The 57,671-nt window shown below is 42.0% G+C and carries 56 protein-coding genes, 1 pseudogene and 1 riboswitch (1 of these 58 running past the window's edge); of the genes and pseudogenes, 45 read left to right on the forward strand and 12 right to left on the reverse strand.

The genetic code is table 11. The features are described 5' to 3' along the window. A partial coding sequence (locus H8Z79_RS11985) for a rhodanese-like domain-containing protein (protein WP_263970809.1) occupies window positions 1-702 on the forward strand: 702 nt, incomplete at its 5' end. Window positions 703-817: 115 nt separating this feature from the next. On the opposite strand, the gene H8Z79_RS11990 is transcribed toward H8Z79_RS11985, so the two are convergent. Continuing rightward, window positions 818-1,477 (reverse strand): Crp/Fnr family transcriptional regulator, encoded by a 660-nt coding sequence (locus H8Z79_RS11990; RefSeq protein WP_015541217.1) that lies wholly within the window; start codon window positions 1,475-1,477, stop codon window positions 818-820. A 101-nt stretch (window positions 1,478-1,578) separates the two neighbouring features. On the opposite strand from H8Z79_RS11990, the gene H8Z79_RS11995 reads away from it, so the two are divergent. Then, a complete protein-coding gene (locus H8Z79_RS11995; RefSeq protein WP_225876981.1) occupies window positions 1,579-1,791 on the forward strand; it encodes a hypothetical protein in 213 nt (70 codons plus the stop codon). 109 nt (window positions 1,792-1,900) lie between these two features. Here the strand turns inward: H8Z79_RS11995 and H8Z79_RS12000 are convergent, their stop codons facing one another. Beyond that, a complete protein-coding gene (locus H8Z79_RS12000; protein ID WP_015541218.1) occupies window positions 1,901-2,107 on the reverse strand; it encodes a type II toxin-antitoxin system HicB family antitoxin in 207 nt (68 codons plus the stop codon). 229 nt (window positions 2,108-2,336) lie between these two features. Between H8Z79_RS12000 and H8Z79_RS12005 the strand changes: the two genes are divergently transcribed. The 5 genes and pseudogenes from H8Z79_RS12005 (at window position 2,337) to H8Z79_RS12025 (ending at window position 7,451) form a co-directional block, all read left to right on the forward strand. Next, window positions 2,337-2,543: an excisionase gene (locus H8Z79_RS12005; protein ID WP_015541219.1), complete on the forward strand. Its 207-nt coding sequence runs from the start codon at window positions 2,337-2,339 to the stop codon at window positions 2,541-2,543. Between the two features lie 78 nt (window positions 2,544-2,621). Further along, a pseudogene (locus H8Z79_RS17475) lies at window positions 2,622-3,829 on the forward strand (tyrosine-type recombinase/integrase). A 686-nt stretch (window positions 3,830-4,515) separates the two neighbouring features. Beyond that, on the forward strand, window positions 4,516-5,154 hold the full coding sequence (locus H8Z79_RS16935) for a PBECR4 domain-containing protein (protein WP_225876982.1): 639 nt from the start codon (window positions 4,516-4,518) through the stop codon (window positions 5,152-5,154). A gap of 658 nt (window positions 5,155-5,812) precedes the next feature. Further along, window positions 5,813-6,703, forward strand: a complete 891-nt coding sequence (locus H8Z79_RS12020) for a Fic family protein (protein WP_118041587.1) — start codon at window positions 5,813-5,815, stop codon at window positions 6,701-6,703. A gap of 88 nt (window positions 6,704-6,791) precedes the next feature. Continuing rightward, window positions 6,792-7,451, forward strand: a complete 660-nt coding sequence (locus H8Z79_RS12025) for a GIY-YIG nuclease family protein (RefSeq protein ID WP_118041585.1) — start codon at window positions 6,792-6,794, stop codon at window positions 7,449-7,451. Here H8Z79_RS12025 and H8Z79_RS12030 read toward each other — a convergent pair. Next, a complete protein-coding gene (locus H8Z79_RS12030) occupies window positions 7,448-7,789 on the reverse strand; it encodes a restriction endonuclease subunit S domain-containing protein (RefSeq protein WP_187002857.1) in 342 nt (113 codons plus the stop codon). The two genes, H8Z79_RS12025 and H8Z79_RS12030, sit on opposite strands and share 4 nt — an antisense overlap. A gap of 67 nt (window positions 7,790-7,856) precedes the next feature. On the opposite strand from H8Z79_RS12030, the gene H8Z79_RS17305 reads away from it, so the two are divergent. Continuing rightward, complete coding sequence (locus H8Z79_RS17305) at window positions 7,857-8,855, forward strand: 3'-5' exonuclease (RefSeq protein WP_330607575.1); 999 nt, start codon at window positions 7,857-7,859, stop codon at window positions 8,853-8,855. A 73-nt stretch (window positions 8,856-8,928) separates the two neighbouring features. Here H8Z79_RS17305 and H8Z79_RS12040 read toward each other — a convergent pair whose 3' ends face one another. Continuing rightward, window positions 8,929-9,291 carry a hypothetical protein gene (locus tag H8Z79_RS12040; RefSeq protein WP_187002861.1) on the reverse strand — a complete coding sequence of 121 codons (363 nt, stop codon included), beginning with the start codon at window positions 9,289-9,291 and terminating at the stop codon, window positions 8,929-8,931. On the opposite strand from H8Z79_RS12040, the gene H8Z79_RS12045 reads away from it, so the two are divergent. The 11 genes from H8Z79_RS12045 (at window position 9,292) to recJ (ending at window position 21,437) form a co-directional block, all read left to right on the forward strand. After that, window positions 9,292-9,906 (forward strand): site-specific integrase, encoded by a 615-nt coding sequence (locus H8Z79_RS12045; RefSeq protein ID WP_225876983.1) that lies wholly within the window; start codon window positions 9,292-9,294, stop codon window positions 9,904-9,906. Window positions 9,907-10,081: 175 nt separating this feature from the next. Further along, on the forward strand, window positions 10,082-10,558 hold the full coding sequence (locus tag H8Z79_RS12050) for a low molecular weight protein-tyrosine-phosphatase (protein ID WP_187002859.1): 477 nt from the start codon (window positions 10,082-10,084) through the stop codon (window positions 10,556-10,558). Window positions 10,559-10,771: 213 nt separating this feature from the next. Next, on the forward strand, window positions 10,772-11,698 hold the full coding sequence (locus H8Z79_RS12055) for a DUF5688 family protein (protein WP_015541281.1): 927 nt from the start codon (window positions 10,772-10,774) through the stop codon (window positions 11,696-11,698). 94 nt (window positions 11,699-11,792) lie between these two features. Next, window positions 11,793-12,557: an N-acetylmuramoyl-L-alanine amidase gene (locus tag H8Z79_RS12060; RefSeq protein WP_118040280.1), complete on the forward strand. Its 765-nt coding sequence runs from the start codon at window positions 11,793-11,795 to the stop codon at window positions 12,555-12,557. A gap of 25 nt (window positions 12,558-12,582) precedes the next feature. After that, the gene (locus H8Z79_RS12065) at window positions 12,583-13,167 is read left to right on the forward strand and encodes a YdcF family protein (RefSeq protein ID WP_118040282.1); all 585 of its coding nucleotides are present in this window, start codon (window positions 12,583-12,585) and stop codon (window positions 13,165-13,167) included. Window positions 13,168-13,515: 348 nt separating this feature from the next. Beyond that, window positions 13,516-15,063, forward strand: a complete 1,548-nt coding sequence (locus H8Z79_RS12070) for a hypothetical protein (RefSeq protein WP_118040284.1) — start codon at window positions 13,516-13,518, stop codon at window positions 15,061-15,063. Between the two features lie 63 nt (window positions 15,064-15,126). After that, window positions 15,127-15,477 carry a TIGR04086 family membrane protein gene (locus tag H8Z79_RS12075; protein ID WP_015541284.1) on the forward strand — a complete coding sequence of 117 codons (351 nt, stop codon included), beginning with the start codon at window positions 15,127-15,129 and terminating at the stop codon, window positions 15,475-15,477. 73 nt (window positions 15,478-15,550) lie between these two features. Then, window positions 15,551-15,691 carry a six-cysteine ranthipeptide SCIFF gene (scfA, locus tag H8Z79_RS12080; RefSeq protein WP_015541285.1) on the forward strand — a complete coding sequence of 47 codons (141 nt, stop codon included), beginning with the start codon at window positions 15,551-15,553 and terminating at the stop codon, window positions 15,689-15,691. A gap of 125 nt (window positions 15,692-15,816) precedes the next feature. After that, the gene (scfB, locus tag H8Z79_RS12085) at window positions 15,817-17,181 is read left to right on the forward strand and encodes a thioether cross-link-forming SCIFF peptide maturase (protein WP_015541286.1); all 1,365 of its coding nucleotides are present in this window, start codon (window positions 15,817-15,819) and stop codon (window positions 17,179-17,181) included. A 28-nt stretch (window positions 17,182-17,209) separates the two neighbouring features. Further along, window positions 17,210-19,621, forward strand: coding sequence for a protein translocase subunit SecDF (locus H8Z79_RS12090; RefSeq protein ID WP_015541287.1), 2,412 nt, complete (start codon window positions 17,210-17,212; stop codon window positions 19,619-19,621). 103 nt (window positions 19,622-19,724) lie between these two features. Further along, the gene (gene recJ / locus H8Z79_RS12095; RefSeq protein ID WP_118040400.1) at window positions 19,725-21,437 is read left to right on the forward strand and encodes a single-stranded-DNA-specific exonuclease RecJ; all 1,713 of its coding nucleotides are present in this window, start codon (window positions 19,725-19,727) and stop codon (window positions 21,435-21,437) included. 8 nt (window positions 21,438-21,445) lie between these two features. Here the strand turns inward: recJ and H8Z79_RS12100 are convergent, their stop codons facing one another. The 7 genes from H8Z79_RS12100 to H8Z79_RS12130 are packed head-to-tail and all read right to left on the reverse strand — an operon-like array spanning window position 21,446 to window position 26,317. Continuing rightward, a complete protein-coding gene (locus tag H8Z79_RS12100; RefSeq protein ID WP_015541289.1) occupies window positions 21,446-22,510 on the reverse strand; it encodes a type IV pilus twitching motility protein PilT in 1,065 nt (354 codons plus the stop codon). Beyond that, window positions 22,507-22,998, reverse strand: coding sequence for a hypothetical protein (locus H8Z79_RS12105; RefSeq protein ID WP_015541290.1), 492 nt, complete (start codon window positions 22,996-22,998; stop codon window positions 22,507-22,509). The genes H8Z79_RS12100 and H8Z79_RS12105 overlap by 4 nt, the downstream gene beginning before the upstream one ends. Continuing rightward, entirely contained in the window at window positions 22,995-23,453 is a 459-nt protein-coding gene (locus H8Z79_RS12110; protein WP_015541291.1) for a hypothetical protein, read from the reverse strand. The genes H8Z79_RS12105 and H8Z79_RS12110 overlap by 4 nt, the downstream gene beginning before the upstream one ends. A gap of 11 nt (window positions 23,454-23,464) precedes the next feature. Next, window positions 23,465-23,947, reverse strand: coding sequence for a DUF4860 domain-containing protein (locus H8Z79_RS12115; RefSeq protein ID WP_118040286.1), 483 nt, complete (start codon window positions 23,945-23,947; stop codon window positions 23,465-23,467). Next, a complete protein-coding gene (locus tag H8Z79_RS12120) occupies window positions 23,944-24,306 on the reverse strand; it encodes a hypothetical protein (RefSeq protein WP_015541292.1) in 363 nt (120 codons plus the stop codon). Before H8Z79_RS12120 ends, H8Z79_RS12115 begins: the two co-directional genes overlap by 4 nt. Before the next feature lie 11 nt (window positions 24,307-24,317). Beyond that, window positions 24,318-25,361, reverse strand: coding sequence for a type II secretion system F family protein (locus H8Z79_RS12125; RefSeq protein ID WP_015541293.1), 1,044 nt, complete (start codon window positions 25,359-25,361; stop codon window positions 24,318-24,320). A 20-nt stretch (window positions 25,362-25,381) separates the two neighbouring features. Further along, on the reverse strand, window positions 25,382-26,317 hold the full coding sequence (locus H8Z79_RS12130; RefSeq protein WP_015541294.1) for a transglutaminase-like domain-containing protein: 936 nt from the start codon (window positions 26,315-26,317) through the stop codon (window positions 25,382-25,384). A 119-nt stretch (window positions 26,318-26,436) separates the two neighbouring features. Next, window positions 26,437-26,520, forward strand: a riboswitch (cyclic di-GMP riboswitch). Window positions 26,521-26,667: 147 nt separating this feature from the next. Between H8Z79_RS12130 and H8Z79_RS12135 the strand changes: the two genes are divergently transcribed. The 9 genes from H8Z79_RS12135 to aspS all read left to right on the forward strand — a co-directional run bounded on the left by H8Z79_RS12135 (window position 26,668) and on the right by aspS (window position 36,540). Further along, window positions 26,668-27,033, forward strand: a complete 366-nt coding sequence (locus H8Z79_RS12135; RefSeq protein ID WP_015541295.1) for a hypothetical protein — start codon at window positions 26,668-26,670, stop codon at window positions 27,031-27,033. A 77-nt stretch (window positions 27,034-27,110) separates the two neighbouring features. Beyond that, window positions 27,111-27,614 (forward strand): anthrax toxin lethal factor-related metalloendopeptidase, encoded by a 504-nt coding sequence (locus H8Z79_RS12140; protein ID WP_243023237.1) that lies wholly within the window; start codon window positions 27,111-27,113, stop codon window positions 27,612-27,614. Between the two features lie 148 nt (window positions 27,615-27,762). Next, complete coding sequence (locus H8Z79_RS12145) at window positions 27,763-28,287, forward strand: adenine phosphoribosyltransferase (RefSeq protein ID WP_015541296.1); 525 nt, start codon at window positions 27,763-27,765, stop codon at window positions 28,285-28,287. A gap of 85 nt (window positions 28,288-28,372) precedes the next feature. Then, entirely contained in the window at window positions 28,373-30,700 is a 2,328-nt protein-coding gene (locus H8Z79_RS12150; RefSeq protein ID WP_118040288.1) for a RelA/SpoT family protein, read from the forward strand. A gap of 19 nt (window positions 30,701-30,719) precedes the next feature. Continuing rightward, window positions 30,720-31,349, forward strand: coding sequence for an MBL fold metallo-hydrolase (locus H8Z79_RS12155; RefSeq protein WP_015541298.1), 630 nt, complete (start codon window positions 30,720-30,722; stop codon window positions 31,347-31,349). After that, window positions 31,300-32,880 (forward strand): coproporphyrinogen dehydrogenase HemZ, encoded by a 1,581-nt coding sequence (hemZ, locus tag H8Z79_RS12160; RefSeq protein WP_118040404.1) that lies wholly within the window; start codon window positions 31,300-31,302, stop codon window positions 32,878-32,880. Before H8Z79_RS12155 ends, hemZ begins: the two co-directional genes overlap by 50 nt. A gap of 8 nt (window positions 32,881-32,888) precedes the next feature. Next, entirely contained in the window at window positions 32,889-33,464 is a 576-nt protein-coding gene (locus H8Z79_RS12165; RefSeq protein ID WP_408609896.1) for an HD-GYP domain-containing protein, read from the forward strand. Between the two features lie 12 nt (window positions 33,465-33,476). Further along, window positions 33,477-34,727, forward strand: a complete 1,251-nt coding sequence (gene hisS, locus H8Z79_RS12170; protein ID WP_118040290.1) for a histidine--tRNA ligase — start codon at window positions 33,477-33,479, stop codon at window positions 34,725-34,727. Window positions 34,728-34,743: 16 nt separating this feature from the next. Beyond that, window positions 34,744-36,540: an aspartate--tRNA ligase gene (gene aspS / locus H8Z79_RS12175; protein WP_118040292.1), complete on the forward strand. Its 1,797-nt coding sequence runs from the start codon at window positions 34,744-34,746 to the stop codon at window positions 36,538-36,540. A 74-nt stretch (window positions 36,541-36,614) separates the two neighbouring features. On the opposite strand, the gene H8Z79_RS12180 is transcribed toward aspS, so the two are convergent. Then, on the reverse strand, window positions 36,615-37,769 hold the full coding sequence (locus H8Z79_RS12180) for a hypothetical protein (protein WP_015541302.1): 1,155 nt from the start codon (window positions 37,767-37,769) through the stop codon (window positions 36,615-36,617). Window positions 37,770-38,034: 265 nt separating this feature from the next. Here H8Z79_RS12180 and H8Z79_RS12185 point away from each other — a divergent pair, with 265 nt between their 5' ends. The 17 genes from H8Z79_RS12185 to H8Z79_RS12265 all read left to right on the forward strand — a co-directional run. Then, window positions 38,035-39,558, forward strand: coding sequence for an efflux RND transporter periplasmic adaptor subunit (locus tag H8Z79_RS12185; protein ID WP_118040294.1), 1,524 nt, complete (start codon window positions 38,035-38,037; stop codon window positions 39,556-39,558). Continuing rightward, window positions 39,555-40,232, forward strand: coding sequence for an ABC transporter ATP-binding protein (locus H8Z79_RS12190; protein WP_015541304.1), 678 nt, complete (start codon window positions 39,555-39,557; stop codon window positions 40,230-40,232). Before H8Z79_RS12185 ends, H8Z79_RS12190 begins: the two co-directional genes overlap by 4 nt. Before the next feature lie 4 nt (window positions 40,233-40,236). Beyond that, entirely contained in the window at window positions 40,237-42,345 is a 2,109-nt protein-coding gene (locus tag H8Z79_RS12195; RefSeq protein ID WP_118040296.1) for an efflux RND transporter periplasmic adaptor subunit, read from the forward strand. 14 nt (window positions 42,346-42,359) lie between these two features. Then, a complete protein-coding gene (locus H8Z79_RS12200; protein WP_015541306.1) occupies window positions 42,360-43,616 on the forward strand; it encodes an ABC transporter permease in 1,257 nt (418 codons plus the stop codon). Window positions 43,617-43,720: 104 nt separating this feature from the next. Then, window positions 43,721-44,590 carry a DegV family protein gene (locus H8Z79_RS12205; protein ID WP_118040298.1) on the forward strand — a complete coding sequence of 290 codons (870 nt, stop codon included), beginning with the start codon at window positions 43,721-43,723 and terminating at the stop codon, window positions 44,588-44,590. A gap of 19 nt (window positions 44,591-44,609) precedes the next feature. Further along, window positions 44,610-46,376, forward strand: a complete 1,767-nt coding sequence (gene argS, locus H8Z79_RS12210; protein ID WP_015541308.1) for an arginine--tRNA ligase — start codon at window positions 44,610-44,612, stop codon at window positions 46,374-46,376. A gap of 215 nt (window positions 46,377-46,591) precedes the next feature. Further along, entirely contained in the window at window positions 46,592-47,854 is a 1,263-nt protein-coding gene (locus tag H8Z79_RS12215) for a serine/threonine protein kinase (protein ID WP_118040300.1), read from the forward strand. Beyond that, a complete protein-coding gene (locus tag H8Z79_RS12220) occupies window positions 47,790-48,680 on the forward strand; it encodes a hypothetical protein (protein ID WP_182279244.1) in 891 nt (296 codons plus the stop codon). The genes H8Z79_RS12215 and H8Z79_RS12220 overlap by 65 nt, the downstream gene beginning before the upstream one ends. Before the next feature lie 49 nt (window positions 48,681-48,729). Next, entirely contained in the window at window positions 48,730-49,377 is a 648-nt protein-coding gene (locus H8Z79_RS12225) for an HAD-IA family hydrolase (RefSeq protein WP_118040306.1), read from the forward strand. Between the two features lie 185 nt (window positions 49,378-49,562). After that, window positions 49,563-50,204, forward strand: a complete 642-nt coding sequence (locus H8Z79_RS12230; RefSeq protein ID WP_015541311.1) for a CPBP family intramembrane glutamic endopeptidase — start codon at window positions 49,563-49,565, stop codon at window positions 50,202-50,204. Window positions 50,205-50,477: 273 nt separating this feature from the next. After that, window positions 50,478-50,849 (forward strand): GntR family transcriptional regulator, encoded by a 372-nt coding sequence (locus tag H8Z79_RS12235; RefSeq protein ID WP_015541312.1) that lies wholly within the window; start codon window positions 50,478-50,480, stop codon window positions 50,847-50,849. Continuing rightward, window positions 50,846-51,748 carry an ABC transporter ATP-binding protein gene (locus H8Z79_RS12240; RefSeq protein WP_015541313.1) on the forward strand — a complete coding sequence of 301 codons (903 nt, stop codon included), beginning with the start codon at window positions 50,846-50,848 and terminating at the stop codon, window positions 51,746-51,748. The genes H8Z79_RS12235 and H8Z79_RS12240 overlap by 4 nt, the downstream gene beginning before the upstream one ends. Continuing rightward, entirely contained in the window at window positions 51,723-53,957 is a 2,235-nt protein-coding gene (locus H8Z79_RS12245; RefSeq protein ID WP_118040308.1) for a DUF6449 domain-containing protein, read from the forward strand. Before H8Z79_RS12240 ends, H8Z79_RS12245 begins: the two co-directional genes overlap by 26 nt. A gap of 16 nt (window positions 53,958-53,973) precedes the next feature. Next, complete coding sequence (locus tag H8Z79_RS12250; RefSeq protein ID WP_118040310.1) at window positions 53,974-54,747, forward strand: pseudouridine synthase; 774 nt, start codon at window positions 53,974-53,976, stop codon at window positions 54,745-54,747. Between the two features lie 463 nt (window positions 54,748-55,210). Next, window positions 55,211-55,939, forward strand: a complete 729-nt coding sequence (rpsB, locus tag H8Z79_RS12255; protein ID WP_015541316.1) for a 30S ribosomal protein S2 — start codon at window positions 55,211-55,213, stop codon at window positions 55,937-55,939. A gap of 27 nt (window positions 55,940-55,966) precedes the next feature. Then, window positions 55,967-56,908, forward strand: coding sequence for a translation elongation factor Ts (gene tsf, locus H8Z79_RS12260; RefSeq protein ID WP_118040312.1), 942 nt, complete (start codon window positions 55,967-55,969; stop codon window positions 56,906-56,908). A gap of 281 nt (window positions 56,909-57,189) precedes the next feature. Further along, window positions 57,190-57,671 carry the 5' portion of an AEC family transporter gene (locus tag H8Z79_RS12265; protein ID WP_118040314.1) on the forward strand. It continues 448 nt past the right edge of the window, so only the first 482 of its 930 coding nucleotides appear in the window; the start codon lies at window positions 57,190-57,192; its stop codon lies beyond the right edge, outside the window.

Below are 57,671 nucleotides of genomic sequence, written 5' to 3' on the forward strand. Positions count from 1 at the left end.
ATCAAAGTATTTGATATGACAGCAGCCACTACAGGTATCAATGAAACCAATGCCAAAAAGTCAGGATTAGAGGTAGATACAGTAATTCTTTCTCCTATGAGTCATGCCGGTTACTATCCCGGTGGAAAAGTGATGACCATGAAGGTGGTTTTTGAAAAAGAGACTTATCGCTTGCTTGGTGCTCAGATTATTGGATATGAAGGAGTTGATAAACGTATTGATGTACTGGCAACAGCAATTCATGCAGGGCTGAAGGCAACCCAGTTGAAAGATTTGGATCTCGCATATGCACCGCCTTATTCCTCTGCAAAGGATCCTGTAAATATGGCCGGATTCATGATAGACAATATAGCAAAAGGGACCTTAAAACAATGGCATCTGGAAGATATGGATAAGATTTCTAAAGATAAAAATGCTGTGTTGCTGGATGTGAGAACGGTAGATGAATTTAGCAGGGGGCATATTAATGGATTCAAAAATACTCCTGTAGATGAACTGAGGGAACGAATTAACGAAATTGAGAAAGGAAAGCCTGTGTATCTGATATGCCAAAGTGGTCTGCGCAGTTACATTGCCAGCCGTATTCTGGAAGGAAATGGATATGAAACATATAACTTTTCCGGTGGATTCCGCTTCTATGATGCAGTGGTTAATGACCGTACGCTGATCGAAAGGGCATATGCATGCGGTATGGATTATTAGAAATAAACAAATTTTTTATAGTTTAATCGTAGTATAAAAAGATCCCCCATTTATTAGAACGACTTTCATAATTCTGATAAATGGAGGATTCTTTAAATGTTATAGAAAAACAGTTTTATGATCTTTGTAGTGTTTCCAGTCTTTTCGAATCAAGGATTGTGATTTTGCCGCGTGAGAGTTTGACGAGTCTTTCGCCTTGAAAGTATCGAAGCATTCGAGTGATAACTTCTCTGTGGGAACCAAGATGGTTTGCGATAGTTTCGTGAGTGATTTTCAGCTCATTTGTTCCTTCGATAGAGGTTTCTTCTAAAAGAAATGAAGCAACACGCTTATCCAGACTCTTCCACATGATTTGTTCAATCAGCCACATGACATCAGAAAAACGGGTAGCCATTAACTCATTGGTATAGTTTGCGACGGAAGCAGATTCTTTCATGATGTCCTTATAGATTTCAGCAGGGATGATCCAAAGATCAGTATCTTTTTCTGCTTCAATGGTTACTTCAAATTGAATGGAGCGTATGATACATGAGGCGGATAAAAGACACATATCCATATCGAACAGACGGTAAAGTGTAATTTCTCGTCCTTCATCTGAAAGTATGTAGGTTCGAAGCTGCCCGGATTTAACCAGTAATAATCCAGTACAGTCAAGGTTTCCGTTGTGAATGATCGTTCCTTTTTTTACATCCCGTGTGATTAAATTGTCTGAAATTAGTTTTTTCTGTGCTGTATTTAAGTCATTCCATAGTGGAAAATAATTTTCGAAGCTCATAAAAGTTATCTCCTTTACGAACATAGTATACTGGATTTTTTAAGATACGTCAATTATATAATTGACATATGCCATAAATAAAAATATACGGATTATAATACATGACTGTTGTAGATAGACGATGGCAGTCTGCACTGGCATTGACTTTGCCAGAGATTTGCGGAGGTATTGCTTTCCCGGAAATTGTTAAACATTATCGATATGGCCGGGTTATGCTGGATCGGCAAAAAAATCCGACTCGTGATGTGGGAACCCAATATATCCGCTGGTTTGATGAATATGCAGGGGACCACTTTAAATATGGTAAGGGGTAAAATATCGTTTGCGACAACATATAAAATTGCTTTTAATTAGTTTATGGTGATGAGCTTTCAATTTTGAATGCCAGGTTCGATGTAATCAGAGTAGTTAAACTGCTGCCCCTTAAAAATTCTCTATCCCGAATGATGTTTCTGGGATTTTCCTGCTTGCTGCCCTGGCCGTTTCTATCCATTCACTGATCACATTTTTCACATTTTCAAATGCCTCGTTAGGCGTCCTTCCATCCGCCATACATCCTAGCAGATCTGGAACGGTCACAATATAGCAATTTTCTTTTGCGGAATATTTCATCACTATACAATAATTCATCAAAATCCCTCCAAACAAATTAAACTATAAACAGTATAGCATAAAATTTAGAATTGAAAATAGAATGGATTATTATTTGTTAGGCAAATGATTAAAAACAGAAGAAAAACAGATAAAATACGAAAAAAATGGAGAGATTACAAGACACTATCTGATTTTTTCCTGTTTTTCATAAAAAATCACATATTAATACCGATAAAAAGATTTTGAAGAAAATGGAGGTATTAATATGATTACAAAGAATGAAGTCCCGCTCTGGAAAAAATATGCACTTACCCTTTCAGAGGCTGCTCAGTATTTTGGGATTGGCGAAAGAAAACTGCAGCAGATTGCAGATGATAACCGTGATACCGGTATTGTGATATATAACGGTGTCAAGTTGTTATTCAAACGTGAGAGATTTTCTGAATGGCTGAATGAAGTAAATTCGATTTGAGAGCGTGATGACAAAAGGACACCAGTATGATATTATAATTTTACTGGTGCCCTTTTTATATGAAAGGGTAGTTTGTATATGAAAAAGGTTAGCACAAAAAGACGTGATAGTAAAGGAAGGATTTTGCAAAACGGCGAAAGTCAAATGTCGGACGGACGTTATCGATATTTCTATTACGTCGGCGGTAAACAGAAAAATTTGTATTCCTGGAAATTGGAAAAGAATGACCGGTTACCGGCAGGAAAAAGGGAATGCGTAGCACTGCGCGAGAGAGAAAAAGAACTGCAGTTACAAAACTTACAGGGCGTTAATCCTGAAAAAATGACAGTTCTTGAACTGGTGGAAAGATATCTTGCAATCAAAGATTTAAGTGTAAAAAAGACTACAAAAGCAGGACACCAGACAGTGTTAAATGTCTTGAAGAAAGAGAAGTTTGCACAGATGGAAATTAGCAAAGTGAAGGTATCTGATGCAAAGCTATTTCTCATCAAATTGCAGCAGGAGGATGGGAAGAGTTACAGTACGATTCATATATCATCCGGGGTGTATTAAGACCTGCTTTCCAGATGGCGCTTGAAGATGATCTCATTTTAAGAAATCCGTTTGAGTTTCAGGTATCAGTAGTGTTGGTAAATGATTCCGTAACCAGAGAAGCAATCACTGTAGACCAAATGCGGAAATTCTTAAACTTTGTAAAGGAAGATGAGCATTTCAGCAGGTATTATGAGGCATTTTATATTCTGTTCCATACCGGCATGCGTATTTCGGAATTTTGCGGATTGACGGTAAAAGATCTGAATATGAAGGAAGGCAAAATTAATATTGACCATCAGCTTATGAGATGGTCTGATATGAAATACGGAATAGAAAGCCCCAAGACTAATGCCGGAACCAGGCAGATCCCGATGACGTCTGAAGTTTATGAATGCTTCAAAATTATTTTGGAGCAGCGTAAAAAATACAAGGTTGAGCCGGTTATCGATGGCTACAGGGGATTCCTGTTTTTGGATAAAAACAAAATGCCGTTGGTGGCATTGCACTGGGAGAAGTATTTTCAACACGCTGTCGAAAAATATAACAGTATTTATAAAGCGCAGCTTCCAAAGATCACGCCTCATGTATGTCGACACACCTACTGTAGCAATCAGGCGCGTGCCGGCATGAATCCAAAAACACTGCAGTACCTGATGGGACATTCTGATATCGGGGTTACACTCAATACATATACTCATATCAAATACGACGACGCTAAAGATGAAGTTCTTAAAATGGCTGGAAGTCGCTAAAAATGTGTAATGTTAAGAGTTTTCAATTTAACATGATTGACGACAGAGATATGAAGAGATATGAGGAGTTATGCAGAATTACACCAGAAACACAAAAATCCGGAAATGCTTGTAAAATCGGCATAAATCCGCATAAGTCAGCATAAAGGAGTATAAGTCAACAATGATAAAAGTACTTTTCGTATGCCACGGCAGTGTTTAAGGGATGCCGTGAAAGCCTTGGTTTTAAAGGATTTTTTGATGATTGACGAATAATTTGCACCTTATTTATACCTTAGGAAGACCGGATCGGAATAATAGAGAAAATAAAGAAATAGATAAATATAACAGGAAGCAATTTTGTCATATTGGAAATAATTAGAATTTGCTGAACCGTGCTGATTTTTTTGATTGATTGAGTATAATAAAAGTAAGAACAGAAATGTTCTCGATGTAAGAGCATCGTTAAAAGTTGGGCTGCAGATGGAGCAGGATAAAATTCCATCTCATTAGATGTCTTAACTGGGCATCGAGCTTGGCAACTTGGATAAAGTTGTAGTCCACGTGGGGGACTTAATGATTTCCACGTCGTTATTGATATCTTAACTGGATATCGAGGCTGACAACCAGCAGAAAACTCTTTTACAAAAGTAATTCTCAGAAGAGTGTGGTTAAATGCCACACTCTTCTTTGCGTATAAGGTATAAATGGCAACAAAGGTAGATAAGAAAAACGCAATACGACAAGGTATTATAGAGGCGGCAATTGTATATAGCCAGAGTTTGGCGGGTAAAACATTTCTGTATGTATATGGAGATGAATATTTTGAAGCTTCTTTTCCGGTGGATCATTTTCTGCATTTAACAGGAGTGGAGACAATACTTTCTGCAAAGGATTTTTATAGGAATGCAAAAAAGGCTATTCTTACAAATAATCAGTTCTATTTTGATGCAAGACATATATATGCAAATGCCAAAAAGAAACTGCCATGTTTGAAGCGATTGCCAGAATTAACAAATGAGATGGTTTGTGTTCTTAAGGATATGCAGACTATGACAATTACATATAAGCTCAGCGTTACAAATTTGGAATTTACATTGGGGCTGACAGAAAACACAGATAGAGGTGGAAACAAGATTAATGATTTTTTCTTGCCAATGTCTTTGCGAGTTAAAGATTCATCTGTTGAAAAGAGTGGTGATGGAGAAATCGTAGATTTCATTTTTTCAAAGGATGCCAGTGTGGCGAAGTATGATATTTTATTGGTTGAAGATAAGGATAAGAAAATTCCAGATTGCATAAAGCATTTGATTAGTGACAGCTTTTATTATGAAGCAAATGAATAATTACATATAAAATAATCAGAGCATCGGGGAACTGGTGCTTTTTGTTTTGTAGGGAAATAGGAGTTATTGTATATGTTTAGACAGGACAAATTAGAAAGGAAGATCCTTCTACCGTAGCAGATGACAACTTTCATTTCATGACTGCTTTTTCTCTTGTCCGCCAACTGATCGGTACCCGAAGTTGTCCGGAAAAAATCGGATTTTATGTGTCAGTTTACGTGATAGGCATATAGTTCATATATCATTGAAACGGCACTCCAGTTGCTCTAATCTTCTAAATCGTCAGTTTTCTGGCAAATTATCACAAAATATTGTGATGTAAATCTTTGATACTACTGAATATACTACTAGCGAACGAAAAATGATGCTTGTTTTACATATAATCACAAAATTTGAGTGAAAAAAGTCTTATGGTCATGTGCGAAAATGAAGGTAAAACTTAGTAGACGATATAATGTATAAATTCATAATTTGAAAGAATATTAACTATTTATAGGCATCCGTTTTAATGAATCTATCTGAATAGGAAATAGTTGCTATATCGGCTAAAAAAACAGCACAATAGATAAAATGAATGGTGTTTTTGCCGATAGTGTGATATACTAATTAGTAGATTAGTACGTTTTGGATTTAATTTATGATGGATGGAGGGTGGCAGATGAAATACCTTTTAGTTGCTGAAATAGCAAAAAAATGGAATATGTCAGAACGTAGTGTTAGAAATTACTGTTCCCAGGGGCGTGTGAACGGTGCATTTCTTACTGGTAAGACATGGAACATTCCAGAAAACGCAGAAAAACCGGAGCGCACCAACAAAAGAAAAGAAGAGCCGATTACTCTGTTGGATATTCTGAAAGAGCAGAAGGCAAGTAAATATTTCGGTGGGATTTATCATAAGACACAGATTGATTTGACCTATAACTCTAACCATATGGAGGGAAGCCGCCTGACACACGATCAAACCAGATATATCTTTGAAACCAATACTATTGGCGTAGAAAAAGAAGTGCTGAATGTGGATGATGTGATCGAAACGGCAAATCACTTCCGGTGCATTGACATGATTATTGATCATGCAAAAGCAGCTTTGACGGAGAAATTCATCAAAGAACTTCATTTGGTTTTGAAGAATGGCACCAGCGATTCTAGAAAAGATTGGTTTGCTGTTGGTAATTATAAGAAACTTCCGAATGAAGTCGGTGGCAGGAATACAGCCCTTCCAGAAGAAGTTCCCGATAAAATGAAGGCCTTGCTGACGGAATACAACGCCAAAGAAGAAAAGACCTTTGCGGATATTCTGGACTTCCATGTGAAGTTTGAGCGGATTCATCCGTTCCAGGACGGCAACGGTCGTGTGGGCAGATTGATTATGTTTAAGGAGTGTATGAAATACAATATTGTTCCGTTCATTATTGAGGATAATTTGAAGCTGTTCTATTATCGTGGATTGAAGGAATGGGACAACGAAAAAGGTTATCTGACCGATACCTGTCTGACAGCACAAGATAAGTATAAGGCGTATTTGAATTATTTTAGGATTGAATATTAAACGAGCTAATTTCCAGACTATATAATAGGTAAAATGACTTTTGGGAAAAGGCAAACAAAGAATTGAGTTATAAATGGAGAAAGCGGATATGAATGACAAAAAAGGTGTAATATATATTCTCACAAATCCTTCTTTTCCAGATTATGTGAAAATAGGATATGCAGATAATATAGATAAACGATTGAAACAATTGAATCGCAGCGAATGTATTCCATTCGCATTCCGAGTATATGCGACATACGAAGTGAATTCAAGATTGTCAGATTTGAAGTTACATGCGATTATTGATAAGTTGAATCCTGATTTACGTTCTGTTGATGAATTTAATGGTCAGAAAAGAGTGCGTGAATTCTACGCAATGAAGCCAGAAGAAGCATACGCAATTTTGGAGGCAATGGCAGAAATTCACGATTGCAAGGAGAATCTGAAATTAGTTGTTCCAAGTGATGTAGAAGCACAGGAGGAACAGTTGGCACAGGAAATTGACACAGAGAGCCATGAAAAAGCGGAGAATTTTTCATTTGCAAAATGTCAGATTTCTGTTGGAGAAGAAATTGAATATTATGATGATCCAAGTATTAAGTGCAAGGTTGTTGGGGACAGAAAAGTGGAGTATCAAGGAAAAGAAATGTCGTTGACAGCTGCTGCAAAACTCATATCTGGAAAGAAATATTCGATTGCAGGTCCGAGATTTTTTAAATATAAAGGCGAGTGGTTAAATGATATTAGGGCTCGTATAGGATTTTAACTTTTACAAATGATGTTCCGATAATGAGAATTATCCCTTCTGAAAATAACGGATTCGTGCTTATCACGTTTGATTTTACCTTCTTGAATCAGTTTCTCTTTCTCAGCACGAATGCGTTCCAAAAGAACGGAGGCTGGTTCAGCGTTAGGGTCTTGTGGTACAAGTTTACCTTGAATGGCTTCTTGGAGAATGGATTTTTTAAGTCGCTCTGGGAAAATATTGTTCAAATGTTTTGATTTTGAATCGACTGTGCCATATTCAATTACATGAACCATAACTGCATTAAGTTTTTCAACAATGCGAATTTGCTCATCCGCTGGAGGGATTGGTACAAGCATATTTCCCAGTGTTTTTCCATTGCAGTTATATTGATGATGCAGGGAATTATATAACAGGGAAGATACGATATCTGTTGAGTTAAAAAATAATTATAGAAGTAACCAAGATATTATTGATGGCTCTGAGATTGTATTAAATCTCCCGAGACATTATCATGCAATGACAAGGGAGGACGAGGAAGCGGAATATAGATTTATTTCTTGCAATAATGGGTTAGAGGAACAGTTCGATTTTTTTGCGAAAAAGATTGTTCCGGAATGTATTGAAAAAGAGATACCTTTGGAAGAAATAGCGGTGTTGCTTTCCAGTAATGATAGTTGCAAAGATTTAGGCTTAAAGTGTATAGAACACAATATACCATATTATATATCAAGGCATAATTTTGAACGAACTGATTTTGTAAAATGGCTAGAAGAATGTTCTGTTTGGATAAACAATAAAGAAAAGGCTTCTTTTGATGATATTTTTCAATATTGGGAAACTCTTGTTTTACAACATCAAAATACAAAATATAAGAGCGAAAATGATAGATTGAAAATGAAACATCAATTATTATGTGTTCTACAGGATAGTATAGCGTTTAAAGATGAATTGAATGAATGGATTAAATACATTTTATCTGAATTAAGAATAAAAGATTTGCTTATAGATTCTGATATTATACCGGATGAATGGGAAAATCTTAAGAGTTTGTTGGAAGAGGTGGCAGAAGATAAATATAGTGATTTTGATACTAATAAGTTTTCAAAGATAGGAAAGCCAGATAACCAAATAGCAATATCAACACGGCATAGTTCAAAAGGGTTGGAGTTTGAGGTTGTTATAATGATGGGAATGGAAGAACGACATTTCCCCGGGTGGTGGACTGATAATGATCCAGAAGCGTTAAGAGAGTCAAATAGAATCTGTTTTGTTTGTGTAAGTCGTGCAAAAAGAGTGTGTATTTTGATGCATTCAAATTACTATAATGAAATGGATTATAGATATAACGAAATCCGTTGTAAAAGATACTATCCGTCGAGATATTTGTTGCAACTAAAACAAAAATTTGATAGACATCCATAGATTGTTGATGTAAGTGAAACAGCCAGAAAGTTGTTAAGATAAATTCTGGCTGTTTGCTTTAGCTATTGGTTAATTATATAATGCCTCTATTGGATTTGATAATCTTCATGCATTCTTCGGACATAATAGCTTTTTTGAATTTGCAACCACAAATTGCTAGTCCCGGTGTATAGCAAATCTCATCCTTAAAGGTGCCAGTTTTTGCATTGACAGGGAATAAACGATAGGTTTCTGTGCAACAAATAAAATGGTTATTAGATATTGGAATAGCAAAGTCCCATGTTGTCGAGCCACCATTAGAAAGTTCGGGGGTATTCTTATAATCAAAAATATCATAGGAATCGGGGTTGTCTTTAAGATTGTTCCAGTAGAAAATTAATTCGTAATCATGTATAAACATGGCCTTTTTGTAAGAGAGGCAATTACGCTGGATCAAATGAGAAAATTCCTGAACTTTGTAAAGGAAGACAAACACTTTAGTCGGTACTATGAAGCGTTTTATATCTTGTTTCATACTGGCATGAGAATTTCGGAATTTTGCGGATTGACGGTAAAAGATCTGAATATGAAGGAACGCAAAATTAATATTGACCATCAGCTTATGAGATGGTCCGATATGAAATACGGAATAGAAAGCACCAAGACTAATGCCGGAACCAGGCAGATCCCAATGACGTCTGAAGTTTATGAATGCTTCAAAATTATTTTGGAGCAGCGTAAAAAATACAAGGTTGAGCCGGTTATCGATGGCTACAGGAGATTCCTGTTTTTGGATAAAAACAAAATGCCGTTGGTGGCATTGCACTGGGAGAAGTATTTTCAACACGCTGTCGAAAAATATAACAGTATCTATAAAGCGCAGCTTCCAAAGATTACGCCTCATGTATGTCGACACACCTACTGTAGCAATCAGGCGCGTGCCGGCATGAATCCAAAAACACTGCAGTACCTGATGGGACATTCTGATATCGGGGTTACACTCAATACATATACTCATATCAAATACGACGACGCTAAAGATGAAGTTCTTAAAATGGCTGGAAGTCGCTAAAAATGTGTAATGTTAAAAGTTTTCAATTTAACATGATTTTTACCATGATTGACGACAGAGATATGAAGAGATATGAGGAGTTATGCAGAATTACACCAGAAACACAAAAATCCGGAAATGCCTGTAAAATCGGCATAAATCCGCATAAGTCAGCATAAAGGAGTATAAGTCTGAAATGATAAAAGTACTATTTGTCTGCCACGGCAATATCTGCCGTTCACCCATGGCCGAATTTATCTTTAAGGATATGCTTGCTCGTCGCGGCATGGCCGACAAATTTTACGTCGCTTCTGCGGCGACGAGCACGGAGGAAATCTGGAATGGAATCGGCAATCCGGTGTATCCGCCGGCGAAGCGGGAACTTGCAAAACATGGAATATCATGCGAGGGAAAACGTGCAGTACAGCTTCAGAAAGCCGATTATGATAAATATGATTATCTGATCGGTATGGAAGAACGGAATCGCAGAAATATGCTTCGGATTCTTGGAGGCGATCTGGAAGGAAAGGTAAGTCTTCTGCTGGATTATGCTGAGCGTCACGGAGATATTGCGGATCCGTGGTATACCGGTGATTTTACCACGACTTATTCTGATATTGTCAGAGGCTGTGAGGGATTTCTTACAGTTCTTGGACAGGAGGGAAAGCAGTAAAAACAGCACTTTCGGACATTTGTCTGTCGACCTTTTGTGAGAAACCTCTGCTGAGCGCGGAATATGTCGAACGAATTTTGTTTACAGAAAGTCAAATATGCTGTATGCTCAATGCATAGCAACTCTTAGAGGGAGCGTCTGCTTCCTCTTTTTATTCAAATCTATATTTCATGGGCATGTCGCCCGAATATTCAGAAAGATGAGGAAATCTATATGGAAAAGAATTATGAAACATTTGTAAACAACCTTCGTGAGAGACTGCTTGAGGCAACAGGATATCAGGAGGAAATGATCTGTTACAAGGCGGCCGAGGAATATCCGCCTACAGATGGAGATCGCCTGCTTTTGAAGAATCGGCAGCGGGAAGGTGTATATGAAGTATGTGCGCTTTATGTAAGGGATCTTTATGACTGGAATCAGAACGGAGCAACGATGGAGCGAATTGTGCAGGAGATCATGCATCGGCTGGATGCTATTGTCAAATCGGAATGCTTTGCGAAGAGCAAAAATCTGGAAGACTATGAAAAGATCAAAGATGATCTGTTTATTCGTCTTCTGAATGTCGGGAAAAACAGAGAAGAGTTAAACGATGCAATTTTCCGTACGATTGGAGACATTGCTCTGGTTCTTTATGCTCGAATGGGAGAATTGGATGGATGTAGTACCAGTGTAAAGATTAAGCGGCATATTTTCGAGAAGTGGAATAAAGATGAACAGATGACGTTTAATGATGCGTTATTGAATACATATTTTATTTCACCGCCGAGGATCTATTGCTGGGAAAAACTGATCTGCAATATGGATTATGAAGGCGAAAATTTTATGAATCTGTTATTTGACGGGCCATTAAAGAAGAGTGCAATCGGGAATTGCCTGAGTACTGCGACGCGTACCAATGGAGCTGTTGCGGTGTTCCTGCCGGGTGTTGCACAGCGTCTGAGTGATTTGCTGGATGGTGGATTTTATATGGTATTTACAAGTGTACACGAAGTGATGATCCACAGCGAAAAAACAGCGGATCCTGAGGATTTGAAACGGGTTCTGGCAGATACAGTGCGTGATACGACTCCGGAAGAAGATTTCCTAACATATTATGTGTACCATTATAATCGTGAGACAGGACAGTTTACATACTATTGATTGACATATTTTTAGATTCTCCCGGATTTTACATGCAGGGAAAATTTTTATGCCGTCTGCATATACTAATTAAAAAGCAGTCAGGAGAGCAGAAGTGGCATATAAGATCGTATTGGATGCCGGGCACGGGGGTACGGATCCGGGAGCTATATATAAGGAAAAAAAAGAAAAGGATGATAATCTTGCTCTGACGCTTGCTGTTGGCAAAATCCTTGAAGACAACGGCGTGGATGTGGTATATACTAGAACCGAAGATGTTTATCAGACTCCATTTGAGAAGGCGCGCATTGCAAATCAGTCGGGCGCTGATTATTTTATTTCGTTTCACCGGAACAGCAGCCCAGAAGATAATCAATATCAGGGTGTGGAAGTCCTTGTATATGATAAAAGCGGAATAAAATATGAGATGGCGCAGAATATCGTTGGTGCGCTTGGAGAACTTGGATTTCGGGAAATAGGAGTAAAGGAGCGGCCGGGACTTGTGGTGCTTCGACGCACACGGATGCCGGCACTTCTGATCGAAACCGGCTTCCTGAATTCGGATGAGGACAATAAATTATACGATGAAAAGCAAAATGAGATTGCCGAAGCTATAGCCGGAGCAATTCTTGGAACGCTTTCAGAAGAAACAATAGAGGCACCGGTTTATTACCGGGTGCAGACCGGTGCGTATCGCAACAGGGAAAACGCAGACCGTATGCTGTATCAGCTGAATGATCAGGGCTATCCGGCGTTCCTTTTATATGAAAATGATCTGTACAAAGTTCAGGTAGGCGCTTTTCAGCAGCTTGGTAATGCCATTAATATGGAGCAGCGGCTGCGTGATGACGACTACAGCACAGTAATCGTGACAAAATAAATATCACACAAAGGAGAAAGAATATATGTACCACAGATTTATAGAGCAGATCAGTGAATTTATTTTTGCTGAAGATGAACCGGAAAAAGCGGATATCATTTTTATCCCGGGGAATGGTTATTCACAGATGGCGGAAAAGGCTGCAGCCCTATATGGGGAAAAATATGCGCCATTTGTCCTTCCGAGTGGAAAATACAGCATCACTGTTGACAAATTTTGCGGAGTGTTGTCGGGTCAGGAACGATATAACGGCAATTACAGGACGGAATGGGAATTTTTAAAGGATGTTTTAGTGAAAAATCATGTTCCGGACGAAGTAATTCTTAAGGAAGATCAGGCAACTTTCACATGGGAAAATGCCAGATTATCTCGCGAAGTCACGGACAAAGCGGGAATAGAAATAAAAAAAGCACTGTTATGCTGCAAAAATTATCATGCGAGAAGAGCACTGATGTATTATCAGAGGGCATACCCGGAAGTAGAATTTCGGGTATGCCCATGTTGTGTTGACGGAGTTACGAAAGAAAATTGGATGAACGCTGAGGAAAGCATCCAATCTGTTTTGGGAGAGGTACAGAGAATTGTCACACAATTCTCCCTGATGATGTAATTGTTACTGTTTACAGGTAATATCCCGCGAGGTGTTTTGCCATGAATATGGCAAAATCCCGAGACATACGGGGCAAAATCCCATCACCGAAGGTGCTTTGTAATCTGTGGGAATATAAAAAAAATAATTTTGGGGTGTCGAAAAAAGTAGAACTGTGATATAATGTCTGTGTCGTAAAATGAAAGATTGTGTTACAAAAAAATTACAAAGAGATAAAAATACGATATATTGATTGAGGATGTATTTCATAAAAAAGTAAAAACATCCACTATAAATAGACTAAAGCAGACATTAATTCATGTTTAAATAGATTGAGGTGTATAGATTATGATGAAAAAGAGGAAGAATATGCAGTTTTTTGCTGTAGCGGCACTCTCGGCAGCACTTGTAACAAGTCAGTTTACTTACGTTCCGGTTATGGCAGAAAGTACAGCAGAAGTTCAGGCCAGCAGCCTGATTCCTGATAATGTTACAGTGGAACAGCCGGTTCCTCTTTCTGAAATTTCTCTTCCGAAGAGTGATTATGGTACATTGTCATGGGTGGACAGTTCCAGCGTTCCATCTAAGCGAGTACAGTCTTATGATGTGGTTTTTCGCCCGTACAATACAGCAGATCTTGCGAAGTTTTCCGGATGGGATGGTCAGTCGGATGTGATTTACAGCAGCGTGACGGTAGTTGTCAGCAGTTTCAGTAAGGATATAGATTACACAGACAGCAGTTATGAGAACTCGGATTCTCAGGAAACACAGGAGAATGGAAATACAGGAGAAAACGGTGAAGATAAGACGACAGAGATACCGGGAAGCACAGAAATATCAGATAATGATGAGGTAAGAGATCAGGACACACCAGATACAGTTGATGAGGATACTAAGGCAGATGATGCATTGAACAAGGCTCAGGATACAGAAGAAACACCTGAAAATAAAGATACTTCAGCTGATACAGAGAAAAAGGATTCCGCAGATATGGCAGAGACACCGGAAGCTACAGTCGCACCGGATACTCCAACAGTAACGGAAATCCCGGAGACTACAGAGATGCCGGAGGTTACAGACACACCAGATACCACGGAAACACCGGAAATTACCGAAGCACCGGAGTCTGATAAAGACAATATTTTTGACGGTACTGAGAAGAACATTACTCCGGATGAGCGTGCACAGACAGTAACAGATGAAGAACCGTCCGATGAAGAAAAGATCGAACTTGCAGCAACAAACCATACCTGCAACGGTATTTCTGTATCAGGAATTAACCTTCCGTGGTATGTACAGTTCCGTGCGGCAAGTGGCGAGAACTATGAATTCAGTAATGAAGCAGAGGCAAATCTGTTTAAAGCCTACGAATTTGAGCTTTGGGATCTGAAAAATAACACAGAATATGAAATCCCGGACGGGGAATATATCAGTGTGACCGTTCCGGTCAAAGCAGGGTATGACTATACCATCGAGCATCTTCTGGACAGCGGTGCGATGGAGAAGATCGTTCCAAGTGTGGATGGAAGCACAATGGTATTCAGCACACATTCATTCAGCCCATTTGGAATCGCTGGAAGCAAGACGCTGGTAGGTGAAGAAATTGAGGATGGAAGCTATTCTTCCGGAGCGACAACCAAAAGTTCTGCGACAGTAGGCCCGACGAGTGCAGCTTCATCATCTACAGCGACTTCTACGAATAGCAGTACAGCGGGAACATCTGTGCAGTCGTCTTCTGACCAGAGTAGTCAGAATGCTACAGATACTTTGACTTCGGATCAGGGGACACAGAATGGAAGCAGTTCTGTGAAGGCAGTATCTACAGGAGACAACACACCGATTCTTCCGTTTGTGATTATCGGAATCGCGGCGGCAGTGATCGTTGCAGTGCTTGTATACCTTAAGAAGAGAAAGTAAATTTTAGATTTTGTACATATGAAGAAAAAGCCCTCCATATATTTCAGTATGGGAGGGCTTTTTATGCAGATAAAAACAATCTTGAGATCTTTACTTCTGGCATATGCATTATCGGGAATATGCCTCCTGCTTCTTGCGCTGATAGTATTTAAACTTGATATCGGGCAGGAAATCGTAACAGTGGGAATTCTTGTGATTTATGTAGTTTCCTGTCTGGCGGGCGGCTTTTTGTCTGGAAAACTCATGCGGCAAAATAAATACAAGTGGGGATTTCTGGTAGGACTGTGTTATTTTGTACTGCTTATGATCGTTTCATTTGCAGTGCAGAGGCAATGGGATATGAGTGCACAGCATGCGATTACGACGTTTTTTATGTGTCTGGGAGGCGGCACGCTGGGCGGCATGCTCTCGTGAAAAAAAGACTTTTATTTAGGGTGGTTTTATGCTATACTGTCTCCAGATAACTATACATAAGGAGGGATATATAATGGAACATATCAAAACATTAAATACAAAGAATCTGCAGAACACAGTGAAAAAAGGCGGCTGCGGTGAATGTCAGACATCTTGCCAGTCAGCATGCAAAACTTCCTGTACTGTAGGAAATCAGAGCTGCGAGAACAAATAAGCAGGTTCAGAACAATCAGTTAAGCAGCGGAGTGAAATCCGCTGCTTATTCTTACGTTACAGGAAACTACTTCGTAATGCTCTGATAACGTAAAGAAAAAGATACAGGAAAGGATTTTCAGAAAGATGAGTCTGATACATAGATACCAGAGCAACGGTTACAACATTGTTCTGGATATTAACAGTGGATGCATTCATCTGGTAGATCTTGTGACATATGAAGTACTTCCTTTTATGGAGGAGGGACTGTCAGAGCAGGAGATCGTAGACAGACTGAAGGATCAGTATCCGGAGGCTGATATCCGTACTTCTGTTTCCGAATGTGGGAAGCTGAAAGAGCAGGGTATGCTGTTTACCAGAGATGTATACGAAAATATAATAGAAGAATTTACCGAAAATCGACAGACAGTAGTCAAAGCACTGTGCCTGCACATTGCTCATGACTGTAATCTGGCCTGTCGATACTGTTTTGCCGAGGAAGGCGAATATCATGGAAGAAGAGCGCTGATGTCTTTTGAAGTAGGAAAGAAAGCACTTGATTTCCTGATTGCGAATTCCGGTTCCAGAAAGAATCTGGAAGTCGATTTCTTCGGAGGAGAGCCGCTGATGAACTGGCAGGTTGTCAAGGATCTGGTGGCATACGGAAGAGAGCAGGAGAAGCTGCACAATAAGAAATTCCGTTTTACACTGACAACAAACGGTGTACTTCTCAATGACGAAGTTATGGAATTCTGCAACAAAGAAATGGGAAATGTTGTTCTTAGTGTGGATGGACGTAAAGAGGTTCATGACTATATGAGACCATTCCGTAAAGGTGCAGGAAGCTACGATCTGATCATTCCGAAATTCCGGAAATTTGCAGAATCCAGAAACCAGGACAAGTATTATGTGCGTGGTACCTTTACCCATCACAATCTTGATTTTTCAAAGGATGTTCTGCATCTTGCAGATCTCGGATTCAAGCAGATTTCTGTAGAGCCGGTTGTAGCTGCTGATACAGAGGAGTATGCAATCAGAGAAGAAGACATTCCAAAGATCAAGGAAGAATATGATGCACTGGCAAAAGAAATGATTGCCAGAGAAAAAGCCGGAAAGGGCTTCAATTTCTTCCACTTTATGATTGACCTTACAGGCGGTCCGTGTGTTTACAAACGTCTGTCCGGATGTGGCTCAGGTACCGAGTATCTGGCTGTGACACCGTGGGGTGATTTTTATCCGTGTCATCAGTTTGTTGGCGAAGAACAGTTCCTTATGGGAAATGTAGATAAGGGAATCACCAGACCAGAGATCCGTGATCAGTTTGGTAAATGCAATGTTTACACAAAAGAAGCATGTAAGGACTGTTTCGCAAGATTTTATTGCAGTGGTGGCTGCGCTGCCAATGCATATCATTTCCAGAAAGATATTAATGGCAATTATGGTATCGGATGCGAACTTCAGCGTAAGAGAGTGGAGTGCGCAATCATGATAAAGGCCGCGTTAGCGGAATAAAATAATAAATATAAGAAGGGAAAGAACAATGAAGAAAAACAGAGCAATCGTTGTACTGCTTCTGACCGCCATTATCACAGTCTTTCTGTGTTACACGGCCGGAGTAGGCATCGGACCTACCGGAACCGGTTCTGCGAAGAATATCAAGACCGGTTTGGATCTGTCTGGTGGTGTCAGTATCACTTATCAGGCAAAAGACAGTAACCCGAGTGCTGAAGACATGTCAGATACTGTATATAAGCTCCAGAAGCGTGTGGAACAGTACAGTACTGAAGCGCAGGTGTACAAAGAAGGAAATGACCGTATCGCTGTTGAGATTCCGGGTGTCACAGATGCAGATGCAATCCTGAATGACCTTGGGAAACCTGGTTCTCTGTGTTTTATCACAGCAGAGGATGACGACGGTAATGCAAACTTTACCAGCACAGGAAGCGGTTATGCACTTGCAAGAAGTCTTGACGAGATCCGTGAAGCCGGATCTGTCGTTCTGGAAGGTACAGACGTAAAGGATGCACAGGGTGGTGCGTTCCAGTCTGACAAAAACAGCTCCAGAGAATATGCCGTAAGTCTGACACTTACCGATGAAGGTAAGACAAAATTTGCAGATGCAACAAAGGCAAACGTCGGTAAACAGATTGCAATCGTTTATGATAACCAGATTTTAAGCGCACCGAAGGTAAATGAAGCAATTACAGGTGGACAGGCACAGATTACAGGTATGGCTGATGTAGAAGAAGCACAGAACCTTGCCTCCTATATCCGTATCGGTTCCCTGAGCATCGAGCTTGAAGAACTTCGTTCCAGTGTGGTTGCTGCACAGCTTGGTGAAGAAGCAATTTCCACAAGTGTAATGGCAGGTCTGATTGGTCTGATCATCGTAATTGTCTTTATGATCATTATGTACCGTCTGCCGGGCGTCGTTGCCGGTGTGGCACTGATTCTGTACACGGCAATCGTACTGATCACCTTAAATGCATTTGACATTACACTGACTCTTCCGGGTATCGCAGGTATCATTCTTGGTATTGGTATGGCGGTCGATGCAAACGTTATTATTTATGCTCGTATTCAGGAAGAAATTGCAGCAGGAAATTCTGTAAGAGCTTCTATCAAGTCAGGATTTTCCAAAGCGTTCAGTGCAATCTTCGATGGAAACATTACAACCCTGATCGCATCACTGGTACTGATGTGGCTTGGTTCCGGTACGGTTAAGGGTTTTGCTTATACACTGGCACTTGGTATTGTTGTTTCCATGTTTACAGCTCTGGTTGTTTCCAGATTTGTAATGAATGCACTTTATGCAGTTGGCTTCCATGATGAAAAATTCTACGGCCGTGCAAAACAGCGTAAAATATTCAACATCGTTGGTAAACGCAAAGTATTCTTTATTATTTCTATCGTTCTGATTCTGAGTGGTCCGGTTGCAATGCTTATTCATCATAATGTAGATGGAACAGCATTAAACTATGCGCTTGATTTCTCCGGTGGTACAGCAACAACTGTAACATTCAACGAAGATATGGATATCAAGCAGATCGATTCAGAAGTAACTCCTGTTGTAGAGGAAGTTACCGGAGATAAGAACGTACAGCCTACAAAGGTTGTCGGAACAAATCAGGTAGTGATCAAAACACGTACTCTTTCTCAGGAAGAACGTGAAAAACTGGATCAGGCACTGGTTGACAAGTTCGACGTAGATGAATCTCTGATCGCTACGGAGAGTATTTCTTCCACAGTAAGTTCTGAAATGAGAAGAGATGCAGTTGTTGCTGTAATTGTGGCTACACTTTGTATGCTTGTTTATATCTGGTTCCGTTTCAAGGATATCCGTTTTGCAAGCAGTGCAGTACTTGCATTACTGCATGACGTTCTGGTTGTATTTGCATTCTATGGAATCTCCAGAATTTCCGTAGGTAATACTTTCATTGCCTGCATGCTTACGATTGTAGGTTATTCTATCAATGCGACAATCGTCATCTTCGACCGTATCCGTGAGAATATGAAGGGCAGCAGAGTCAAACTTGATGAGATTGTTAATGAAAGTATCACACAGACACTTACAAGAAGTATGTACACTTCCTTTACCACATTTGTTATGGTAGCAGTTCTGTACATCCTGGGTGTATCTTCCATCCGTGAATTTGCAGCACCTCTTATGGTGGGCGTTATCTGCGGTGCATATTCTTCTGTCTGCATCACAGGTGCTTTGTGGCTGGTAATGAAACGTTATTACAGAAAACCGGTTCCACAGGCTGCAGTTGCAGCAAAGACAGCTGCTTCTTCTGCGAAACAGAATAACTCTGGTAAACAGAACAGCCAGCCGGCCAAAAAGGATCCGACACAGCCAAAGAAGAAAAATCGTAAAAGAGTAGCGGAAAGACTTGCAGCTCAGGAAGCAGCAGCGAAAGAAAATGCTTCCGGCGAAGAAAAGTCCGAATAATGAAATAAAAGAGATCAGGTTCCCGGGACAGGTATTTGCCCCGGGACTTGTTCTATCTGGAGAAAAGAAATGTGCATACTCCAAAGTGTGCAGAGGAGAACATATGGAAAAATGGATGGTATATGCCAAAAAGGCGGATTTTCAGGAGATCGGCAGGAAATTCGGAATCGATCCGGTGATTGCCCGGCTGATTCGAAACCGTGATGTAGACGGAGAAGAGGCAATACAGTCGTATCTTCATGGAACACTTGAAGAACTTCCATCACCATGGCTTATGAAAGATATGGATAAAGCTGTGGAAATTCTGAGGACAAAAATTGCCGGAAACAAAAAAATCCGTATCATTGGTGATTACGATATTGACGGCGTGACGGCGACCTGTATTCTACTGAAAGGTCTGAAACGACTGGGGGCACAGGCTGATACATGTATTCCTGACAGGATCAAAGACGGATATGGACTTCATGAGCAGTTGATCGATCAGGCGTCGGAAGATGGAATTGATACGATCGTGACCTGTGATAATGGTATTGCGGCAGCTGGTGAGATCGCAGATGCCAGATGCAGAGGGATGACTGTGGTTCTTACGGATCATCATGACGTTCCATTCCGGGATAGTGAAAACGGACGTGAATGGATCATACCATGTGCGGATGCAGTGATCAACCCGAAGCAGCAGGATTGCTCATACCCTAATAAAAATATTTGCGGCGCGGTCGTAGCATGGAAACTGATCTGGGCACTGTACGAAAAGGCTGGCATTGACAAGTCCGAGATATTGGACTTTACAGAATTGGCAGCAATTGCAACAGTTGGTGATGTGATGGATTTGCAGGGAGAAAACAGGATCATTGTAAAGCATGGCCTGAGGCGGTTATCTGAAACGACCAGACCGGGCCTGCAGGCATTGATTTGTGTAAATAATCTGAAAGGAGCAGAGATTACAGCCTATCATGTGGGATTTGTGCTCGGACCATGTATCAATGCCAGTGGACGTCTTGATACGGCGACAAGAGCACTGGCGCTTTTGTGTACAGAAGACGGGCAGGAAGCAGCTAAGCTTGCCGGTGATCTTTATAATCTGAATCAGAGCAGGAAGGCAATGACGGAACAGGGAAAAGAACAGGCGATAAATGAGATTGAGACGGAAGGCATAAATAAAAATAGAGTACTTGTTGTTTATCTTCCGGAATGTCACGAAAGTCTGGCGGGGATCATTGCCGGACGTATCCGGGAACTGTACCATAAACCGGTCTTTGTGCTGACAAAATCAGAGAATGGTGTTAAGGGAAGCGGACGTTCAATAGAAGCGTATTCAATGTACGAGGAACTTGTTAAATGCCGGGATCTTCTGATCCAGTTTGGCGGACATCCAATGGCGGCTGGGCTTTCAATGGCGGAAGAAAACGTTGAACGATTCAGGAAGAAACTTAATGAAAACTGTACATTGAGTGAGAATGATCTGATGCCAAAAGTTATGATTGATGTGCCGATGCCGATTTCTTACCTGACAGAAACGCTTACCGAAGAACTCAAAGTTCTGGAACCGTTTGGAAAGGGAAATACAAAACCGTTATTTGCTCAGAGAAATCTGCATGTTTCAAAATTAAGGATCTTTGGGAAAAACAGAAATGTTGCCAAAATGACATTGACAGATTCAGATGGTGTCTGGAAAGATGCGGTATTCTTTGGTGAAGCAGATGAATTTGCAGAATTTGTTTCAATGCATGATACCATATCTGTAACGTACTACCCTGAAATCAATGAATATCAGGGCAGAAGAACGTTACAGGTTGTGATCAGAAATTATTGTTGATATATATATTATACAAGTTTGTGGCGGATCATATCAGGATTCAGTGCATATTTGATTGCGGTATCCTTATGGATCCGCCCTTGTTTATACAGCTCTACAAGACTGTAATCCATGGAACGCATCTGGTCTTGGGAGGAGGAAGCAATGACACCTTCAATCTGATGCAGTTTATTGTCACGGATCATATTTCGAATCGCAGGTGTAAGGCGCATAACTTCAAACACAGGAATAACCTTTCCGTTTACATCAGGAATCAGCTGCTGGGAAATGACTGCCTGCAGAACCATGGAAAGCTGTACGATAATCTGATGCTGCTGCGCCGGTTCAAAAACATCTATGATACGGCTGATGGAGTTTGCGGCACCGAGCGTATGCAGACTGGAAAGCACAAGATGACCGGTCTCGGCAGCGGTCATTGCCGTCTGGATCGTTTCATGATCCCTCATTTCACCCAGTAAAATAACATCCGGACTCTGACGCAGAGTGGCGCGAAGAGATGTCAGATAGTTTTCTGTATCTGTGCAGATCTCACGCTGACTGACAATACAGCGGTCGTGTCGATGCAGATATTCGAGCGGATCTTCCAGAGTGATGATATGCCCCTCTCTGGAATGATTAATTCGGTCGATCAGGCAAGCCATAGTTGTTGATTTTCCACTTCCGGCAGAACCAGTTACAAGAACCATACCTTTTGTATAATCAGCAGTCTGCATAACATCATCCGGGATAGAGAGTTCTGACGGATCCGGTAAGCGGAATGCAATCACACGTATAACAGCGGCCAGTGAACCGCGCTGTTTATAGGCGTTGATCCTGAATCTGGAAAGACCGGGGATGGAAAAAGAAAAATCATCATCCCCGGTATTCAGAAGGTGATTGATGTCGCGGTTATTTGCCATCTGATAAATGCATTCGAGAATCTGTTTTGTATCATCCGGCATTAAACGTTCTCCATAATCGGTAAGATGACCGTCCGCTTTAATGGACAGTGGACGACCGGCAATAATAAAGATATCAGACGCATGCTGGTTTGCAGCAGTTGTAAGAAAATCCAGTGTTTGTTCGTTTGTCATGATTGAGCTCCTTTGTATACAGGCTGATGGATGTCAGGTGTCCATGATGCTGTATTGTCTGTTTTCCATTGTAATATTTCAATAAAAGGTTCTGTGTCCGAAGATGGGTACAGGACTTTTAATTTTACAGATAACTCCTGTGTATCAGATAACGCTTCCGAGAATGAAATAACATTCGCAGAAGAATCGTATGCGAGACCGTCAATTTCATCAGGAATCTGGCCGGCAAGTGAGAAGTAGGCATCTGAATCAGAAACCTGACTGTAATCAGAAGCAAGCTGCTTTTGAATTGCTGTGACTGTTCCTGTGGCTTTTCCGCATGTCTTGTAATAAAGGTTGGTTTGTTGGATGGCAAAATTGGCGGCCTGCAGTTCGTCCCGTGATTTCCCGAGTGTAAGAAGAGACAGTACCGCGAGACAAAGTACAGAAAAAATAAGAAATAGCGACGGAATACCGGTTGCTGCAAAAAATGTTCGGTCATGTTTCATGATTCTTCCTCCTTAAGGGCTGACTGGATGGAGGGAAAACGAAATTCCGTGGAATGAAGCAGGGCATGATCTGCATCCATCCGGTAGAAGGAAAGCGTTCCTGCCTTTTTACAAAGGGAAGGGGACAGTTCAAGAAGCATTCGATAGGAAGCATTCTGTTTATCGCAGATGTTCCAGTTGCGGTCATAGTACCAGTTTACGGAAGAACTGTCTGAGATACCTCCGGGAAGATATTTGACAAAACTGTCTGCATTTCCATCACTTCCCTCCATAATTTCACTGACAGAAACAGTGTGTGCCTGTATCTGTCTGTTTTCAACCGCGTGTACATGGTTTTTCTCGGCGGCTGCGAAAATACGGATGCATGCAGCACTGGAAAGTGAAAGAAAAAGGAGGACAAAAATCATTTCCATCAAAAAAAGACTGTTTTTGGAATGTGACTGTATTTGTTTCATGTTACCTCCTTTTAAGCTGCACAGCTGTGCAGATAGAATTCAGATGTGTCTCCGGCGGTACTTTGAAGAAAAATATGATAAAAGCCATTAGCGTTTTCTTCTATCTGAAAGTCTGACAGAGATGCGATCGCGGTACCGGCATTTGCCTGTGCAGAAGATCCGTCTGCGGTAAAAAGCTCTTTCAGGCGGCCGTCATCCAGATAAAGGTATGTGATGTAGTCCTGATTATTTATGGTATCACGAAAACATAAAGCTGGAATATCATTTAATTCATCCGTAAAAATTCCATCCTGAACATCGTGCTGCCGGAATTTTGTGGCGATATAGGAGGAAACGGTGCCAAGATCTGTTTCGGAATCTGCCTTTTTGATGGATTGCTGATAAATCTGTGCGGAGAACAACAGCATGATCAGAAGGAACAGTACGAAGAGGCCGAATAGCAACAGCGAAAAAAGACCGGATATCGGATGAGAAGTCGGTGCTGTTTTTTTCATGATGAAGTATTCCTCCTTTCAGAATTTGTTCCTGTAAGTGGGATAACACTGATAGAAGGAAGAAGGTTGGATCCGTTGGGAACATATTCAATCACAAATCTGGAAGAGTCATAGGTGATGTGATAATCATTCAGAAGTTCGTCCAGACTTTCCGGATACTGTCCTTTCAGTGCGTAAGTACGGATCGCACCACTTTCCAGCGTCTGCAGCAATGCACTCTGTTCTTTCTGGATCGTTGCATCGGAAGTGCGCTCAATTGCAATGAAAAAAATGAGACCGATGCAGATCAGCAGAAACAACGGAAAAAGAAGCAGGACATTTTTAAAAAATTTTTCTTTACGGCTTTCAAAAAGCTTCATAACAGAACACCTCACATTGCGATATCTGCAAGTACACCAAGAAGCGGCATCATAACGGAAAGCAGGACCAGACCTACCAGAACCGAGAGAATAATGACGATAGTCGGTTCAATAACAGAAATCACACGTGTGATCAGGGCAGAAGCATTGTCCTGATAGCGGCTGGAAAGGTCTGCGAAAGCATCATCCGCGGTCCCGGACTGGAATGCAACTACGATCAGGCGGATTTCCATGCCGCCAAAAAGTCCGGATTCTTTCAGAGCGTCGGAAAATGCATAGCCGGTATTCAGAAGGTCGGCAGCTTTTTGGAGACGTTCCAGAACAAGTGGGTGAGAAATCATCTGCGCAGCAAGCGCAAGACTGGTTTCCGGAGAAAGTCCGCTTTTCTGGCCGAGCGCCAGTCCCTGTGCCATACGGCTGTAGTCGAGTGCAACCGGAATGTCACGAAGTACCGGAAGATGCAGGACAATTTTTGCAAGCGTCTGCTGGCCTTTTTTATTAAGACAAAGAAACAGGATGCATCCGATCAGAAGCACAGCCAGAATCAGAAAAAAGGCAGAATAACGAGTGATGACATTTCCGGCATTCAGAAGCCGACTGGAAAATCCGTTCATTTCCATTCCCATCTGCTGGAAAACCTGACGGAAGATCGGAAGTACCTTGACAAGAAGAACAACGATTACGATTCCCATCATACCAAGCATAAGAAGTGGGTAGGTGACTGCACTTCTGATCTGTTCGGATGTTTCCTGTTCCTGTTCGTAATGTTCAGAAAGACTGTCCAGAATTTCGTCAAGACACCCGGTTTGCTCGCCGGTTTTTATGTAAGCAGCCATAGAATCAGAAAAAAATCCCGAATCTGTGACAGCCTGAGATAAAGACCCTGTTTTTTCCATGGAAGACAGTAAATTGGAAAGAACTTCACGGTCTGTGTCGGTCGTACTTTCTTCCAGAAGAATATGGAGACTTTCAAGCGGCCCCATTCCGGAATGAATCAGTACTCCAAGCTGTTGACAGAAATTGCAGAGTTCCTGTGCGGTAAGTTTATGTTTCATAAAAAGGTCTCCTTTTGCCATTATCGCGTGAACTGTACAGTATAGTTATCTGCATTGCCGATGTAATCCTGAATTGCCTCACTGTCATCGGAGTCTGCGCTGGAATCGAAGGTCGGATCCATAAGGCTCCAGCTGTCACCATTGAATGATACAGCATTTGTTACCCAGCCTTTGGAACGGATGTAGACATCGATCCAGGCATGTTTAATATCTCCGGTATATCCAATCTGAAGTTTGCATGGGATATCACAGCTTCGAAGCATGGCAGTAGTCAGTGCGGCATAATCAAAGCAGATGCCGGTTTTGGTAGAAAGCGTTTCGTCTACATCCGGCAGATAACCGGTTTCTACCGTCTCGGCTTTGTCATAATCGTAAGAGAGATTATTAACTACATAATTATAAATCTGCTTCAGCGCATCTATATCGCTGGTATCTTCTGAAACCATAGACAGTGCGAGTTTGCTTGCCTCGCTGTCCGGCGAAAAGTTTACATATTGATTTGGATAAAGAAACGGAAGAAATTCATTTTCCAGTTCTACCGTCAGTGTTTCGCTGTACAGCGCTGCATACTGGTCTCCCTGAATCTGCTGGTATCCGACAACCGTGTAGTCTCCGTCTCCTTCTGTAAACGGAATGACAGCATTTTCCCCGGGTTCTATAAAATAGGAATAAAGAACTCCGGTAGGAGCTGTGATCTGAAGACTGGTAACAAGATCAGCAGAATCAGACTGTGCTGCGAAATAGCCCTGTGTGATATTTGAAACATCCAGTGTCAGAGGGGAAGATCCAAGCGTATCACTGCCGGGAGCTTCTGGGACAAGGACGCGCAGCGGAGAGTAGACAGGTGGCTCTGACGAAGAACTTTTGCTGCTGGAACCACATTCGGATAAAATGCTGCAAAATATGCAGGAAATCAACAATATGGCAAAGGAACGGGCAAAAACTGATTTTTTCATAAAAAAGCCGCTCCTTTTTGAATTTTTTAATTACGGTTTTGTGAACAGTATACCAGAAAATGTAAAAAAAAGAATGCAATCAGAAAAAATATTGACATTATTTGGGGAAATCGGTTTAATAAATTCAAAGGCAAACCTGTCGAAAGGCAGGGACGCAAAGCCATGGGTCTAAGGTCGTGAGATTATGACAGCCGGTTGCCGCATTAAATTCTGATTTAGTGACGTATTCTATATGGTAGAACTGGATTGGTTTATGCGGCCGTTTAATATTTATTATTAAGCGGTCTTTTTGCATGCTAAAACGGGAAAAGCCGCATCGAATATGTCGATATCTGAGAGGTGTGATAATCATGAAAAAGAAAAGCATTAAAGAGTTCTTCAGACAGAAGAAAGTTGCAGCAGGATGCGTTGCAGCAGCTGTAATCATTGCAGCAGGTAGTTTTGGTATCAGCTGGCAGTCACAGGATGCAGTAGTATTTCCATCCTATACAGATCCGGTACTTGAGACATCACTGACAGGTGATGATACTCCACTGGCATCGAAGCCAAAGGTTACCACAAAGAGAAAGACAAGTACCAAGACAACGAGTAAAAAGGTAAGAATGCGAACCGCGTCAAGGAAATCTTATACTAAGAGACTTCCAACGAAGCAGAAATCAAGCACAAAAACAAAAAACAGAACAAGTCTACAACAGTTAAAACTCAGACGGTTGTAAAGACCGCTACAACTGAGAAGTATACAAGAAGATCCAAACAGAAGGTTGTTACGCAGAAAGTTACAACGACAACGACAGTGGCTGCAAGTACACAAGCTGCAACTGGGACAGCTTCGACATCCAGTGCGTCTAAGTATACTGTTACCAACATTGCATCTGTAGCACCGAAAATGGACAACAGAGTTCTGAATGCATTCACAAAGCTGGGATTTACTGTTAAAGTTGATCCAAGTGTAAGTTATTCCGGACATTTTGATGCACGTACACGTACGATCACTATGAAACAGATGGATGATACCATTTATCACGAACTGGGACATTTCCTTGCATTCATGGCAGGAAACATGGACACGGGAAGTAAATTTTCATCTGTCTACAGCAGTGAGAAAGGTATGGTTACCGGTTATAATAAAGCATATGTGACACGGAATGCTTCAGAGTATTTTGCAGAATCTGTCAAAGATTATATGCTCAATCCGGGAAGCCTGAAAGCTCAGCGTCCGAATACATACAAAGCAATCGAGAAAGCACTTTCTATGGTTACTGAACAGCAGATCGAGCTGTATAAAGGCTTTTATTAATACAGACAATAGTGTACATACAATTTTATAACGAAGAGATTGAGGCTGCCTGTCTGACGGGCAGCCTTAGTTTTTGCATTGATTCTACTATAAAAAAGTGATATACTTATAACCTAGATTTACAGAAAACAGGCGGAGGCACGCAATTATGAAAAAATTAGAAGAGTATGTAAGAAGTATCCCGGATTTTCCTGAACCGGGAATCATTTTCAGAGATATTACCACTGTTCTGCAGGATGCGGATGGTCTGCATCTTGCAATTCAGTCTATGCAGGACTGTCTGAAAGATACAGAGGTAGATGTGATCGCAGGTACAGAGTCCAGAGGCTTTATCTTTGGTGTGCCGATTGCTTATAACCTTCATAAACCATTTGTACCAATTCGTAAGAAAGGTAAACTGCCATGCGAGACAGTTTCACAGGAATATGATCTGGAATATGGTACAGCAACGATCGAGATGCATAAAGACTCTATCAAACCAGGACAGAAAGTCGCTATTGTAGATGACCTGATTGCTACAGGCGGGACCGTAGAAGCCGCAATCAAACTGGTCGAGGAGCTTGGCGGAGAAGTTGTCAAAGTAGTATTTCTTATGGAACTTGCCGGATTAAAAGGCAGAGAAAAACTTGCCGGATACGATGTAGCTTCTGTTATCAAATACGAAGGTAAATAAGTACAAGTATTCCAAACTGGACCGGCAGCGATAAGCTGCATGAATGAAAGAATCAGATGAAACAACGGCAGGCAGGTGGGAGAGAATGACAGAGAAGAAAGAGAATGTACAGCGCGATAAAAATATTGACCCGAAAGAGCGGGAAAAGCTGGAATCTGTAAGGAAAGCAGATGCCGCAGTAAAGACCATGCAGGATTTTACGAGCCCTGAAGTTTTGTATCAGGAGCTGATCACCAGTGTCCGGAAATATCATCCTTCTACAGATATTACCATGATACAGAAGGCATATGAAGTCGCAAGTGATGCACACAAAGATCAGAAAAGAAAATCCGGGGAACCATATATCATTCACCCGCTTTGCGTGGCAATCATTCTTGCAGATCTGGAGCTGGATAAGGAAACAATCGTTGCAGGTCTTCTTCATGATGCAGTGGAAGATACATGGATGACCACGGAAGAAGTTGAGAAGGAATTCAGTGCAGAGGTTGCACTGCTGGTTGATGGTGTCACAAAACTGGGACAGTTGAGCTATTCAGCAGACAAAGTTGAACTGCAGGCAGAAAACCTTCGTAAAATGTTCCTTGCGATGGCAAAGGATATCCGTGTTATTCTGATCAAGCTTGCAGACAGACTTCACAACATGCGTACCCTGCAGTATATGAGACCGGAAAAACAGCAGGAAAAAGCACGCGAGACGATGGATATTTATGCGCCGATTGCGATGCGCCTCGGTATTTCCAAGATCAAAGTCGAACTGGATGATCTCTCCCTGAAATATCTGAAACCGGATGTATACTATGATCTTGTAAATAAAGTGGCTCTGCGAAAGAGTGAACGTCAGGAATTTGTAAATAATATTGTCAAACAGGTCAAGCAGCATATGGACGAAGCTGCGATCAAAGCACAGGTTGACGGACGTATCAAACATTTCTTCAGCATCTATAAAAAGATGGTCAATCAGGACAAGACGATCGATCAGATCTATGATCTGTTTGCGGTTCGTATCCTTGTTGATACAGTCAAGGACTGTTATGCAGCACTTGGTGTGATTCATGAGATGTATAAACCGATTCCGGGACGTTTCAAGGACTATATTGCCATGCCGAAGCCAAACATGTACCAGTCTCTGCATACTACACTGATCGGGCCGAACGGACAGCCGTTCGAGATCCAGATCCGTACCTTCGAGATGCACAAAACAGCAGAGTATGGTATTGCAGCGCACTGGAAGTATAAGGAATCTTCTGATGGTAAAGTGCCGGTTGACAAACGAGAGGAAGAAAAGCTGAACTGGCTGCGGCAGATTCTGGAATGGCAGCGGGATATGTCAGATAACAGAGAGTTCATGAGCCTGTTGAAAAATGACCTTGATCTGTTTGCAGACAGCGTATATTGTTTTACTCCACAGGGAGATGTCAAGAACCTTCCGAATGGTTCTACACCGATTGATTTTGCCTATAGTGTACACAGCGCAGTCGGTAACCGTATGGTAGGAGCCCGTGTCAATGGCAAGCTGGTACCGATTGAATACCAGATCAAAAACGGAGACCGTATCGAGATCATTACTTCTCAGAATTCTCAGGGACCGAGCCGTGACTGGCTGAAGCTTGTTAAGAGCACACAGGCAAAGAACAAAATCAACCAGTGGTTTAAGAAAGAATTAAAGGAAGATAACATACTGAAAGGTAAGGAGATGCTTACCCAGTATGCCAAATCAAAGGGATATAAGATCGGGATTTATACGAAACCACAGTTTTTGGAATCTGTTATGCGCAAATATGGTTTCCGTGACTGGGATTCCGTACTTGCTGCAATCGGACATGGTGGGCTGAAAGAAGGTCAGGTTTTTAACAAGCTGATCGAAGCTTATGATAAAGAAAATCAGAAGAATCTGACAGATGAGCAGGTTCTGGAAGCAACCGGCGAGACACAGGAGAAACTTCATGTCACCAAGAATAAGGGTGGTATTGTTGTAAAAGGTATCCATGATGTGGCAGTTCGATTTTCAAAATGCTGCAGTCCGATTCCGGGAGACGAGATCGTTGGTTTTGTGACGAGAGGACGTGGAATCACCATTCACCGAACAGACTGTGTCAATGTTCTGAATATGTCGGAAATGGATCGGGCGCGTCTGATCGAGGCGGAGTGGCAGCCGGCAGAAAATAAATCCGAGAAGTATATGGCAGAGATTCAGGTATATGCAAATAACCGTACCGGACTTCTGGTAGATCTCTCCAAGATTTTTACTGAGAGAAAGATAGATATGAGAACCATTAACAGCCGTACCAGTAAACAGGAAAAAGCAACGATCTCCATCAGTTTTGAGATTGCAAGTAAGGAAGAACTTTCTTCTCTGATTGCAAAGATCCGACAGGTTGAGAGTGTACTGGATGTAGAACGTACGACAGGCTGATCATCAGAAAGGAAAGCATATGAGCAGACTGGATTTACAGAAATGCATTGTCGGCAGTGTATTTACAAACTGTTATTTTCTTAAAAATAAAGAAACAGGAGAAATGCTGATTATTGATCCGGGTGATAACGCAGAAAAAATCGAACAGAAGATTCTTGAAATGCAGGGAAATCCTGTAGCAATTCTTCTGACACACGGACATTTTGACCATATTCTGGCAGCAGAAGCTATTCGCGACAGATATCAGATTCCGATTTATGCCAGTCAGAAAGAAGAAAAAACACTTCAGGATCCTAAGATCAATCTGACGGCATATCATATGAACAGTTATACCTTAAAGGCCGATGTATATCTTACGGACCTGCAGGTAGCCAGGCTGGCAGGATTTTCTGTACAGATGATTGAGACACCGGGCCATACAGTAGGAAGCTGCTGCTATTATCTGAAAGACGAGGGAGTACTCTTCAGCGGTGACACTGTTTTTTGCGGCTCAGTGGGCAGAACAGATTTTCCGGAAGGAAGTACAGCAGCAATTGTAGAAAGTCTGCACAGGCTTCTTGATGCACTTCCGGATGACACAGAGGTATATCCGGGGCATGATGCATCCACCACAATCGGTTACGAAAAGAGGTATAATCCATTTGTTTAAGATTGGTATTCTGTTTGAGGACAGGGAATTTGAGCATGATATATATGAACTGATACGGGCATTTTATCCGGGAAGTGAGATACATTCTTTTTATGAAAAAGAGGAAGAGACCTGTGATCTTTTTTTTAAGATCACAAAGCAGGCGGATTCCTGTGTGATTTCCTATGAAAATGCGGAAACCAAAGGTGTGGCAAGTGCAGAATTTATAAAGGGGCAGTCTTCGGATGCCCTTGTTTCTTGTACAGATGCAGAGAATCAGAACGCTGCTGTACAGAAAGAACGGGCACATGCAGTACGTAAAGAACGTAAAGATACTGTCAAGATTGCTTTATATAAACTTCTTGTAAAACTGACGGGCAAAACTCTTCCGTGGGGAAATCTTACCGGCATCCGTCCGGCGAAACTTGCCATGGGATTGATCGAGTCCGGAATGAAAAATACAGAAGCTGCGCAGGAGATGAGAGAACGTTACATGGTAAGCCCACAGAAGACTGCGCTGGCGATCACCATTGCGAACAGAGAAAGAGAGATTCTTAAGGATATAGACTATGAGAACGGTTACAGCCTGTATGTGGGAATTCCGTTCTGTCCAAGCATCTGCCTTTATTGTTCTTTCAGTTCCTATCCATTGAAACAGTGGAAGGACAGAGTGTATTTGTATCTGGATGCTCTCTGCAAAGAGATACGTGCGGTCGCGCAGATCATGCATGAAAAAGGCAAAAAGCTGGATACGGTTTACATTGGCGGAGGTACACCTACTACACTGGAACCGGATCAGCTGAAAATCCTGCTGGATGAAATTACAGCGAATTTTGATTGTGAGCATCTTGCAGAATTTACGATAGAGGCCGGAAGACCGGACAGTATTACACGCGAAAAACTGCAGATGATCCGCAACTATCCGATTACGAGAATTTCTGTCAATCCGCAGACCATGAATCAGGAAACACTGGATATTATCGGACGACGCCATACGGTGGAAGAGACGAAACAGGCCTTTGCTCTTGCGCGAGAGTGTGGGTTTGATAATATCAACATGGATCTGATCGTGGGACTCCCGGGAGAGGATCGTGAGATGGTGGAGCATACTTTGGGTGAAGTAAGGGTTCTTGCACCGGACAGCGTTACTGTTCATTCTCTTGCAGTGAAGCGTGCGGCGCGCCTCAATATTTTTAAGGACAGATATCAGGAGATGACTTTTGAAAATAATCAGGAGATCATGGATATGACCATGAGAACTGCTTATGAGATGGGTATGGGGCCTTATTATCTGTACCGACAGAAGAATATGAAGGGGAATTTTGAGAATGTTGGCTATGCAAAGGTTGACAAAGCCGGGATTTACAATATACTAATTATGGAGGAAAAGCAACCGATCATCGCATTGGGTGCAGGTGGCTCTTCCAAACTTGTCTTTGATCATGGGAAACGTATCGAACGAGTGGAAAATGTCAAAGACGTTACGAATTATATCGAACGTATTGATGAAATGATCGAACGAAAGCGTAAAGGAATCAATACATGGCTGTAAATCAGGAGGTGTATACGTTGGAGACAGCACAGAGTGAGACAGTTAAGTCAACGGACCGGATTCTGGATTTTGATCTGTCTGCGGAACTGAATCATGGAGTCGTTGTAAGTAATCTGGCGTATGCAGTAGCTGTTGAGATGGGGCTGGATGAAGAATTCTGTTACCAGATGGCAATCGCAGGTATGCTTCATGATATCGGTAAGCTGAAACTTACCGGCTATATCAATGGTCAGGAAAGAGACCCGCTTCTGATCGAGGAACTGAAGTATGTGAGGATGCATTCGTCGCTGGGATATGAAGAACTGAAAGATCAGGGGTATTCGGATATTGTACTTCAAAGTATTCTTTATCATCATGAAAATTATGATGGCAGTGGTTATCCATCAAATCTTTCTGAGAACAGTATTCCGCTTGGTGCACGCATCTTAAGAGTTTGTGATGTGTATGCGGCGCTCAGTTCGGACAGACCATATCGCAAAGCGTTTGATGTAAGTACAGTGATAGAACTGATGATTGACGAAATCAAGAATTTTGACATGGAAGTATTTCTTGCATTTCAGAGAGTGGTACATAATAATGAATAACAGGAGGACAGCATGGCATTAAAGAAAAAACCGGTTACCGGTATGAAAGACATTTTACCTAAGGAGATGGAGATCCGTAATTATGTAATGAACATGATCCGTGAAACATACGGAAAGTTCGGATTCTCTGCAATCGAGACTCCATGTGTGGAGCACATTGAAAACCTCAGCAGCAAACAGGGTGGAGAAAATGAAAAACTGATCTTCAAAATCCTGAAACGTGGTGAGAAACTGAAACTGGATACTGCAGAATGTGAAGCAGATCTGGTAGATTCCGGCCTTCGCTATGATCTGACTGTGCCGCTTTCCAGATATTATTCCAACAATTCCGGACAGCTTCCGGCACCGTTTAAGGCACTTCAGATGGGCAATGTATGGAGAGCAGACCGTCCGCAGAGAGGACGTTTCCGTCAGTTCATGCAGTGCGATATCGATATCCTTGGTGAGCCGACATATCTTGCTGAAATCGAGCTTGTTATGGCAACAACTACCCTGCTTGGTAAACTGGATTTCCATAATTTTACGATCCGTATCAACGACAGAAAGATTCTGAAGGCAATGGCTCAGTACAGTGGCTTCCCGGAAGAAAGCTTTGATACGGTATTCATCATTCTGGATAAGATGGACAAGATCGGTCTGGAAGGTGTTGCCGAAGAACTTGAAAAAGAAGGCTTTAAGAAAGATAGTATTGACACTTACCTTGGTATGTTTAAAGAAATTACTTCTGACATCGAAGGTGTACGCTACTGCAGAGAAAAATTAAAAGATGTTCTGGATCCGAAGGTTGCAGAAGACCTTGAAACAATCATTACAGCAGTTGATTCTGTTAAGAATGCAGATTTCAGGATCTCTTTTGACCCGACACTGGTTCGCGGAATGTCTTATTATACAGGACCGATTTTTGAAATTGCGATGGATGAATTCGGTGGTTCCGTAGGCGGTGGCGGACGTTATGATGAGATGATCGGTAAATTTACAGGACAGAATACTTCTGCTTGTGGATTTTCTATCGGATTCGAAAGAATCGTTATGCTTCTTCTTGAAAGAGGATATGAGATTCCTGAGAATGGAGCAAAGAAAGCATACCTGATTGAGAAGAATATGCCGGCAGACAAGCTTCTTCCTATCCTGAAACAGGCAGAAGAAGAGCGCAAAAACGGTGTTCAGGTTAATATTTCTATTATGAAGAAAAATAAAAAATTCCAGAAAGAACAGATGACAGCCGAAGGTTATACAGAATTTGTGGAATTTTTCAACAGATAAAAAAGGAGACAGAATCATGGCTGAAAGTATGAAAGGACTGCACAGAACATGCCGATGTGCAGAAGTGACAAAGGAAATGGTCGGCAGCAAAGTGACCCTGATGGGTTGGGTACAGAAAGCCCGTAACAAAGGCGGAATCGTTTTTGTTGACCTTCGTGACCGTTCCGGTATCATGCAGTTGATTTTTGAAAATGGTAATATTGATGAAGCAGGTTTTGAAAAAGCAGGAAAGCTTCGCAGCGAATTTGTAATTGCTGTAACCGGAACCGTTGAGAATCGTGGTGGTGCAGTTAACGAAAATCTTGCAACAGGTGCAATTGAACTTCGTGCAGAATCTTTACGTATTCTGGCAGAATCAGATGTTCCGCCGTTCCCGATCGAGGAGAACAGCAAGACAAAAGACGAGATTCGTCTGAAATATCGTTATCTGGATCTTCGAAGACCGGATTTACAGAGAAATATCATGCTGAAGAGCAAAGTTGCCCAGCTGACACGTAAATTCTTCACAGAAGAAGGATTTCTTGAAATCGAAACACCGATGCTTGGTAAGAGTACACCGGAAGGTGCGAGAGATTATCTTGTTCCGTCCAGAATCCATCCGGGTTCATTTTACGGACTTCCGCAGTCCCCTCAGCTCTACAAACAGCTCCTGATGTGCTCCGGTTACGACCGTTACATCCAGATTGCACGCTGTTTTCGTGATGAGGATCTCCGTGCAGACCGTCAGCCGGAATTTACGCAGATCGACATGGAGCTTTCTTTCGTAGATGTAGATGATGTTATTGATGTAAATGAGAGATTTCTTGCATATCTGTTCAAAGAAGTTTTGGATGTAGATGTAAAACTTCCGATTCAGAGAATTACATGGCAGGAAGCTATGGATCGCTTTGGTTCCGACAAACCGGATATGCGTTTCGGTATGGAACTACATGATGTAAGCGAAGTTGTCAAAGACTGTGGCTTTGGTGTATTTAAGAGTGCACTGGAAAATGGCGGAAGCGTTCGTGGTATCAACGCAGAAGGCCAGGGAGGAATGCCTCGTAAAAAAATTGACAAGCTGGTTGAATTTGCAAAAGGCTATGGTGCAAAAGGTCTTGCTTACATTGCAATCGCAGAAGACGGAACACGTAAATCTTCTTTTGCAAAATTCATGACAGATGAAGAAATGGATGCACTTGTTCAGGCAATGGAAGGTAAGTCGGGAGACCTGCTTCTTTTTGCAGCGGATAAGAACAAGGTCATTTATGATGTATTGGGAGCTCTCCGTGTAGAACTTGCAAAACAGATGGATCTTCTTGATAAGAATGAATATCGTTTTGTATGGGTAACAGAATTCCCACTTCTTGAGTGGAATGAGGAAGAAAACCGCTACACAGCGATGCATCATCCGTTTACAATGCTGATGGATGAGGATATCCCGCTGATCGAAAGCGGAGATCTCGGAAAGATCCGTGCAAAAGCATATGATATTGTACTGAATGGTAATGAGATCGGCGGAGGAAGTGTCAGAATCCATCAGAACGACATTCAGGAAAAGATGTTTGAGATGTTAGGTTTCACGAGGGAAGCTGCTTACGAACAGTTTGGATTCCTTCTGAACGCATTCAAATACGGAGTTCCGCCTCACGCAGGACTGGCTTATGGCCTTGACCGTCTTGTTATGCTGATGGCAAAAGTTGACAGTATCCGTGATGTGATTGCCTTCCCGAAGGTAAAAGACGCATCCTGTCTGATGACAGAGTCACCAAGCAGAGTCAGCGAGCAGCAGCTTGAAGAACTTGGCCTTGAAGTAGAACCGGAAACAGAAGAATAAAAGAGTAAATAAAACGGCTGTCCCAAATTACGGGGCAGCCGTTTTGTGCTGAGATGATATAAAGCCGAATGAAATTATTCGTTTTCAGAAGAATCTGTATCCTGTGCATCTTCACTTACCGGGGAACTGCTCAGAGTTCCGAATATGGCATTTCCGATGGTTGTATTACTGTCATCGAGTTTCCATGAAACTCCATCATTGGTCAGATGAAAGTATGCAGATGAAGTAATAGTCGCAGTGTTATTTTCGATATCTTTGAGAAGCATCTCAAGAGATTTCTGATAGCGTTTTTCTGATCCGTCTATTACAGCGTCAGCGGAGCTTAAGTACGTATCCTGTTCCTGGCTGAAAGTGTTCAGGATCGCAGTGCTGTCGAAAGTTGTGATTGTTGTGCTGATCGTTGCTGTATATCCCTGAGTATCGCAATCGGTAATTTTGAAATCAAAATTCTGGTGTACCTGTTCTACAAGTGCGGAAGCAATGGAATTTTTGTCGGAATCGGAAGTATTAAGCAGGCTTTCAATACCGAGATAGTCCCCCATCTGTCGGGTATCCATGGATTTCAGAGTGTTCAGATAAACTGTTAATGTTTCTTCGGGTGAGAGAATGTCGTTATCAGACAGATAACTTATAAGACCGCCGACAAGATCATTTTCGAGAGAATGTGATCTTTGAATTTCCCATTCATCATGATCCGAACCATTGTGCTGGAGAGTCATGGTACAGTCTCGTGTCACCGTTTCGTATTTGTTTTCCTTAAGCAGGCTGTCTAAGATCAGATAACGTTCTTCGAGAGAATCCGTTGTCTCTTCTGTTGACTGTGTATCAGAGGCGGCTGCTTTGAGAATGGCTGCTTCAAGAGATGCTTCTGCATAATCCTTTGCAAGTGTTTTGGCATCCAGTGTGGAAAGCCTGAGGGAAACGCTGGCTTCTTTTATATCATTGTCGACATCGATATCCAGGATTTTGTAATCGAAATCCTGAAAAAAGAGTGAAAAAACTTCTTTTACTTCATTTGATAATTGAATTTCCTCTGTTGTATCAGGAAAAAGCTCTTTGTAGGATACGTATTTCTGGGTTGTATCAGAATCCAGATTTTTCAGCAGATCCAGTTCATTGGTGATTACTGCCTCTACATCTGTTTTATCTACGTGGGAACAGCCGGTCAGAAGTGTGACGGACATAAGGATAAACAGAAGAAAAGGCAACAGACCTTTTGTGATCTTCATAGGTATCTTTCCTTTCAAAAATAGTCTTTTATATTTTATCAGATAAATGCATAAAAGTCAAAAAAAGGTAAATTTACGTCGGATTTCGAAGTAATTCGTGAACAAAATGTGAAACAACAGCGGATTTTTCTCAGCTCTTTTCTTTTATTTCAGAATCTGCTATGATAATTAAGTTGAAAAATGCCTTTTACAGGGTTAGAAAAGAAAATTGCTATGATATAGGAATTAAAAGTACCTTTTACGAAGTTAGGAGGAACACAGGTTTATGAAAAAACGTATATTGATCCTTCTTGGGATATTGATAATTGGCGGCGGAGCAGCAGGAGTATGCTGGAAGACGGGAATCATTGGAAACCATCAGCAGACCAGCGGTGAAGCAGTCTATGTAACGAAGATCAGTGATCTGACGGATCAGGCATCCGGAGTATCCAACCGTTATGCGGGCGTTGTTGAACCGCAGGAGACCGTATCGGTTGAACTGGAAAGCGGCAGGACGGTTAAGGAAGTTAAGGTCAAGACAGGTGATCAGGTCAAAAAAGGACAGCTTCTTTTTGAATATGATCTGAGCAGTATTCAGGAAAGTCTGGAGGAAACGCAGCTTGATCTGGACAGACTCAAAAATGAAGCAAGCAGTCTGACAGAACAGATTGCAACTCTGGAAAAAGAAAAGAAGCAGGCAACGCAGGACAATCAGCTTTCTTATACAATTGAGATCGAGACAAACAAAATGAATCTCAAAAAGAATGAATACAGCCAAAAAAGTAAACAGGCAGAGATTGACAAGCTGCAGAGTGCAACGGGGAATACGGAGGTACGAAGCAGTATTGACGGTGTGATTCAGAAGATTGATACTTCAAAGCTGGCTTCGGATGATAATAGTAGTGTGGATGATAGTGGAGACGATTCAGATTCTCCCTCCGGAGACAGCAGCAGTGGGAATGCGTTCATTACAATCCTGAGCACGGGCGCATATCGTATCAAGGGCACTGTCAATGAAATGAATGTCCAGAATATCATTGAAGGAAATCCGGTCATTATCCGTTCCCGTGTGGACAGCAGTCAGATCTGGAAAGGAACTATGGGGACAATTGACCGCGAAAGTGCAACCAGCAGCAACAGTAGCAGTTCCGGCTATGGTATGACTGACAGCAGCGGAGATTCACAGACAACTACCAGTACATATCCGTTTTATGTAAATCTGGATTCTTCTGATGGGCTGATGCTTGGGCAGCATGTCTACATAGAAATGGATGAAGGACAGGATACGCAGAAAGTTGGGGTCTGGATCAGTGAAGCATATATTGTCGATGCGGATACAGACAGTCCGTATGTCTGGGCCACAGATAAGAACGATAAGCTTGAAAAACGAAATGTGATTCTCGGTCAATATGATGAAGAACTGGGCGAATATGAGATTGCAGACGGACTTACCAAAGATGACAGCATTGCATTCCCTTCGGATGTCCTTGAAGAGGGTATGTCTACAACGACAAATATTGATGAAGCAATGGATACCGGTACCGTAGATATGCAGCCGGTGGATGAACTTGGGGCTGATAATCTTGAAAGTGAAGATGCAGATGTCATTGATGATTCTTCTGATTCTGAAGATGACTGGAATGCGGATGACTGGAGCATTGATGATGAAGATGAGTCAGACGGTGACAGCACAGTGATTGATGACCCGGATGCGATGGGAGATCTGATTTCAGATGATACCTCCGATGATGAAAGTATGATGGATGAAAATCTCGTATCGGATCAGGAGGATACGGAGGATTCAGAATGATTCTTGAATTAAAAGGCATATATAAAAACTATCAGCAGGGCAAAATGAGCGTGCCGGTACTCAAAGATGTCAATTTCTCCATGGAAGAGGGTGAATATGTGGCAATCATGGGTCCTTCAGGTTCAGGAAAAACAACGTTGATGAACATCATTGGTTGTCTGGATAAACCGACAGAAGGAAGTTTTTCACTTGATGGACAGGATATTCTGACCTGTTCCGAGAATGATATGTCAGATCTGAGATTAAATAAGATCGGATTTGTATTTCAGAGTTTTCATCTGCTCCCGAGACAGTCGGCACTGGCAAATGTAGAATTACCATTGAACTACGCAAAAGTAGCCAAAAAAGAACGAAGAGAACGTGCATTAAAAGCGCTGGAACGTGTCGGCCTGGCAGATCGAGTCGATTTTCTGCCAAATCAGCTTTCCGGTGGTCAGATGCAGAGAGTGGCGATTGCCAGGGCAATCGTGAATAATCCGAAGCTTTTACTTGCGGATGAACCGACCGGTGCTCTTGACAGTAAATCAGGTGCACAGGTTATGGAGCTTTTCCAAAGTCTGAATGATGAGGGGGTAACGGTACTGATGATCACCCATGATGCGGATATCGCAGCACATGCAAAGCGTGTGGTAACGATACGTGATGGTGAGCTGAAGGAAAAAGAGGTGAAGTAATAGAATGAAAAAAAGAATTATTATAGGCATTCTGATTGCAGCTCTCGTTGCTGGTGGTTCAGCAGGAGGCGCAACCTATTATAAAAAGTCTCATCAAAAAACAGTTTCTGTTGTAAGCGTGGACAATCTGGCAGGACAGTATTATATGGATGACACGAATCTTGACGGAAATATCGTGACAAGTGCTATTCAGAATATTACCGTAGATAAAGATATGATCATCCAGGAAGTTTATGTATCAAAGGGTGATGAGGTAAAAAAAGATGATAAACTGATTTCCTTCGATATGACTCTGGTTCAGATGGAACTGAATATTGCAAAACTGAAACAACAGAAGCAGGAACAGGAACTGAATAAGGCAACCAATCGACTGAACAGTCTGAAAAATGGTGGCGCAATCGAAGAAAGTGATGCAGATACTTCAGATACTTCTTCAGATTCTGATACAGATACAGACAGCGGTATGGATGGAAGTGACAGTTCTGATGATGGAGATGAAACAGCTTCCGTATCCGGTAATGTCAACGGAGTATATCTGGCAGCTGCTATGAATCCAATTCTGGCAGCGGCTGTAAATACAGGAGATATTTCTGAGGTAGCTGTTTATCAGGAAGAAGATTTCGCAGAAAGTGACGTTGCAAAGGATGACGACGCTGATACGCAGACTGGTGATTCCGGCAGTACTGCGGAGGGTGACGGAGCAGATACAAATGCCGGAGGAGACTCTGGTGCCGGAAATAATACCGGCGACAATACCGGGAGCAACAGCAATACAGGTGGTAACAATGGAAATACAGGCGGAAACAGTTTCGGTGACGGTAATAATGGCGATCAGATAGATATTATAGATGGCGATGATTCCGGTAACTCCGGTGACAATGCGGATGATGATTTCGGTGACAGCTCGGATGAGCAGATCGATATCGTGGATACCGACGAAGATGTGAACCAGGATACTTCGGGTCTGACCGATGGTAATCCGATGTTTTATCAGGTACTTGATGGTGATTCAAAACCGCTTAGCGGAAAAGGGACCAAAAAACATCCATATGTATTCCTTTGCAGTTCGGCCAAAGGTTATGTTGTTGCGCAGGGTTCTTTCTTAAATAAAATGGCAGCTTTTGATGCGAACGGCAACAAAGAAGATGGTAAGAAAGGATACTGGTATCAGCTGGAATTTCATCAGAATGATACAGTAGAAGATCTTGCTGACCGTAAGAAATCCTGCACCGGATATTATCTGGTTGACGGCAGTCTTCTTGAAAAAATGGTTCCGGACTATTCTGAAGTGGAGTTTACACTGGCAGATGCATCTCAATATGATAATAATTCGGATGATGATAACGGAGATGATGACGGAGACCAGGGGGATGGTGGTAATGCCTCTATCTCGCGTGAGGATGCAATCAAGATACAGCAGAATAAAGTAGAAAGCCTGAAACTGGACATACGTGAGAGTAAGCTTAATATCGAAAAACTTGAGAAAAAAGTCAAAAAAGAAGTCATTTACAGTAAACTGGATGGAACAGTTGCAAAAGTCGGTGATCCTGCTACGACAGCATCAGATGGCAGTAATTTTATGACGATAAAGAGCAAAGAGGGATTTTATGTAAAGGGTACGGTCAGCGAACTGATGCTGGATCAGATCAAAGAGGGAACAATTTTGAACTGTTCCGGACAGAACGGTGACTTCGAGGCGGAAGTGGTTGATGTTTCGGAATATCCGGTTTCCGGAGACAATTATTCCGGAAATGGGAATCCAAATGTTTCTTATTATTCCTATACAGCAACTATTCCGGATAAATCAGTGAAAGTGTCCGATGACGATTACTGGCTTACGATTACGCTTCAAAGTGATACGCAGAGTAAGGGAATCGTCCTGGATCGAGCATTTGTACGTTCCGAAAACGGAAGCAGTTATGTTTATAAGGATGACAACGGTGTGCTCAAAAAACAGAAGCTGAGCGTTGGCGGAAATGTAAACGGAGGCTACAGTGTGCTGGTTACGGGCGGAATCACACGTGATGACAAGATTGCATTCCCTTATGGAGATACAGTCAAAGAAGGTGCCAAAACACAGGAAGTTTCCGTAGATGAGCTTTATGGTTATTAGGAGGATGGTATTTTATGCTTGAAAATATGAGAATATCGATTCAGGGCATCTGGTCCCATAAAATGCGATCCTTTCTGACAATGCTTGGAATCATTATCGGTATCGCATCAATTATTGCAATTGTTTCGACAATCAAGGGAACGAGCGAACAGATTAAAGAAGACCTGATCGGAGCCGGAAACAACACAGTTTCTGTCAGTCTGAATTATGGTGACAGTGAGTATGATCCGGAGTATGGAATGACAGATGGCACTGCACCGCCACTTCTTTCTGATCAGCAAAAAGAAGATATCAAAAACCTTGATCATGTGCAGAATGCAACATTTTTTTACAGCCGTACTTATTCCAGCAGTGTATATTATGAGAACACAAGTTTTCAGGGCGGAAGTATATATGGAATTGATGCCAAATATCTGAGCACCTGCGGATATATGGTGCAGTCCGGCAGAGGATTTGTGCAAAAAGATTATGACAATATGCGCAAAGTTGCACTTGTAGACAGCAATGCGGCGGATAATCTGTTTTCAGGAGAGAATCCTGTCGGCAAGACCATTGAAATCGGTTCCGAACCGTTTACGGTTATCGGTGTTGTGCAGCAGAGCGATAATTACCAGCCGAATATCAAGACGATCGATGAGTTTAATGAATATTATCAGATGATCATGGGAACGGTCATGATCCCAAATAAATGCTGGCCGATGGCGTTCCAGTTTGATGAACCGGAGAATGCAGTAGTAAAGGCAGATTCCACAGACAATATGAGTTCTGTGGGAAGTGCGGCAGCAGATGTGATGAATCAGGGAATCGATACGAATTCCTCGAAGTACAAATACAAAGCAGATGACATTATGCAGCAGGTACGTAATATGCAGAAACTCAGTGAGAGTACCAATACACAGCTGATCTGGATCGCCAGTATTTCACTTCTGGTAGGTGGCATCGGAGTTATGAATATCATGCTTGTTTCTGTTACGGAACGAACCAGTGAGATCGGCCTGAAGAAAGCTATCGGTGCAAGAAAGAAAGTGATCTTGTACCAGTTTCTGACAGAAGCGGCCATGCTGACAAGTATTGGGGGAATCATAGGAGTGGTTGTGGGTATTATATTGTCAAAGGTTGTATCCCAGCTTTCAGGAGCTCCGACAGCAATCAGCATTCCTGCAATCATTGGTTCTGTACTGTTTTCCATGCTGATCGGTGTTGTTTTTGGATTACTGCCATCTGTAAAAGCAGCAGATCTGAATCCAATCGATGCTTTGAGAAGCGAATAAATTTTTATTTGAGTTACTGTTGGATGTATGATAAACTAAAAACAGTATGCAATATTTCGGATATGTATATCTGATAAATGAAAAAATACATAGGGAGATGCAGTATGGGAAAAATTGCAATTGTAACAGACAGTAACAGTGGCATTACTCAGGATGAGGGCAGAGAACTCGGTGTTTCTGTCCTGCCGATGCCTTTTTATATTAATGATGTGATGTATCTGGAAGGAATAACCCTTTCACAGGAAGCGTTTTATGAGCGCCTGAAAAACGACGAGACGATTTCCACTTCTCAGCCAAGTCCGGCAGAGGTATGTGGATTATGGGACAATCTTCTGAAAGAATATGATGAAGTTGTTCATATCCCGATGTCAAGCGGACTGAGTGCGTCATGTGACACAGCGACGATGCTTGCACGTGACTATGACGGTAAGGTTGAGGTAGTCAATAACCAGCGAATTTCTGTTACGCAGCGCCAGTCAGTACTGGATGCACTGGTACTTCGTGATGCCGGTAAATCTGCTGCAGAGATCAAGGCAAAACTTGAAGAAGAAAAAATGGAATCCAGCATCTATATTACACTTGAAACACTGAAATATCTGAAAAAGGGTGGAAGAATCACACCGGCTGCAGCGGCAATCGGTACAGTACTGAATCTGAAACCGGTTCTTCAGATTCAGGGAGAAAAGCTGGATGCTTACGCAAAAGTCCGTGGCAAAAAGCAGGCAAAGAGAATTATGATGAAGGCAATGCAGGAAGACTGGAACACACGCTTTAAGAAGTATGTGGAATCCGGCGAGATGTGTCTGCAGATTGCTTATGCAGGTAATAAAGAAGAAGCCGAAGAATTCAAAAAAGAAGTAGAGGCGGCATTCCCGGGAATGGACATCCACATGGATCCGCTGTCACTCAGTGTAGCCTGCCATATTGGTCATGGAGCGCTTGCGGTTGCATGCTCCAAAAAAGTTACAGTATAAATAAGGAGTCGCGAATAAAATGAAAAAGCTTATGGAATTAATGGCAGAGGAACTTGCTTCTGCTTTTGAAAAAGCCGGATATGATCCGGAATACGGCAAGGTGACGGTTTCCAACAGACCGGATCTTTGCGAATATCAGTGCAATGGAGCAATGGCTGGTGCAAAAGCGTATAAGAAAGCCCCGTTTATGATTGCAGATGATGTGGTTGCTTTTCTGAAAGACAGCAATATTTTTTCTGTAGCAGAGGTTGTAAAACCCGGATTTATCAATTTACGTGTAAAAGAAGAATTTCTTGCTGAATATCTTTGTAAGATGGCAGCAGATCCGAAATACTCTGTAAATACAGCAGAGCAGCCAAAGACGATCATCATCGACTACGGCGGACCGAATGTTGCAAAACCACTTCATGTAGGACATCTTCGTTCCGCGATCATCGGCGAGAGTATCAAACGTATCGGACGTTTTGTGGGACATAAAGTAATTGGTGATGTACATCTTGGTGACTGGGGGCTCCAGATGGGACTGATCATTACTGAGCTGAAACACCGCAAACCGGAACTTGTATATTTTGATGACAGTTTTGAGGGAGAATACCCGGAAGAAGCACCGTTTACCATCAGCGAGCTGGAAGAAATCTATCCATGCGCAAGCGGCAAATCGAAAGTAGACGAAGAGTACCGTAATGAAGCTCTTGAGGCAACGCATCAGCTTCAGCAGGGCAAACGTGGATATATGGCACTGTGGAACCACATTATGCAGGTTTCCGTGACAGACCTTAAGAGAAACTACAACAATCTGAATGTATCCTTTGACCTCTGGAAGAAAGAATCTGATGCACAGCCGTATATTCCGGACATGGTGCAGCAGATGAAAGATCAGGGATTTGCTTATGAAGATCAGGGCGCACTGGTTGTTGATGTAAAAGAAGAAAGTGACACAAAAGAGATTCCTCCGTGCATGCTTCTGAAATCTGACGGAGCTTCCCTTTATACGACGACTGACCTTGCGACAATCGTAGAACGTGTAAAACTTTTTGATCCGGATGAGATCCTTTATGTAGTAGATAAACGTCAGGAACTGCATTTTATTCAGGTATTTCGCTGTGCAAGAAAGACCGGTCTTGTAAAACCGGAGACAGAGCTTTCTTTCCTTGGGTTCGGTACCATGAATGGCAAAGACGGCAAACCGTTTAAGACAAGAGATGGCGGTGTTATGCGTCTGGAAAACCTCATTGCAGATATCGATGAGGAAATGTTCCATAAGATCGTGGAGAACCGCAGTGTCAAAGATCAGGATGCAAAAGAGACAGCAGAAATCGTAGGACTTTCTGCAATCAAATACGGAGATCTTTCCAACCAGGCTACAAAGGATTATGTATTTGATATTGACAGATTTACTTCTTTTGAGGGAAATACCGGTCCGTATATTCTCTATACGATCGTGCGTATAAAATCTATTCTGAACCGTTACAAAGAAGAAGGCGGCAATCTGGATGCAGGTGAAATCCTTCCGGCAGTAAATGCAAGCCAGAAAAATCTGATGCTGGAGCTTACCAAATTCGGAAGCACCATCGAAAATGCATTCGAAGAAAAAGCACCGCACAAGATTTGTGCATACATTTATGAAGTATCCAATGCATTCAATAGTTTCTATCATGAAACAAAGATTCTCAGCGAGGAAGATCAGGCTCAGAAAGAATCTTTCCTGAAACTCCTCGGACTGACCAAAGATATCCTTGAAACAAGCATCGATCTTCTTGGCTTCTCCGCACCGGATCGTATGTAGGATTATTATTGCAAATAAAATAAGTCAAACAGATATCCTCCATGTGTTTACGCATGTGGAGGATTTTTTATACTTTTTTTAGAAATAAAAAGTACAGTTTGTGCTATAATATGATTTATAAATCTATGAATCTCTGATTTCACTGTCGGTGTTCTCCGACGGATATCCACAAAAGAGAACGAGAATAAAATGCGGGAGGAGCGATTTCTATCGAATTGACAGGAATCATTTTAAAAGGCAGATACTGTATTGTTGACCAGATAGGAAGCGGTGGCGAAGGACGGATGTATCTGGCACGAGATCTGGAACTGGGGATTTTTCGCGCTGTAAAAGAACTTCCGATCTCGAATCGGCGGGAGGCGGGACTTTTACGCCTTCTGGAACATCCGGTACTGCCAAAGATGATCGACTATGCAGAGCGAGAAGGATTTTGCTATATCATTATGGAGTATATTCAGGGAAAATCGCTTGCGCAGCTGTTAAAAGAGGGCAAAGTGTTTTCACTGGAAGAAGTTTTGCAGATCGGAGATACAGTACTAAATGTATTGGATTATCTTCATTCAAGAAAACCGGCCGTTTTTTATGGTGATCTGAAGCCGGATAATCTGATGATGACATCGGCAGGTACGCTGTATCTGGTGGATTTTGGCAGTGCTGTTTTTGAATATCAGCGGCATAGTTACAGGACAGAATGTAAGGGGACAAGAGGTTTTGCAGCTCCGGAGCAGTATCGTGGGGGTCTTGATCAGACGAGTGATTTTTACTGTCTTGGTAAGACGCTGGAATGTCTGTGCGGAAGAGGGAAATGGAGATATATTTTGCGATGCCCGTATTTCGGAAAGTTTATCTTTAAATGCTGTCGCCTAGAAGCAGGAAAACGCTGGAAGAATGCGGCAGAAGCAAGAGAGTTTCTTAATAATATCCATCCTTTGAAGCTAAGACTCCGTTCTGCTCTTGCGCCTTTGGCGGCGGCTGTCCTGATACTGGCGGTTGTGGTGAGCAGTGGAGTTCATATGCAGAAAACATTACCGGAACTTTCGAAGGTACTGACGGTGCTTACAAAGGAATATTATGGATTTGCGTATCAGTCAGGGAATCCTGTACTTCAGGCAAGGGTGTATGCGCAGGCAGAAGCCGGATTTCAGAGATTATTAAAGCAATACCATAATCCGGAGGACCAGATTCGGATTCTTGAATTACTGGCATATAACGGGGAGCTGGCGGATCATGCAGACCGTGCGGAATTGTATTATCGTCAGTTGTTGACATATGAACCTGAGTATGAAAGAGGATATCTGGAATATGGAAGGTTCCTGTGCAGACAGGCACGATATCAGGAAAGCCGTGCTGTTTATCGGCAATGGCAGAATAACATTTCAGAAAAAAGTGCACAAAAGGAAGGGGCGCATTCTGATGAGTGGAAAAAATGGAAAAAAGAAATTCTTCCTGTTATTGGCAGGAATACTTCTGGTCCTTAACAGCATAAGTTCCGGCGTGTATGCGATGGAACTTGGTGGATTTGATGTGACGACGGGTGTCGATGATGTGGATGACTGGTCAGACTGGGATGAGACTGAGACCGGAAGTGCGGCGGAGAACGGGACATCGAGCGGTAGGGACAGTGAAAGCGGGGATACTTATGGAGAAACAGGGGATACAGGATGGGAAGAATCGTCTGAATGGGAAACTGAAAGCAGGCAGGAAGAGCCGGCCGGGACGGAGAACCGGGCAAATGCGGCAAATACAGAAGTGATGAATCAGGCAGGTACAGGTGGCAGTGTGAAGACAGATCAGATACAGGCAGGAAGTTTAGATTCGATGGATACGGACGGATATGGACAGGCATATACCGGAAGCGCAGAAATTAATAATCAGGCGGTGGCAGAAGTACCGACTGACACGCCGGTTCCCACACTATCTCCGATGATAACACCCACAGCTATACCGACACCTGTGCCTACCGAAGTTCCGGAATCCGAAGTCAATAAAGTGACCGAGTTTCATGAAGAATATCGGATTCCTCCGACGGAATGCCTGAAAAAGATGAAGCTGTTTTACTGGAAGGAAACTGTGCGGGGAAGAGAGAAAATGGAAATTAAGCTGAACCACAGAGTGGTGGCTGCTGTCATATCTCTCCGAATGAATGGTCAGGAAATATCCCGGACAACGGATTCAGGAAATATTTGTATTGTGCAGCTACAGGAGGATAATGAAAATCTGATAGAGCTGGCAGCGATGGTTCCGTCAGATTTATCGTGGACGGAAATCAAAAAGAATGCTATACTGTCGTATAATGTTTTTTGACGTGCATAAGAAAACAGGATGATTTTTGGACACGAAAATTGGAGGAACCATGTATAAAGCGATTTTATTTGATCTGGACGGGACACTGACGGAATCCGGGGAAGGAATTACAAAATGCGTGCAGTATGCACTGGAAAAACTCGGAAAACCGGAAGAGGATCAGAAGAAACTGGAAGTATTTATCGGCCCGCCATTGATGGAACAGTTTATGAAATATGCAGGACTGGATGAAGAAACTGCAGTGAAGGCAGTGAAATACTACCGTGAACGTTATTCAAATGTGGGGATATTTGAGAATAAACCATATCCGGGCGTGGAGAATATGCTTCAGGAATTAAAACGCAAGAAATATATTCTGGCAGTTGCCTCCTCGAAACCGGAGTATTATGTGAAGCAGATTTTGGATCATTTTCATCTGACGGAATATTTTGATGAAATTGTGGGAAGTCAGATGGATGGCACCAGAACCAACAAGACCGAAGTAATTGAAGAAGCGCTGGAGCGTCTCGGAATGAAAAAACACCGGGAGCGGGTGATCATGGTCGGAGACAAAGAACATGATGTGCTGGGCGCGCGTGAGTCCGGACTGGAATGCGTGGCAGTTTCTTATGGATATGGGACAAAGGAAGAACTTAAAGAGGCGGATCCGTTGCAGACAGTAGCTTCCGCAGATGAATTACTGGATTTTTTCGCATAAGCCCCCAACGCAGACAGCCGCGGATCAGGCAGGTCTGGAGAGTAGCTTATCCATGTGGAATTCATTTCCTGATTTCACAGATTGTAGGGTACGCTGCGCTCTGGCTGATCAGGCGTTCCGGAGGGGGGATTGATGAGTATTATGAACAGGCAATTTTTCTTACCGGGCTGACAGGGATACTTTCCATGCTCCCATGTCTGTGGTTTTACAGCAAAGACCGGATAGCACGGAGAAATGGCGGGCTTGTTCTGGCACAGAAGCCATGGAAACTTGATCTGCCGGAAATGATTCTGTTTCTTGGAATGGGGGCTGCTTTTTCACAGTATGCAAATATGTTTGTGGGACTGTTACAGTCGGTACTGAATTATCAGGAATATCAGGAAACAATGGACCAGATGACTTCCGGGAAAAGTATGTGGTTTTTGATTCTCAGCATGGGAGTTATTGCTCCGCTGGCAGAAGAGATAGTATTTCGCTGGCTGATTTATCTGCGGCTCAGAGACTACGTGAGAATGGGAGCTGCTATGGTAATTTCAGGTCTTATCTTTGGGATTTATCACGGAAATCTGGCGCAGGCGGTTTATGCAGGACTTCTCGGAATGTTTTTTGCATATTTTCTGGAAATCAGTGGTTGTCTGTGGAGCAGCGTACTTTTGCATATGGGAGCAAATATCTGGTCACTTGTATCTCCGGACCTTGTGAGCTGGATGCTGCAGAAAAATCCAATGTATATTCTGATCATGCTGTTTGCACTGATACTCATTTTGGTTTATGGGGTTCCCTATTTTCAGGCAAGGGCGAAAGGACGGACAAAAAGGGTTTTGTAAATGCTTATATAAAAGCTGAATTTTGTTTTGAAATAAAAATGAACAGAAATCTACAGAAGAAAAGCTTTCAGGTTAAAAGAAACCTGGGAGCTTTTTGCTTTACATAAAAGTACTTTGCAATATTTTTGAGTTTAGAATTATTTTATATTTATTTTATATTTATTTTACAGATACTTGATTGCATGGTGGAGGAAAATATGATAGTCTAAGTGTACTAAAATAATTAATACACTATACACACGCAAATCACATACAAAGTGGAAAGGAAGGGAAATGATCATTTTGGATTATCAGGACAGGCGTCCGATTTATGAACAAATTACAGAGCGATTTCGAACGTTGATCTATCAGGGAGCATTGCCTGCCGGATCCAGACTTCCTTCTGTGCGTCAGCTTGCAATGGAACTGTCCATCAACCCCAATACGATTCAGAGAGCATATATGACGCTGGAGCAGGAGGGGCTGATCTATCCTGTCAGGGGAAAAGGCAATTTTGTTGCGGAGACCACACGGATACAGGAAAAGAGCAGGGAAGATTTTCGAAAGGAATTTCTGGAATTGGTAAAAAAGGGACTACAGACGGGAGTTGCGGAAGAAGAGATGCTTTCGCTGGTTCGAAAGAGTTGTGAGGAGGAACAGAGATGATAGAGATAAAAGAATGCAGCAAGTCTTTTGGGGCACTACAGGCAGTCAGCAAAGTTTCGCTGGATATCGAAGAAAGAGAAGTGTTCGGGCTGGTTGGAAGTAATGGCGCAGGAAAGAGTACACTTCTTCGGATGGCAGCCGGGATATTGAAACCGGATGAAGGAGAGATAAGGATCGATGATCTTCAGGTCTTCGATAATGAGGAAGCAAAAAAGCAGATTTTTTATATTTCAGATGACTGTTATTTTCCTGCAAACTATACCGCAGCGGATATGGCTTCATTTTACCGTCTGTATTATCCGGGATTTGAACATCAACGCTTCTCGAAACTGATGCGACAGTTTCTGCTTGATGAAAGTCAGAAGATCAGTACCTTTTCAAAGGGCATGAAGAAACAATTGATGACGCTGCTTGGCATCTGTGCGGGAACGAAATATCTTCTCTGTGATGAGACATTTGACGGATTGGATCCAGTGGTACGTCAGGGAGTAAAAAGCCTTTTTGCCGCTGAGATCATGAGCAGAGATTTTTCACCGGTTCTTGCGTCGCACAATTTAAGAGAACTGGAAGATATCTGTGATCATGTGGGCCTTTTATATAAGGGAGGTATGCTTCTGAGCAGAAATCTGGAAGATATGAAATTCCATATTCACAAGATGCAGTGTGTATTTACTGATAAGAAGCAGGAAGACGCGCTAAAAAAAGAACTTGATGTGTTGAAAGTGGATCATCAGGGCTCACTTATAATGATCACAGCAAGAGGCACAAGGGCAGAGATCATGGCAAAAATTCAGGAAAAGAATCCACTTTTCTGTGAAGTGCTTCCACTGACTCTGGAAGAAATATTTATCAGTGAAACGGAGGTGGCTGGCTATGAGATCCAGAATATTTTCTTCTAAATATTTAAAGACAATTTCCAAAGGACAGTTATGGATGCCGGCATTTATAGCACTTGGTTTTTTACTGGCATTTCCGGTGACTGGTATGGTGAAATTGAGTTCATGGAGTGATCTACAATATTCAGCTTTACAAAATCAGATTTTGTATAATAATTTGTGGAAAGATGGTTTTGTGCTGTCGGGTATGATTATTTCATCAATAGCAGCTTTCATAAACAGTGTGAACGGATTTATTTATCTGTATTCTGGCAAAAAAACAGACTATTATCATGGGCTTCCGATGAAAAGAACAGAAATGTTTCTGGAAAGAGTGTTTTCAGGTCTGGTATATTATCTGATACCATATATCATTGCAGAATTTCTGATGATCTGCATTGGTGCAGCACGAGGCTTTTTCAGCTTGAGTATTATGGGAATGGCTGTGAAAATGTTCTTCCTGCATATCATCATCTACCTGGTGATCTATTTCAGTATTGTGCTGGTAATCAGTGTGACGGGAAATATGCTGATGGGTATTCTTTGTCTGGGTGGAATGTACTTGTATGGTATTGTATTGAATCTGATTCTTGTAGCCTATGGACAGTCATTTTGGCAGACCTTCTTCCCGGAATACCAGTTTAATGCGCTTTTACATATGGCATCTCCGGGAACGCTGATTCTCAGTATGGTCAGTGATTATGCGGAAGGAAAGACAGGAAAATTACTTGCAGCAGTCATTATTCTTGGTGTTATATTTGGAGTCCTGGCATGGACTGCATATAAGAAACGGCCATCAGAATCAGCCGGAAAATCTATGGTTTATTCGTGGATTTCAATCGTAGTGAGATTTATGGTCGTGGTTCCGGGCGGTCTTGCAGTCGGCTGGATATTCTATTCTCTTACTACCGGAAAAGTCAGAATCCTTTGGTGGATTTTCGGAATGATACTTGGAACAGTCATAATACATGGCTTATCAGAAACGATATATCAGATGAGTTTCCAGGGCTTTTTTACGAAAAAGTTACAGCTGGTAATTGCAGGGGCACTTGTAGCAGTTTGTGCACTTATTTTCCAGAAAGACCTGCTGCATTTTGACAGCTATATTCCAAAACAGGAAGATATTGCATCCATGAATCTCAACATGATGTCTTTTGACCAGGATTACTATGAGAATGTCCAAAAGACCAAAGATGGAGAATATGAAATAACAGATGCAAATAACTGGGCAGAACCGGCTATGGCATTTGTCGGTAAAAATGGTATAGGTGATCAGACTTATAAGGCTCTTCAGGATATCGTTTCCAGCAATCCCAAAGGTGAGGTGATTGATGGCGATTATACATATTATTCAATTATAAAATATACACTTAAATCAGGAAAAGAGATCTACCGAAAATACTGGATAGGGACGGAGAACTTAAGTGCTCTTGTAAAAGGATTATATGAGGAAGAAAATCTGAAAGAACAGAAATTTGGTTTTCTTAATCTTGATCAGAAATATCTGAAAAATATTGGATTGAATGATGCAAGCGGAAATGGATACAGTATCTTCCAGAATGATTCTGATAAAATGAAACAGCTCCTTGAAGCAATGAAGAAGGATGTCGATGCTGCAACAGCAGAAGATTTTATGCAGGCACCTGAGGTAAAAATGGATTTTGCTTATCAGTTTCCTGGCAAACAGAGTGTGAATAATATGATACCAGGTAATACCAATGCAAATGTACAGTATGCGAACTGGATAGTCGGTATTTATCCTTCATTTAAAAATACTCTTGCAATTCTTAAGGAAACAGGTTATCCTCTGACGGTAGAAGATCTGGATATTGAAAAGATCATGCTGAACTATTTTAATGATGATGATGGACAGCAGGAAGATGTGACTTATGAGAAGCCGGAAGAAATAAAAGCTTTAAAAGAGGCATTGACCATAAGATACAATGGATATGTTGATAAAGATTCAGAAATCTATCAGAATATTTATGTATCAGTGCTTACAGATAAAGGCGGGGCTGTGAATACATATGGACTGAAGACAGAAAAACTTCCTGATTTCGTAAAAGAAAAGATTACAGAGCTGGGAATCACACAGAGTAGTATGCAGGTGGATGAACCGGTGACAAAAGAAGAAACAGTGTATACAGATGATGAGGAAGATGTGGCAACACAGGCAATTATCGGAGGGGCAGATGCACCTTCAGAAATATATCTGGATAGTACTGTTGGATAAGAGTAAGGAGTAAGACATGGCAAAAGCAGTCAGGCTGGATAAGTTTCTCGCAGATGCGGGAAAGGGAACCAGAAGTGAAGTAAAAAAAATCATACAGAAAGGGCAGGTTCAGGTGAACGGTGTACCGGCGAAAAAACCGGAGATTAAAGTCGATCCGGAGAAGGATGTGGTTGTGCTTTCGGGGGAAACGGTTGGTGCGGCGCCGGAATTTGTTTATTATCTTCTGAATAAACCGGCCGGTTGCGTCAGTGCTACAGAGGATCGTAATGACCGGACAGTTATGGAATATGTTCCATCTGACCGCAAAGGGCTGTTTCCGGTAGGACGTCTGGATAAAGATACAGAAGGCTTACTTCTTATTACAGATGACGGGATGCTGGCTCATGAATTGCTTGCACCGGGAAAACATGTGGATAAAACATATTTTGTCCGCGTGGAGGGAATGCTTACGGTGGAAAACATTCATAATCTCGAAACTGGTGTGGATATCGGGGAAGAAAAAATGACGATGCCAGCGAAGGTTGAAATCGTTGGCGGGAGCTGGGAAGGTGCCGGTGATTCGCAATCTGGTCGTGTGCGCATAGAAAATCTGCCGGAAGTGTATACAGAATTGCATCTGACAATTCACGAAGGCAAGTTTCATCAGGTCAAGAGGATGATGGCAGCAGTCGGAAACCCAGTCATCTACCTCAAGAGAATCTCCATGGGTCCGCTTACCCTCCCCGACAATCTCAAGAAAGGTGAGTGCCGTCTCCTGACTGAGGAAGAACTTTTACGGTTGAAGGGATAGCGTTATCGCCACTAAATGTGTTTGCTGTGTTTTTAATTGCATTTTGCCGGTATCAGTATGATGCAGTTACAGTATTGTCGTAGCAGACATTTACAGAGCGCCTTTAGGTACTGACGAAATACAGCTGTTACGGAGACCCATTCTTGAAGGTTATCCTGAAAGAATGCATGGTCGGAGTTACCGATTAGTTCGTCAGACCGTTGCTCTGGTCTGCGAGGTAATATGTGAACGGCATCGTGCGTGAACATGGTAAAATCCAGCAAAAATATACCGAAAACTGCGAAAACCCTCTTTACACGGAGGGTTTTCCTATGCTATACTCTAGAAGTTGCAATGTGCGCACTGACGCACAAATAAAAAGTCACGTACAGAGATTCCGATGGATGGTGCCCTTACGGTGTGAGGTTGGGTCCGGATAGAAAATGATCTGTACGGAAGAATTTAACCAAAAAGGAGAACAAACATGAGCGTTATTTCAATGAAACAGCTTTTGGAAGCAGGTGTTCATTTCGGACATCAGACAAGAAGATGGAACCCTAAAATGGCTCCGTACATCTACACAGAAAGAAACGGTATCTACATCATCGACCTTCAGCAGTCTGTAGGTATGGTAGACGATGCTTACAATGCAGTAGCTGACATCGTAGCTAATGGCGGAAACATCCTTTTCGTTGGAACTAAGAAACAGGCTCAGGATGCTATCAAAGCAGAAGCAGAGCGTTGCGGACAGTTCTATGTAAACGAAAGATGGCTTGGTGGTATGCTTACAAACTTCAAGACAATCCAGAGCCGTATTGCAAGACTGAAACAGATCGAAGCTATGGAAGCTGACGGAACTTTCGAAGTACTTCCAAAGAAAGAAGTTATTGAATTAAGAAAAGAACTTGCTAAACTGCAGAAAAACCTTGGCGGTATCAAAGAGATGAAACGTCTTCCGGACGCAATCTTCATCGTTGATCCTAAGAAAGAAAGAATCTGCGTTCAGGAAGCTCATACATTAGGTATTCCGCTTATCGGTATCTGCGATACAAACTGTGATCCGGAAGAACTTGATTATGTAATCCCGGGTAACGATGATGCTATCCGTGCCGTAAAACTGATCGTTTCCAAAATGGCAGATGCTGTTATCGAAGCAAATCAGGGAACAACTGAAGCTGAAGAAGCAGAAGTTGAAGAAGCTACAGAGGAATAATTGATTTAATTCCAGGAGGAGAATACAATGGCTATTACAGCAGCTCAGGTAAAAGAATTAAGAGAAATGACTGGTGCCGGAATGATGGATTGTAAGAAAGCTCTTACAGCTACAGAAGGCGATATGGACAAAGCAGTAGAATTCCTGCGTGAAAAAGGTCTTGCTACAGCTCAGAAGAAAGCAGGCCGTGTTGCAGCAGAAGGTCTTTGCAAGACACTCGTTGCTGATGACGCTAAGAGCGCAGTTGTTGTAGAAGTTAACTCAGAGACAGACTTCGTTGCTAAAAACGAAAAATTCCAGGGCTATGTTGCAGATGTTGCAGCACAGGCACTTACTACTTCCGCAGCAGATATCGATGCTTTCCTTGCAGAGCCATGGGCACTTGATACAACTAAGACTGTAAAAGAAGCTCTTGCAGCTCAGGTTGCAGTTATCGGCGAGAACATGAACATCAGAAGATTCGCTCAGGTGAAAGAAGACAATGGTTTCGTTGCTTCCTATACACATATGGGTGGGAAAATCGGCGTTCTTGTAGACGTTGAGACAGATGTTGTTAACGATGCAGTTAAAGAAATGGCTAGAAACGTAGCAATGCAGATCGCAGCTCTGAAACCGCAGTACACAAGCGACAGCGAAGTAAGTGCAGAATACATCGAGCATGAAAAAGAAATCCTTCTTGCTCAGATTCAGAACGATCCGAAAGAATCCCAGAAACCGGAAAAGGTTATTCAGGGTATGATCACTGGACGTATCAAGAAAGAACTCAAAGAAATCTGCCTTCTTGACCAGGTATACGTTAAAGCAGAAGACGGAAAACAGTCTGTTGGCAAATACGTAGAAGAAGTTGCAAAAGCAAACGGCGCTAAGATCACAATCAAAGGTTTCGTTCGTTACGAGACAGGTGATGGTATCGAAAAACGTCAGGATGACTTTGCAGCAGAAGTTGCAGCTCAGGCTGCAGGTAAATAATCTGTAAAGCTCAGATTTATCTTTTTATTTAACTATTAAAGGCCCGGAAAGTCTTATGAACACTCTGTTTCAGAGCAGATATAAGCTTTTGGGTCTTTTTTATGTACTGGAAACAAAAACAAGCAGACAAAATATCTTGTGATTTTGTTTGCTTTGATACATAATATATAAGATGGTTGCGTTTACTTTTACAGAGCTGTTTGGTAAGCAGGGCAGGCGTAAAACATTTAAAGTTATTTAGAGTGGTGTGTAGGACGGATGATTTAAGGGAGAGGAAAAAGATGAAAGTTCTGGAAATAATATCACCGGTACTGGTGATGATCATTCTTGGTATTTTATGCCGGAAATGGAAATTGCTGAATAAGAACGGCATCGACAACATGAAAGCGCTGGTTACAAACATCATGCTTCCTGTGGCAATCTTTCATGCACTGGCGACATCGGATTATGGAGCAGAAACAGCAAAGCTGGTTGGAATCATGTTCATCATGTTGGTTGTATCTTTTGGTATCGGATTTCTTATGAAGCCACTTATGACAGAAAATTACCGCAAGTATCTGCCATTTATGGTCAGTGTGTATGAGGGTGGCTCGATGGCATATCCCCTGTACACAAGTCTCTGCGGACAGGAGAACCTGTCGCAGATCGCAGTTCTTGATATTGCGGGACTGCTTTTTGGATTCAGTATTTATATGGGAATGCTTGGCCAGACCGAGAACGGCGAGAAGATCAATGTAAAGAATCTTGCAGTAAGCGCAGTAAA

Origin of the sequence: Blautia intestinalis, from assembly GCF_014297355.1 — a bacterium.
GTDB lineage: Bacteria > Bacillota > Clostridia > Lachnospirales > Lachnospiraceae > Blautia_A > Blautia_A intestinalis.

Excerpts from the sequence above, each read along its gene's own strand:
- scfA (WP_015541285.1), top strand. The coding sequence starts at position 15,551 with ATGGAACATATCAAAACATTAAATACAAAGAATCTGCAGAACACAGTG.
- H8Z79_RS12120 (WP_015541292.1), bottom strand. The coding sequence starts at position 24,306 with ATGAAGCTTTTTGAAAGCCGTAAAGAAAAATTTTTTAAAAATGTCCTG.
- hemZ (WP_118040404.1), top strand. The coding sequence starts at position 31,300 with ATGCATCCACCACAATCGGTTACGAAAAGAGGTATAATCCATTTGTTT.
- H8Z79_RS12030 (WP_187002857.1), bottom strand. The coding sequence starts at position 7,789 with ATGCTTGTACCAATCCCTCCAGCGGATGAGCAAATTCGCATTGTTGAA.
- H8Z79_RS12205 (WP_118040298.1), top strand. The coding sequence starts at position 43,721 with ATGGGAAAAATTGCAATTGTAACAGACAGTAACAGTGGCATTACTCAG.
- H8Z79_RS12195 (WP_118040296.1), top strand. The coding sequence starts at position 40,237 with ATGAAAAAAAGAATTATTATAGGCATTCTGATTGCAGCTCTCGTTGCT.
- H8Z79_RS12025 (WP_118041585.1), top strand. The coding sequence starts at position 6,792 with ATGAATGACAAAAAAGGTGTAATATATATTCTCACAAATCCTTCTTTT.
- H8Z79_RS12070 (WP_118040284.1), top strand. The coding sequence starts at position 13,516 with ATGCAGTTTTTTGCTGTAGCGGCACTCTCGGCAGCACTTGTAACAAGT.
- H8Z79_RS12075 (WP_015541284.1), top strand. The coding sequence starts at position 15,127 with ATGCAGATAAAAACAATCTTGAGATCTTTACTTCTGGCATATGCATTA.
- hisS (WP_118040290.1), top strand. The coding sequence starts at position 33,477 with ATGGCATTAAAGAAAAAACCGGTTACCGGTATGAAAGACATTTTACCT.
- H8Z79_RS12005 (WP_015541219.1), top strand. The coding sequence starts at position 2,337 with ATGATTACAAAGAATGAAGTCCCGCTCTGGAAAAAATATGCACTTACC.
- H8Z79_RS12155 (WP_015541298.1), top strand. The coding sequence starts at position 30,720 with ATGAGCAGACTGGATTTACAGAAATGCATTGTCGGCAGTGTATTTACA.
- H8Z79_RS12115 (WP_118040286.1), bottom strand. The coding sequence starts at position 23,947 with ATGAAAAAAACAGCACCGACTTCTCATCCGATATCCGGTCTTTTTTCG.
- H8Z79_RS12200 (WP_015541306.1), top strand. The coding sequence starts at position 42,360 with ATGCTTGAAAATATGAGAATATCGATTCAGGGCATCTGGTCCCATAAA.
- H8Z79_RS12145 (WP_015541296.1), top strand. The coding sequence starts at position 27,763 with ATGAAAAAATTAGAAGAGTATGTAAGAAGTATCCCGGATTTTCCTGAA.
- H8Z79_RS12185 (WP_118040294.1), top strand. The coding sequence starts at position 38,035 with ATGAAAAAACGTATATTGATCCTTCTTGGGATATTGATAATTGGCGGC.
- H8Z79_RS12000 (WP_015541218.1), bottom strand. The coding sequence starts at position 2,107 with ATGAATTATTGTATAGTGATGAAATATTCCGCAAAAGAAAATTGCTAT.
- H8Z79_RS12090 (WP_015541287.1), top strand. The coding sequence starts at position 17,210 with ATGAAGAAAAACAGAGCAATCGTTGTACTGCTTCTGACCGCCATTATC.
- H8Z79_RS12240 (WP_015541313.1), top strand. The coding sequence starts at position 50,846 with ATGATAGAGATAAAAGAATGCAGCAAGTCTTTTGGGGCACTACAGGCA.
- tsf (WP_118040312.1), top strand. The coding sequence starts at position 55,967 with ATGGCTATTACAGCAGCTCAGGTAAAAGAATTAAGAGAAATGACTGGT.
- argS (WP_015541308.1), top strand. The coding sequence starts at position 44,610 with ATGAAAAAGCTTATGGAATTAATGGCAGAGGAACTTGCTTCTGCTTTT.
- H8Z79_RS12135 (WP_015541295.1), top strand. The coding sequence starts at position 26,668 with ATGAAAAAGAAAAGCATTAAAGAGTTCTTCAGACAGAAGAAAGTTGCA.
- rpsB (WP_015541316.1), top strand. The coding sequence starts at position 55,211 with ATGAGCGTTATTTCAATGAAACAGCTTTTGGAAGCAGGTGTTCATTTC.
- H8Z79_RS12130 (WP_015541294.1), bottom strand. The coding sequence starts at position 26,317 with ATGAAAAAATCAGTTTTTGCCCGTTCCTTTGCCATATTGTTGATTTCC.
- H8Z79_RS12250 (WP_118040310.1), top strand. The coding sequence starts at position 53,974 with ATGGCAAAAGCAGTCAGGCTGGATAAGTTTCTCGCAGATGCGGGAAAG.
- H8Z79_RS12050 (WP_187002859.1), top strand. The coding sequence starts at position 10,082 with ATGATAAAAGTACTATTTGTCTGCCACGGCAATATCTGCCGTTCACCC.
- H8Z79_RS12125 (WP_015541293.1), bottom strand. The coding sequence starts at position 25,361 with ATGAAACATAAACTTACCGCACAGGAACTCTGCAATTTCTGTCAACAG.
- H8Z79_RS12180 (WP_015541302.1), bottom strand. The coding sequence starts at position 37,769 with ATGAAGATCACAAAAGGTCTGTTGCCTTTTCTTCTGTTTATCCTTATG.
- H8Z79_RS12230 (WP_015541311.1), top strand. The coding sequence starts at position 49,563 with ATGCTCCCATGTCTGTGGTTTTACAGCAAAGACCGGATAGCACGGAGA.
- H8Z79_RS11990 (WP_015541217.1), bottom strand. The coding sequence starts at position 1,477 with ATGAGCTTCGAAAATTATTTTCCACTATGGAATGACTTAAATACAGCA.
- H8Z79_RS11995 (WP_225876981.1), top strand. The coding sequence starts at position 1,579 with ATGACTGTTGTAGATAGACGATGGCAGTCTGCACTGGCATTGACTTTG.
- H8Z79_RS16935 (WP_225876982.1), top strand. The coding sequence starts at position 4,516 with ATGGCAACAAAGGTAGATAAGAAAAACGCAATACGACAAGGTATTATA.
- aspS (WP_118040292.1), top strand. The coding sequence starts at position 34,744 with ATGGCTGAAAGTATGAAAGGACTGCACAGAACATGCCGATGTGCAGAA.
- H8Z79_RS12190 (WP_015541304.1), top strand. The coding sequence starts at position 39,555 with ATGATTCTTGAATTAAAAGGCATATATAAAAACTATCAGCAGGGCAAA.
- H8Z79_RS12105 (WP_015541290.1), bottom strand. The coding sequence starts at position 22,998 with ATGAAACATGACCGAACATTTTTTGCAGCAACCGGTATTCCGTCGCTA.
- H8Z79_RS12150 (WP_118040288.1), top strand. The coding sequence starts at position 28,373 with ATGACAGAGAAGAAAGAGAATGTACAGCGCGATAAAAATATTGACCCG.
- H8Z79_RS12065 (WP_118040282.1), top strand. The coding sequence starts at position 12,583 with ATGTACCACAGATTTATAGAGCAGATCAGTGAATTTATTTTTGCTGAA.
- H8Z79_RS12220 (WP_182279244.1), top strand. The coding sequence starts at position 47,790 with ATGAGTGGAAAAAATGGAAAAAAGAAATTCTTCCTGTTATTGGCAGGA.
- H8Z79_RS12225 (WP_118040306.1), top strand. The coding sequence starts at position 48,730 with ATGTATAAAGCGATTTTATTTGATCTGGACGGGACACTGACGGAATCC.
- H8Z79_RS12245 (WP_118040308.1), top strand. The coding sequence starts at position 51,723 with ATGAGATCCAGAATATTTTCTTCTAAATATTTAAAGACAATTTCCAAA.
- H8Z79_RS12235 (WP_015541312.1), top strand. The coding sequence starts at position 50,478 with ATGATCATTTTGGATTATCAGGACAGGCGTCCGATTTATGAACAAATT.
- H8Z79_RS12045 (WP_225876983.1), top strand. The coding sequence starts at position 9,292 with ATGAGAAAATTCCTGAACTTTGTAAAGGAAGACAAACACTTTAGTCGG.
- H8Z79_RS12110 (WP_015541291.1), bottom strand. The coding sequence starts at position 23,453 with ATGAAACAAATACAGTCACATTCCAAAAACAGTCTTTTTTTGATGGAA.
- H8Z79_RS12100 (WP_015541289.1), bottom strand. The coding sequence starts at position 22,510 with ATGACAAACGAACAAACACTGGATTTTCTTACAACTGCTGCAAACCAG.
- scfB (WP_015541286.1), top strand. The coding sequence starts at position 15,817 with ATGAGTCTGATACATAGATACCAGAGCAACGGTTACAACATTGTTCTG.
- recJ (WP_118040400.1), top strand. The coding sequence starts at position 19,725 with ATGGAAAAATGGATGGTATATGCCAAAAAGGCGGATTTTCAGGAGATC.
- H8Z79_RS12055 (WP_015541281.1), top strand. The coding sequence starts at position 10,772 with ATGGAAAAGAATTATGAAACATTTGTAAACAACCTTCGTGAGAGACTG.
- H8Z79_RS12020 (WP_118041587.1), top strand. The coding sequence starts at position 5,813 with ATGAAATACCTTTTAGTTGCTGAAATAGCAAAAAAATGGAATATGTCA.